We start from the raw sequence: 56,491 nt of genomic DNA on the forward strand, positions 1-56,491 counted from the left end.
ATGCCGTCGATCCGCTCGACTGGCTATCCCAAACCCTGAACCGTATCGCTCAAGGTTGGCCTGTAACCGAAATCGAAACTCTGATGCCTTGGAACTTCAAGTCTAACGCCATCGGCTGACCGCTTACCACCATAATGACGTATCGTACGGAAAACAGTTCGCCGAACCAATCGTCGAAACGATGATGCCGCGCTGATCCCGCCTGTTCATTGGCTTCAGTGGTGAGAAGCGCATTTAACGCTTTTGATTTATGAAAATCGAGACGACCATGCATGACCCCGCTCCTGCATATTGGGAGCGGTATTTATCATAAAGTCAAATTTCGATCATCTTTGACTTTCGTTGATCGACAAAAGTTTACGACCGTGCCGTGGTCAGACGGGTGCGGGTTGTAAAACCGTGAACAGCGCTCCACCGTCGCGATTCAGGTCCTGAATGTCCAGGAGAAGCAAGCCACCGGATTCAGGCACGGCGAGTTCTGTCTTGGTGGCGTTCATGGCTGCTGCAACTGCCTTTTTGTTTCCCCACACTTTTCCGCGCCTGGTCACATCCGGACCATCTTCAGGACTAGCGATGCTGAATTCGACTCCACCCACATCAACGCCGTCGCAAATGAGATTTCCGGTTCCATGCAACAATGTAACAGCCATCACGATTCCCTGTGTCTTAATCCAAATCATCCCAAGTCTAGCAGCTTGTCAGTTTTCAGAACCATCCTGCTTCGCTTTCAACTGCTCATTTAATGAGAGCTTGAGCCGGGCATTTTCCGCTTCCAGCTCTTCCAGTTCTTCGTCTGTCACCGGGCCGTCTTCGGTCTTGGGACTTGGCCTTTTAGCACGAGGCCGCTTTTGTGGTGATTTGGGAACGGGAGGCAAAGTAATGGTTTCATCCGCTTGCTCCTCCTTCTGCTCAGGCTTCACATTCACTGGCGGATCTTCAGGCGCCTGCGGCTCTACAGTCGACGATAACACCTCCTGAAGAGGTGCCCGTTCAGCCTGCCGGGTTGCCTTGTCACTCACTTCATCGGGATCTTTGGTCGTAACTTTGATGGAGAGTCGCGTTGGCATTATAGGATCAGGATGGAGAGCGCACTGAGGATTGCGTCCTCGTCTGCAAGCATCGAACTCGACGCTGGAAGGAGATCGGTGTCGATCTCGACCAGGAGGATGTCTCCGCCTTCTTTGTCGGCCGCATTCCCCGCGTAATGGAGAGCGTATGCCTGTGAAAGGTAGACCAGGTCGGCGTGACTGGATGCTTGCCAGTTGGAAGGCTTCTGGCCACGCGGCTTCAGTCCTTCACGCAGGATGGAATCCAGATGGATGGACGAGGTTCCGTGGCAAATCCGCATTTTATCCAGCCATCCTCGACGTCGTCACCCCATTCGTTTTCAGTTGCGCCATCAACATTGGGCCGACAGAGAAGCCCCCTGCCCTCGCCTTGTCGGTCAATGCTCGCAGATAGCCGCCTGCCGAGTTGATGTGGTTGGCGCGCTGCAAGATACACGCAATCACGACAGCGGTGTTTTCCTGCCCGAGGATGTCTAAGGCATCGGCATATGCGCTCGGCGAAACCCCGAGATAGCCACGAACCTGCGCGGCCGTCGCCATCAAGTCTCTCCAGCTCGCGATCCCGTCGACGGCGTAGTCGATTATGTCTGGGCAGGCCTTCAATATCAGGCCGAGCGGATACCCTTTCGGCGGCTCCACCGATCTAGGTTTTGGCTCAACCTCGACCCCGCTCGTTTCTGGAGCAGGTTCAAGTTTAAAATGTGAGTCTGGGTTTGATTCAGTATGTTGCCGTCCAGTATGGACATCATTGCCGTCCATATTCTGATCATTCGTAAAGGAATTCAGCGCGTTATCCACTTCGACGCGGATTGCCACCAGTTCGTCGAGAATCGTCTCCAGCTCCGTGATAGATGCTCGACGCGGAATAGCGTCTACAATGGCACGGAAACGCCTCCAGAGACCGCTCCAGTCGCCTTCAGCGACTTCTTCGACGGCAACTTCGATCAGCTTGGAGATATCGCGGCGTTGGAGCGTAATGCGCTCTCTTGTCCGCTTGATGCGTTGGGCCTCAGCACGCACCTGGTCGGCCGCCTGAGCGATCTCGTCGGCGCGAGCGAGCAATGGTGCCAAAGACAGCCCAAAAGCCTCCTCAATGTCCCCTTCCCTGCTCTTGTGGGCGTAACGCTTCCCGTTCGGGCTGTCGCGCCTCAGGATCAGGCCTGCGTCGACCAAAGAGGCTAGATTACGCCTCAGAGACGTGTCAGGCATTCCGTGAGCACGCAGCGAGAGCTGGCGGTTTGATGGGAACACGATCAGCCCGTTCTCCTCTGACAACTCGCTGTCTGGATAAAAGGACAACAGCGCCGACAAGACCGCCAACGCACGGTCATTCGTTCCCAGCACGCTCTTAGCTTCACAGATATCCTTGTAGAGCGCCCACTTATCGACCGCCCTGCCCTGCCCTTCGGATTCACGTGTGACACGTTGCGCTGCCAACGAGGCAAGCGTCATCGGTCGGCTCCCAAAGGGAGTCGTTGCATATTCTCCAGCTTGCATTTCTCTCACCTAACTGAAGGCAAAAGAGATCCGTTCGCCGCAAACGACGTCAAAACGCTTGACACGGATTCTGAGAAATGCGATTCGTTATCTTGCTAGAGAATACCGAAAGGCTTCGCAGACCGTGTGTTTGTGGGGCCTTTTCTCTTTCGCGGTTTAGTTATCTCCATTTCCTGTTTCTGATTGCCTGAACTCCTCATAGAGGACGTCCAGACGGCTCGATAGCCAGTCGCCGAAGGGTGCAGCCTTCGTGCTAGTTAGCTCGATAGCGACCTTCTTCGGCTTCTGATTCATCATAAAGCTGACCGAATTGTCTTTGGATGTCCAGGACTTAGCAGCAGGCGCAGATTGAGGCACAGTCTTCTCGCCTTTGGCCACTTCGAAGGCCTTCGAGAAACGAGTCGGGCTGTCCGCCGCCTGGAAATCCGGCGTCTTGATCAGTTCGCGAACGGCTTCGACTTTGCCATCGCCCGACATCAGCTCTGCGAGCGATGTCCATTTCGGCCTACCAACTGACTTCGCGCGCCCAATCGCATAGATGACGTCTTCAGGAATGGCTGAAGTCACCTTACCAAAATGCGAGATCGCGGCTTCAGTCAGGCCGAGGATGGGGCAGATCGCCCGCTGAGACAGCCCTACAGCCTTCAGCTGGAGTGTCCACATCGCTTGCTCGATCCAGGTCAGGCTTTCGCGAACACCATTCTCAAGGGACTGCTCTTCGATGAGCTGGCGATCCGTCAGTTCACGAACGTAGGCCTTAACCTTGATGGGGTCAGAGCGACCATCCTCCTCGTTCAGCGCCTTTATGGCTGCGAGGCGACGATAGCCGTAGGCAAGCTGATAATGCCCCGGCTTTGATGGATGCGGCCGCACCAGAACAGGGATTTTCTGGCCTTCGGAAGCAATCGAGAGCTTAAGGGCTTCGAGTTCCTCGTTGGCTTCAGCATCAGCTTCAAAACGATCCTTGAACGGAGACCGCTCGATCTTGCTGGCTTCGAGCGTGACAATGCTGTCCTCGGTCAGCTGGGTGAGCGCACGGCCGACGTTTGAGATCACTGGTGACGAATGACGTCGAGCCGCCATTGGGTTCAGGATCGCTTTATCTGCGCCTTCCCCTCCCCTAGCCTCGACATCGGCCATTTGCTTTAGAATGCTTTTTTTCATGGGTTACGTCCCCAAACTTTATGGATCAGGCTCAGGATGTCGAAATTAACGCGATCCGCGCTCTCCAAGGCCCGTTTCAGGGCTTCTCGACCCACCTCTCCAGATTCCAGCTCGTAAAGTGTCTTCTTGGCGACTGCAGCGCCCGCGATAGCCGTCGATTCCAATGCCTCAGCAACCAGAACGTCGTTCCCGAACAGGCGGCGCATTACACCAGCCATATATTTCTGCGGGCCATCGTTCGGGTTTACGCGGGTGAGCAAGAACTTGAAATGATCGTGCTCGAACTTTGCTCCGAACTGCACCAACACTTCCGACAAATCCGAGATCATTATCAGGAATTGGTTGCAGCTCGCGACGTCAAGCATTGCCGGATGAACAGTGACAATCAGGGATGTCGCCGCATATAGAGCCGCAAGCGTCGTGTAACCGAGTGAAGGCGGTGTATCGAGAATGACGATGTCGTAACGATCTTCGACTGTCTGAATTGCCTTAACCAGGCGCTCGAAGAAGAGGCCCAGCTCGTCTCGGTTTCGGTCAGCCAGATATGACGGAGTATCGAACTCGAAATCCATCAATTCCAGATTTCCCGGCACCAAGTCGACACCCGGGAAGTATGTGGAACGAATGACGTCGTACAAAGGGAGACGCTCTTCGTCATACCGCAGCGCGGCATACGCGGTCGAATTTGGTTCAAGGTCGAATTCAGGTTGAATGCCAAAAATCGACGTCAATGATGCCTGAGGGTCGAGATCTATGCACAGAACGCGATAGCCTTGCAGGCCAAGAAAGTGCGCAAGGTGGGCAGAAGTCGTCGTCTTGCTGGAGCCACCCTTGAAGTTGGATGTGGCGATAACCTGAAGCTTCTCGTTGCCACGGCGATACGGCAGCAGGCTCACGGCTTCGTCTGGACGAAGATCAGCTAGGAATTCCCGAAGTTCTTTGACTTGCTCGATGGTGTAGGTGCGACGATTGTTTTCCGCGCGATCAGGCTGAGGCCCCCTCCCCTCAATGGTGAGTTGACGCAAGGTGCTCTCAGGGACATCGAGGAGTCTGACGAGATCGAGTGTCGAAAAAGTGCGCGAGAATGACTTTCGCGAGGAAGGCGGATAAAAGGCCTCACGCATCTCCCTCAACTCAGCCGAGAGCTTGGCGGTGTAGCCTTCGATCTTTGACGCAGTGTCTGTGACGACGGAATTGTGCGACTGAAGCATTTAGTTCTCTGGACGGTTTTGAACCCGATACGGTTCACTTTCCGTCATAAGACCCGAATGCAACCGATTCTACAAGGAATTTTTCGTTAACGAGAGCTTAACGGAGGCATTGGCTGACGCTCGACTTTACAACTGTAAAGTTTTTCACAGGGTGGCCGTCGTTGCGGGCGACTTTACAGTTGTAAAGTTTTTCGAATTCTTTGCGAGCCGACGATGTGAGGAGCTGACGGTTCTAACCGAGTGCAGCAGCAAGGACAGCTTCGAATACGTCCTTTAACCTGCGCTCTTCACCACTAGCAATATGAGCGCCGAACCGACCTCATTGATTACAGGAACGCAAAAATTGAGAATATTGAAAATGGAGGGAAGGCCTTCCTCCCTCTCCTATCTCGGGCCTCTCCTATCTCGGGTTTCGCTAAAGTCGGTTTTCGACACCCTTCTTAGTGATCCGTTTGATCTCGGCTTTCATCCCCTCAAACGCCTCACCAATCATAATGGCAGCGTCTTTATCAGGCTGCCTCGAGATCTGACACTTATGCTTGATATGTAGGGCCGGAACTAGAAACCACGACATCGTGAGTGTGGTATCCCCCGTCACGCGGTCGATTTTTAGCTTGTTCAATGTGACATTGAACTCGCCGTACGGCATTGCCAAGTTGTTTGAGCCTGGCGTTTCCGGTATCAATATGGCATGAAATTACCCAGCTCCTTTCCCCGGTTGAAGGGGTTTCGTTTTCCGCGTGAAATTATTGGCTACGCTGTCTGGACCTATCACCGATTTGCGTTAAGCACGGCCGATGTGGAAGATCTTCTCGCTGAGCGTGGCGTGCTTGTCAGCCGGGAAACCGTTCGCGTCTGGATTAATCGCTTCGGCCGCCATTTTGCCGACTGTATCCGCAGGGACCGACCAAGGCCGAATGATAAATGGCACATTGATGAGGCCGTCATCACTATCGGAGGAAAGAAGTATTGGCTTTGGCGGGCAATTGATGCGGACGGCGATGTTCTTGATATTCTGGTTCAAACACGTCGTAACACCAAGGCTGCCAAACGCTTTTTCTCCAGACTGGTGAAGCAATTCGGTCAACCACGTGTCGTCGTGACGGATAAGCTGCGCAGTTACATTAAGCCAATACAAAATCTTTCACCAGATGCGGATCATCGGGCTCATAAAGGCCTGAATAACGCCATCGAAGTCTCGCATAGGCCAACGCGAAAACGGGAAAAGATATTTGGGCGGTTCAAGTCAGCGCGACATGCGCAAAGGTTCCTTGCCGCTCACGATCAGATTAATCTGATTTTCCGTCCACATCGCCATAAACTCACAGCTTGTTCCTACCGCCATGCACGTATCGATGCATTTGCATTATGGCACGACTACACTGCTGAAATGAACGCATGAGCAAAAGCTCAACGGGGTCGTGCCGCCTACCTCAAATAACTTGGCAATACCGTCGGAGCACCATCTGGTATTGGAGCGCTCGACGGTGACTTGTCCGTCGTGTCTGCGTTCACCGGCAGCTCCGGTATGGCGCTGAAGGAGCAGATCATGCCGCTTCATCACGCGATAAACACGTTTGGCGTTCGGCCATGAACAGCCCTGTTCACGGGCCTTGCGCCGCAGAATGGCATGAACGCGCCGATAGCCATAGGTCGACATTTCTTCAATGACCGCCTTGATCTGAGCAACCAGATCAGCGTCGGGAAGCGGAGGTCTCCCTCGGGCTTTGGAAAGGGTGCCTGTGGCTCGCGCCGCGATATTCGACCGGGCAACACCTAGCGTCTCGCATAACGTTTTCATCGCAAAACGTCCTTCGGCAGCGAGATTGAGTGCAGCATCCGTTTTTTTGGGCCGTTGGCGATTTCGAGGGCCTCCTTGAGAATTTCCCCCTCCATCGTTTTCTTGCCCAGCAGGCGCTGTAATTCCTTCACCTGAGCCTGAAGCGCCCGGTATTCCGAGGCAGGGACAACCTCCTCTTCGGCTGCCGTTGCAACCAATGCACCCTGTGACGCAAGTTTGCGCCACGCGAACAGTTGGTTAGGCGCAATGCCATGACGACGCGCGACCACACTGACCGTTGCGTCCGTCTCGTAGGTTTCGTGGACAATTGCAAGCTTCTCCGCTGTACTCCAGCGTCGACGCCGCTCAGGGCCGGAAAGAATTTCCATCTTAATGCTATTACCAGTCATAATGTGAACAGTAGTCCTATCACTTATTTAAGTGGGAGAAACTGTCCGGGAAATTAGGGGGCTATTCCAGAACCCGCCTTTTATGAAGTTGTTTTAGTTGTCGTTAGGTAGGCCCTGAAGTTCTCTCGCAGCCGACACTGCAATCGACATGAATGCCTTCATGTGGGATGTTACACGGTTTGCTTTCCAGGCGAGGACGATTGTTACCGGAGGTGGTTCGTCTTCGATCTTCAGGAAGGCGACGCCGGATATCTGCAGATTTCGTGCGGTGGCGGGGACGATTGCGATCCCCATTCCCGCGCTGACTAGGCCGACGACCGTATGAACCTGCGTCGCTTTTTGCGAAACGATGGGTGAAAAGCCCGCGTTTTCGCACATTGTGACAATGGATGTATTGAAAAGGGGGCTAGTTTCTCGTGGAAACAGGACAAAGCTCTCATTTGTCAATCGCGCCAATGACGTGCTCTTTACGGATGCGAGCGGATTGAACGCTGGCACCGCAACCAGAAAATCTTCTTCAAGTACTGGAAGAGTTTCGATGCCGCTTGCGTATTTGGCGGGCCGTGTAATTCCAATATCTATCGCACCGAGCGGCAAGCTGTTGATCTGCTCGGCAATTCCCATCTCCTTCAGTTCCAGATTCACTTCCGGAAAGCGATCGTGAAAGCGGCGAAGTAATCGCGGTAAGAAGCCATAGCTGGACGAATGGATAAAACCGACAGAAAGGCGACCAAGTTCGCCTTTGCCTGCGCGCCTTGCGTCAATTTCCGCTTGTTCCATTTCCTTCAAGATTGATCGGGCTCGATCCAGCATCAGTTCACCGGCAGGCGTTAGTTCCACGCGTCTCTGCGTTCGTGCGAAAAGCATAGTTCCAAGGTTTGCTTCGATTTGCTGGATCTGCCGAGAGAGGGCAGGCTGCGCGATACGAAGACGAGCCGCAGCACGCCCGAAATGAAGTTCTTCGGATACCGCTTGAATATAGCGTAACTGTCGCGCGTCCAACATATTGATACCTCTAAGTTATCAATAATTGCTCTATTATGTATTAGACGTCAAGTTTTCTAGCTTCTAGGTTCCTCTCATCATAAAGGTGCGGAGGCACCAAGGGAGGTTCCATTGCTAGGGTTTCGTGTCGCGGACGACTTTCGTCGTCCGGCAAATGATCTTGTCGAAAAATTCCGGGTTATCCCAACCGCTATCATCAGCGACAACATGAACCGTGTGTTTGCAGGTGGTTCGGGTCTTCGACCGTTCCATGGTGATAACGTAATGTGCGGTAGTGCTTTGACGGTGCGCACGCGGCCTGGCGACAACCTCATGGTTCACAAGGCACTCGATATCGCCAAACCCGGTGACATCATCGTCGTGGATGCCAGCGGCGACATGACCAATGCGATCATCGGCGAAATCATGCTTCGCTATGCCATGTCTCGTTCGCTTGGTGGCTTCGTCATCGACGGTGCGATCCGTGACACGTCGGCGATCCTCTCTGCAGGATTTCCGGTTTTTGCGAGCGGCGTGACGCATCGCGGTCCCTACAAGGATGGGCCCGGCGAGATCGGTGTTCCTGTTTCTGTTGGTGGTATGGTCGTTTCCTCCGGTGATATCGTGATTGGAGACACTGACGGACTCATCGCTGTCCCCCAAAGCCATGCTGAAGAGATTCTGGTACTTGCGACCGCTCAACAGGATCGGGAGGCGGCGATCCTGCAAAGCATTGCAGATGGTACGATCGATCGCAGCTGGATCGACCAGACGCTGAAATCTAAAGGGGTTTGACACCATGGCCTATCAAGCCTCTTATCTGGTCGAGTTTAGCCGGAATGTGCTGGTCGCTAATGGAGCACCACAACACGTTGCACTCGCCGTTGCGCAAAATCTCGTCGAGGCGGATCTGCGCGGCGTCAGTTCGCATGGTGTAGTGCGGCTCGGCATTTACCTGAGGCGCATTGCCGAGGGCATGGTCGATCCGCAGGCCGAGCCGGAACTGGTCACGGACAGCGGCGCGATGGGGCTTCTGGATGGCCGCAATAATTTTGGCGCCTATGTTGGCGACCGTGCACTCGCCATCGCCATGGACCGTTCAAAAGAGCGTGGCGCTTGCATTCTCGGTGTTTCACGGTCCAACCATTTCGGAACCGGTGCATCTTATGTCAAGAAAGCCGTCGCGCGTGGTCTGGCCCTGATCGTTATGTCGAACGCATCGCAGACCATGCCACCGACCGGTGGTGTGCGACCTTTCGTGGGAACGAACCCTATCGCGTTCGGCTTTCCAACCGGCGGCGAGGTTCCGTTCATTCTGGATATGGCGACCAGCCTCGTGGCACGCGGCAAGATTATCGTCGCAGCCAGCAAGGGCGAAGAAATACCCTTGGGCTGGGCGGTCGATAGGCAAGGCAATCCGACGACGGATGCCAATGTGGCGCTTGATGGCGCGGTGCTGCCGATGGGCGGGCCTAAAGGCTTCGGCCTCTCAATGGCAATCGATATTCTGTGCGGCGTTTTGACCGGAGCGGGTTTCGGACCGTCCGTCAACAATATGTACGATAACTGGCAGGACCCGCAGAATGTCGGGCACATGTTCATCGCGATCGATATCGAGCGTTTCATGCCGCTATCGGCATTCCGGGTCAGGCTCGACGGATACATCGAACAATTGAAAGCAGAACCACGTGCCGAAGGCACAGACGAGATCCTTCATGCCGGTGAACTGGAGCATCGCGCCGAGCAGAAGAGGCTACGCGAAGGCATTGTCTTGCCTGCAAAAGTCGAACAGGAACTAGAGAGTTTGGGCGCACCCTATGGGATCGAGCTGCGCCGTTAGCGCTTACGGGAGGAAAGAATGAAATCGTTTACATACCACATCCCCACGCAGATCGAATTCGGCAATGGCCTGATCGCCAAGCTTCCGAGCTATGTGCGCAGCCTGAAGGCGAGCCGTGCAATTGTGGTTGGTGATCCTGGCGTCGAACGCGCCGGGCTGGTGGAGAAAGTCAGCTCCATCCTGAAGGCAGGCGGTATCGCGACGGTTGTATTTACCGATGTCGAAAGCGATCCGGCGACAAGGTCAGTTGACGAAGGCGTTGTCCTTGGCAAAGATCACAAAGCCGACGTTGTCGTCGGTATCGGCGGTGGCAGCGCTCTCGATACGGCGAAGGCCATCGGCCTCATGCTGACCAATAAGGGCAATATTCGGGATTATGTCGGTATCGACAAGGTGCCGCTTGCCGGTGCTCCGGTCATCGCGGTTCCAACCACGGCCGGAACGGGAAGCGAACTGACCATCTGGTCGGTGCTCTCCGACAAGGTTCAAAAGGTCAAGATCAGCGTCGGCAGCACACTGAACTGCGCCAAGATCGCGCTCCTCGATCCGGAACTGACACTGTCCCTGCCTTCCGCGATCACGGCGACGACAGGCATGGACGCGCTGACGCATGCGCTCGAATCTTACGTCAATACGGCAACTCAGCCAATTTCCGAGGCGATGTCGGAACAGGCAATGGTCTTGATTGCCAAGAGCCTGCGAACTGCTGTCAACGACGGTTCCAACCTTGAAGCGCGCGGCGACATGCTGCTCGCGAGTACAATTGCAGCTATGGCGTTCAACAACACACGCCTCGGCGTTGTACACGCCTTTGCCATGCCGCTTGGTGCGAAATTCGGTATTCCGCATGGACTGGTCAACGCGATCATGCTGCCTGAGGTGATGCGCTTCAACCATCTGTCCAACGCGAAGAAATTCGCGCGGATCGCCGAGATTTTCGGCGAGGATATCAGTGGTCTCTCCGCCGAGCAAGCCGCCCTGCTTTCGGTCGATGCGATCAGCAAGTTGAGAGCCGATGTGGGCATCAGCGCCAAGTTGAGCAATTTCGGCGTCACGCCAGAGCGTTTAGATGAAGTGGTCGAGGAAGCGTTGCAGTCCGGCAATGTGCCGGTCAATCCTCGCCAGCCGACGCATGACGATATGCGTGCCCTGCTGCAGGCCGAATTGAACTGATCGATAGTGGAAGAAAATCATGAGCGACATGTTGAACTGGTTGCGCGGTAACACCGGCGCGACCTACGGAAACTTTATCGGCGGCGAATGGCGGGCACCAAAGAGCGATACCGCCAAGATCTACAATCCGGCGCTGCGCGATCAGTGCCTGGGTTCATTTGCAAACAGCGAAGAGACGGATGTCGACGAAGCGGTCAAGGTCGCGCACGAAGCCGGGCTTTCCTGGCGTAACGTGCCGGGACCCGAGCGCGGTGCGATCCTGTTCCGCGCCGCAGATATCCTGGAACAGCGTCTGGACGAATTAGCGTTTATCCTTGCCGCCGAGCAGGGCAAGGTCTTGGCAGAGGCACGTGGCGAAGTCGGTCGCGCGGCCAAGGAGATGCGCTTTTGCGCCGGTGAGGCGAGCCGCATCGACGGCGATGTGCTGCCGAGCGAAAAGCGCAATGGTCTGGCCATGACTTTGCGGGAGCCGATCGGTGTTGTTGCTGCGATCGGCCCATGGAATTTTCCGGTTGTCACGCCCGTCCGCAAGATCGCGCCTGCTCTTGCCTATGGCTGCTCGGTCGTTCTGAAGCCGTCGAACCTGACGCCGTGGTCGGCGGTCAAGCTTATGGACGTCTTCAAGGATGCAGGCGTTCCGGCAGGCGTTGTCAGTCTTGTTCTCGGCAGTGGCCGCAAGGTCGGCGAAGCGCTGATCCGCCACAAGCTGGTCAAAGGTGTGAGCTTCACCGGATCGACCGGCGTTGGTGCGGCCATCAGCGCCGAAGCAGGCAAGTCGTTTGTGCGTACTCAGCTTGAGCTTGGCGGAAAGAATGCAGCAATCGTCTTCGATTATGCATCGGCTGAAACCGTCGCAAAGCAGATCGGCGCTGCCGCGTTCCAGTGCACTGGGCAGCGATGCACGGCCGTCAGCCGCGTTATCGTACTGGAAGATCGCGCCGCAGAGATTATCGAGGCGCTGCGGGCAGAAATGGCTACGATCAAGGTCGGCCCGGCCTGGGAGCAGGGCGCCACGATGGGGCCGATGATCACGGCCGATCAGAAATCATCAGTTCGGCAATACATCGATATTGGTAAAAACGAAGGTGCCAAGCTGGTCGCCGGAGGAGGTTCGCTGGAAGATGGGGACTTCGCTCAGGGTCATTTTGTCGAGCCGACGCTTTTCACCGACGTGGCCGCGGGTTCACGGCTCGCGCTTGAAGAAGTGTTCGGCCCTGTACTATCGGTCATCAAGGCCCGGTCTGTAGATGACGCCATCAGAATCGCCAACGAGGTCGATTACGGTCTAGCCGCATCTGTTTACACCCGCGATGTCGATCTGGCTTTGCGCTTCGTGCGCGAATCCGAAACCGGCATGGTCCATGTCAACCACGGCACGGCCAGCGAGGCGCATATGCCTTTTGGAGGGGTCAAAGCATCTGGCTTCGGCGCTTACTCAATTGGCCATTCAAACCAGGAGTTCTTCACCACAATGAAGAGTGCCTATTTCCAAAGCTGAAATTCAATAACGGGAGGATTGAAATGACGTTTATCAAGCAAGTTGGGCTGGCATTGACCATCAGCGGCCTCATGGCGTCTTCGGCCATGGCGGAGACAGTGCTGCGGCTTGGACATGTATGGCCGAATTCTGAAATTCACGCCGCTGCCGCTCAGAAATTTGCGGACGATGTGAAGGCCGCTACGAACGGTGAAGTGCGTATCGACATTCACGGCAACAGCACGCTGGGAAGCGATCGTGAATTGCTCGAGGGCATCAAGTTCATGACCAACGACATCTGGGTCGGCGGTGCGGGCGTTCTGTCGACAGCGTCTGAAACGGCGCGTATCTTTACGCTTCCGTTCATGATCCGCGACATTAACCACTACAACGCGGTTTATGACGGTGAGGTTGGCAAGAAAATCACGGACGGCATCCGTAAAGAATCCGGTTATGAGGTCGTGTCCTACTGGCTGCGTGGTCCGCGCTGGTTGACCACGAAAAAGGCGATCAACAAGCCGGAAGACCTGTCGGGCCTCAAGATCCGCGTGCCGGATAGCCCTGTCACGGTCAAGTCATGGAATCAGCTGGGTTCTGCGGCAACTCCGATGAACTTCGGCGAAGTTTTCAATGCGCTCCAGCAGGGCGTCATCGACGGCCAGGAAAATCCGCTGTCTCTGATCGTTTCCTCGCAGTTTGCGCAGGTGGTGAAGTTCCTGATCCGCACCGAACATGCCTATGAGCCGGTTGTCGTGGTCATGGATGCCAAGCGTCTTGCAGCCATGCCGGAGGAACAGCGCAAGGCAATCATGGATGCGGCGAATGGCGCTGCAAAGAAGTACTCCTTGGATGAGGTTCTGAAGGGTGAGCAGAACTTTGTGAGGACGCTTCAGGACGCTGGAATGACGCTTGTCGAACCCGACAAGAAGCCCTTCCAGCAGAAGGTCAGTGCGGATTTCGTGAAGGCCAACTTCCCGGCTGTATCCGAGCTCTACAATACGGTTGCGGGTGCTGGAGTGCCTGCCGCAAAGTAAGGCCGTATAACATACTAGGGAGGAATATATGAAGCATTCCGCGTCCGAAGAAGCCTTGCCGGGCCTTCGGCCGGTTCAGGAAGATCATCGCCCGAGATGGGCGGTGATCCGCTGGATCGATCGATTGAACGAGCTTGTGCTTAATATTCTAGCTTTGACTCTCGGCGTACTCGCTTTGCTTGGTATCGCGCAGGTCATTGCCCGCTATATCATCGGTTCACCTTTGACATGGTCGGAAGAGGTCATCCGCTTCGCGCTGATCTGGAGCGTTTTTCTAGGCGCGGGCATCGTGGTGCGGCACGGGATGCTGGTTGCCGTCGAGGCGATCTATCTGGTCGCACCGTCCAAGCTAGCAAGGGCCATCGGCTTCATCAGCCTAGGCATATCCGGATTTTTCTGGGTAGTGCTGATGTATTACGGCTGGACCGTACGCGGGATGGTTGGAAGCCTCATGTCAGGTTCGCTCGAACTGCCGATGAGCATTGTCTATCTCGCCATTCCTGCCGGTGCTGCGCTCGCGCTCATCAATACAATCGTCGTTGCGATCGACCCGCCTGAGCAGGTCATCACGCAAGCCGCAAGCTAGGGGCGCGCCATGTATCCGATAGCCATCGGCTTCTCACTTTTCGCATTCTTTATTCTGGCAGTTCCCATCGCGATCACGCTCGCGATGACGTCGGCCATCACCATGTATAGCTCTGGAATTCCATTGCAGGCCATGGTTCAGCGCATGTTCGCCGCGCTGGATTCCTTTCCGCTGACCGCCATACCTTTCTTCGTACTCGCTGGCGCGTTGATGGAAGTGAGCGGGATTTCGACCCGTCTCGTCAATTTCGCCCAGGCTCTTGTCGGGCGCGCAACAGGCGGTCTCGGTCTCGTGGCCGTCATGTCGGCGATGTTCTTCGCCGCTATTTCCGGTTCGAGCGCTGCGACCACGGCGGCTATCGGCGGGATCCTTATCCCGGCTATGTCCAGACGCGGCTATCCACGTCCGTTCGCAACCTCGGTGCAGGCCTCTTCCGGTGAACTGGGCGTCATCATCCCGCCGTCCGTTCCGATGATCATCTTCGCCTTGACGGCTGGCGTCCCGGTCTCGATCGGCGATCTCTTCCTTGCCGGTATTTTCCCAGGCTTTCTGGTCGCCGGTGGCCTGATGTTCACCGTCTACATCATCAGTAAGCGGAACGGTTACGGTAAGACGCAGGGGCAAGACGGTCTGCTTCCCGGTGAGCGTGACGGAGTGTGGAAGAGCTTCAAGGCTGCCATTCTTCCGCTCATGCTACCGGTCATGATCCTTGGTGGCATCTATGGCGGTATTTTTACGCCGACCGAAGCAGCGGCTGCTGCAGTCGGTTTTGCATTGGTTGTCGGTGGTCTGATTTTCCGCAGCATCAGCTTCGATGGCCTGATGACCGCGCTTCGATCTTCGCTTCTCAACACGGTCGTGGTGCTGCTGATTATCTCTGCGGCCAGCGTGTTCGGCTGGGTGCTGACTGCAAACCGTATTCCTGAAATGGTGTCTCAGTTCTTCATCGCGATCTCCGACAACCCGTTGGTATTCTTGGCGCTGATTAACCTGATGCTGCTGATAGTCGGCATGTTTCTCGAAACCGGAGCTGCGATCACCATTCTTGCTCCGATCCTGACGCCGGTTGCGGTGAAGCTTGGCATAGATCCGCTTCACTTCGGTATCGTCATGATCGTCAATCTTGCTGTCGGCATGACCACACCGCCAGTCGGGGTCAACCTGTTCGTCGCCTGTCAGATCGCGGGATTGAGAGTGGAGCAAATTCTGAAGAGCATGCTGCCGTTCTATGCGGCACTGCTGATTTGCCTGGCGATTATCACCTACCTTCCCGAACTAAGTCTATGGTTGCCAACCGCACTCAAATAGCGGTTGGAGATTTCCTGAGACATATAATGGAGGAATGCCATGTCTGCTTCTGCGAAAAAGCAATCCATCTATGAACCGGATCAGGAAGGGCTGTATTTTCCCAGACCGCCTGTCTTCTCGACGGTTGCCGAGGAGCGGCAGCATCGCCGCGAGCGCCTTGCGGCCGTGTGCAGAATTTTCGCGCGCTACAAGTTCGAATATGGATTTGCAGGCCATGTAACCGTTCGTGATCCCGAGCATCCGGGTCTTTTCTGGACGAATCCGTTCGGGATGAGCATGTCGCGTGTCAAGGCCTCCGACATGATCCTTGTCGATCATGTCGGAAAGGTCGTCGAAGGCACATGGGCCGTCAATCAGGCCGGTTTCGTTCTGCACTCGGCGATCCATGAGGAAAACCCGGACATCATTGCGTCGTGCCATGCGCATACCGTCAACGGAATGGCATGGGCAGCTTTGGGTCGTCCGCTCGATCCAATTACCCAGACTGCATGCGGCTTCTTCGGTCATCAGGCGGTGATTACGGAAGAGGCAGGAGCCGTCGTCGTGGAGCGCGGCGCGGGCTTTGCAGTCGCCAAGGCGTTCGGGGATTCGAAAGTGGCAATACACCAGAACCACGGCCTGTTCAGCGTCGGACGCCATAGCATCGATGAGGCGGCCTGGTGGTTTATCGCACTTGAGCGCGCCTGCGAGATTCAGTTGAAAGCGGAGGCAACCGGTTCACCGCTGAAGCTGGTAGCTCCTGAAAAAGCAGCACACTCTGCGAAACATTTGGCCACACCCTTCATGGGGTGGCTGCATTTCCAGCCGATCTATGATTGGATCATCCGCACCGACCCTGATCTCGTAGACTGACGGACATTGAAATGGATGCAAAAAACTATGCAAACGGCACCTATAAAGTCCTGATTTGCGACCTTATAGGCCTTAAGTTTGACGAGAAAGGCGAACCTGATCCCGGTGAGGTTCGGCAATATATCGAGGGGCTTGGCGAAGTTTTCCACCTCGGTGGCATTCAAACCGCCGCCACCTTCGATGCTGGTCGCATCCATTTCTTTTATCAGCCCAACCTCAGCACGGAAGACGAACTGCTAACTGAAACGAGCGATGGCCGCTATGACGCGGTCATCGCTGCCGCAACCGTGATCCCGAAACAGAGCGTGTTCAGCGTTGCAGGCGTGCGCATAGGTGCCGGCACCGGTAATATGCAATCATCTTCCTGGGGTGGTGGTGATGGCCGTGGCGGAAATGCCGTGCTCATGAACACGCCCGGTATCAACAGCCGGGCGACGGCGCAGATGGCGATACGGGCACTTTTACGATTCACACCCGACCTGCCTTTCGACACCCTTCATCATCTCGTCATGGCTGGGAGTTTCGATACTGGACGCGATCTTCGCAGTTTTCCAACTGAAAAGGCCGATGGCAAGCGCCTCACGGTATTTGGCTATGGAAATATCGGGCGTGAAGTTGCCCGCCTCGGCAAGGCCTTCGGGATGTCGGTCACGGTCTATGCTCGCGAGCATTACCGCCATAAAATCGAAGCTGAAGGTTTTCAATTTTCCGGGGATGCCGCTGCTGCCGCATCCGGCGCGAATGCGATTTCCGTTCACGTTGGATTGGGTAGCTTCGATCCCCAGCTAAAGCATTACGGTAATGCTGGCTTCATCGGAGACGAAATACTTTCCGCTATGGCGGATGGAGGCGTCCTGATCAATTTCGACCGGGGCGAGGTTGTCGATGTGGCGGCGCTGGACCGGGCCATGGCACGTGGCAAAATTGCCTCGGCCGCGATCGACGCCGATATCTTTCGATCCGATGATGGCGTGCAGAGCGGACCATTGGTTCCTTTTATCCCGCTTGCTCGAAAGTATTCGGGTAGGTTGCTTTTGCTTCCTCATGTAGCGGCAGACACGGATCATCCTTCACGGGTAGCAGGGGCAAAGCAAGCTGTGGATCAGATCGTCACAGCGCTACGCGAGCGGCGTGCCAGCAACCTTAGGGGCGATCTGCCTGAAGACTTTTCTCCTTGTGGTTCTGCATCATGAAGCTCTCAGAGCCTAGAGATTTTCTGCGGAGCTTATTCAGTGTCGCCGTCAAGGCTGCAGACCCTGCTTTGAGCCTGGCTGCGCATCTTCCGTCACCGCCTGAAAATGGTCGGACCGTCGTTATCGGTGCCGGAAAAGGTTCTGCGCAGATGGCGCGTGCTCTTGAAGACTTATGGCCAGGTCCGCTTACGGGAACTGTCGTCACACGATATGGGTATGGATGTGCCACACGGTCGATCGACGTGCTGGAGGCATCGCATCCCGTTCCTGACGAAGCCGGTATCACGGCGGCCCAAAGGCTGCTGGACACGATCGCAGGCCTATCTGAAAATGATCTTGTGATTGCGCTGATCTGCGGTGGCGGCTCCGCACTGCTGCCAGCCGCTCCTTCTGGATTTACGCTGGAAGACGAGATTGAACTCAACAGTACACTTCTGGCATCCGGCGCTCCCATCTCCGCCATGAATGCCGTTCGAAAGCATTTCTCCCGCATCAAGGGAGGGCGTCTCGCTGCCGTCACAAAGGCGAAGGTTGTCAGTCTGGTGATCTCCGACATACCGGGCGACAATCCGGCGCTCATATCGTCCGGGCCTACAATCCCCGACAGGACGACGCGGCATGACGCTTTGCGTGTGATCAAACAGTATTCTCTGGCAATACCGGATCGAGTGCTCGATTTCATTGGCTCGTCTGATGCGGACGCCCCGCAGCCTGAGAATCCGATTTTTTCCCGCAATCATCATCAGGTCATCGCTTCGGCTCGCGTATCGCTTGAGGCCGCCGCCGCGTTGGCCCGATCATCCGGCATCGAAGCTCATATTCTGTCTGACGCCATCGAAGGCGAGGCGCGCGACGTCGCGGCAGTACATGGTGCAATTGCGGCTGAGATTGCCCGGCGAAACCAGCCGTTTGTCTCAGCCTGCGTTCTTCTTTCCGGTGGAGAAACGACGGTCACTGTCAGAAGCAAGGGCGGTCGTGGCGGGCGAAACGGCGAGTTCGCACTTGCTCTCTCTCCGTGGATCGATGGCCTAGATGTGCATGCTTTGGTAGCGGATACGGATGGTATCGACGGATCTGAGGAGAATGCAGGGGCGTTCATCGATGGGACGACGGCGAGGCGCATTCTGGAAAATGGCATGGATGTAAGAGACATGCTCTCACGGCACGATAGCTATTCTGTTTTTTCGATGCTGAATGATCTGTTCGTGACTGGACCAACAGGGACGAACGTCAACGATTTCAGGGCAATCCTGATCCTGCCACAGCAGAGATAGGTGGCATGCCAGCAGCCCTTGCGGATCATATGCGCCACTTCAATGCCGATATCACTGAGGATCAGGTGCTTCCGCTCATAGCCGACGGACTGATCGATCGCGTGCTTGATGATTGCTGTCCGCTGTTCCCCGGCTATTATCTCTATTACCCGAGCCGCAGGCAGCATTCCTCCGCGCCTCCGGGTTTTCCATGCTGATCCAAGCTCTACGCTTCCGGGGCTAAAGCAATCGTGACGCGCGTCCGCTGCGCCGCTTGGCATTGTTGTAATAGTCGGATGCCTGCTGCACGGAGCGATGGCGTGATTGTTCCATCGCTTCCGGGAGCGGAATGCCACGATTGGCCGCTTCGGTGAGATAGCCGGAGCGCAGCCCGTGCGCCGAAAACGCCTTCGGATCGAGACCGGCGCTCGCGGCCCGTGCTTTGACGATTGCATTGACCGTTTGGGCATCGATTGCCTGGCGTCCGACATTGTTCCATCGATCGACGGCGCGAAACAGACTGCCGCTTTCGATCTTCGCCGCTGCAATCCATGCATGGAGCGCGTCGACGGGGCGACCGGTCAGATAGACGACCTCGTCTTGCTCGGCACTGGCCGTCTTGGTGCGCCCGAGGCGGATCGACAAAGAGGGGAGGGGGCTGCCATCCTTGTCGATTACGGGCTCTTCCAGGGTGAACTGTTCCAGTGCGAGGCGTACGACCTCGCTGCGCCTGCGGCCGCCAGAGGCAAAAGCGACCATCAGGATGGCCCGATCGCGCAGCGTGCGCAAATCGTCGCCAACACAGGTTTCCAGAAGTTTCGTCATGATGTCGCCGGTAATCGCCTGCGCACTCTTGCGGCTGCGCGGACGATTGGTGGCGCGCACGGCAAGACGCAGAGCGGATTTGACGGACGGTGCCGAAAACGATCCTTCCAGCCCGCGCCAGCGGGTCAATGTCGACCAGTTGGACAGACGCCGCCGCACGGTTGCTGGCGCATGCGGTCCGGATGCGCGCAAAAAACCTTGGCTGCGTAATTCCGCTTCCACGCCGGCTGGCATGCCGTGATCGGGATCGATCTCGCGTTGCTGGTGTCGCCACAGATGATGGGCGATGAATTTCAGCAACAGGGCTTCGGGTGTCGGGAAGGGCAGGGGGCTACCGGTGGCAGCCAGCGACCAGGCTTCGAGATAGGCCAGATCCGAGGTTAGCGCACGCAGCGTATTCTCGCCCATGCCTTCCTTGACCAGATGGCGGAGCGTCTCGACGTCCTGATCGGTCAAAATCTCCGCCAGCATGTCGCGCCGGTTCATCGGCAGCACGGCGGCAATCGTATCGAGCTGTAGCGCACGGCACTCACTGGCGGGATCGGGCAATTGGGCCAAAGACAGCCTCCGTGATCGGTCAAGAGGCGCTGCTTTCGCGCGCCTTTGCCCGACTTTTACCGATTTGCGGCTTCAAATCAATCACCATCGATACTGTATAATTATCGATGGTGATAAACACAGAAAAACACCGTCGATGTAACGAAAGCTAAGCGCCATTTAGGTTGATAAAACGATGTTAAGCCATTGTTTTTATATGCTCTAAAAATCGCGATAAGCGAGAATCTGCTCGGCAATTCGAAGGCACGGGCGCCGGGATGGCATGTCTGATTGCTCTCCAAAGAGATTACCACGCTGCGCATTGCTGGAAATCGCGCTGTTGGCTTGTGAACAGATAATCACAACCCCATTCTGAGACACCAGTATATGGGTTCCTTTTTCGAAAAGGATGTTAGTTAACGTGAGCAAGTCTTGTGCAACCACAGATTTCGGTTAGCTTGAGTCGGTGGGGAATCTTTTCGGAATACGATGCCATTGGACGAATATCCAAAACTCAAGACATCTGTACCAGGCCAATATCTTGGCTATGGCCTTCAACCGGTGCGGCTTTGCTACCATCTGATGAGTGTCGCAAATGGTTGTCGGGTCTCGCTGGAACTATTTGATGATATCGCGATCCACGATGCGTCCGGCGGGGTGGGCTTCGAGCAATCAAAAAGCTCGCTGACTGGTAATCCAGCGTCAGATCGCTCGGCGGAATTGTGGAAGACCCTTTCGAATTGGGCTTCACTGCCTACATCACTCTTTAATTCTGCAACAGTGTTTCGATTTTACGTCACACCCGTCAAAGTTGGCAATCTCGTGCGTGATTTACATGACGCCAACGATGAGACCAAAGCAGCCCTGCTACTAAAGAAATTCAAAACGAAGACCTTTAGAGGTAAAAAGGGCGTTGGCGTGGAGCCGTTAATCAACAAATTTCTCGACGCAGGCGATGACATTTGTCTGAAAGTGATTAGACAATTTGAATTGCAAACCGAAGAAGACCCAGTCGACCCAATCCGGGGAAAGCTGCTTGCAACACTTCCCGAAGAAAGCCTTGATCAGTTCTGTGCCGCCGCAATCGGAATGGCCAAGACCGAAGTCGACAGCCTAATTCGTAAAAAGAAAATACCGATTCTAGATTCAGGAGCGTTTCGGCAGAAGCTAAGAGCCTTTATAAGAAAACATGACTTTTCAAAGCTTCTTGCCTCGACTACGGGTGTACCCGGACCTAATCAAATCGCTGATGTTCTGAGCAGACAGCCAACATTCGTGCGCCAGCTTGCCGCTATCGAGGTGTCGGAGACCCTCATGACAACGGCGGTGAGTGATTTTCTACGAACGATAGCTGACAAAGTCACATGGGCCGATAACGGGAGTATAGTCGACAGTAGCCTAGAAGAGCTCGACCAGTCACTAATTCGCCATCATACTTTGACTTCTGATGAGCTTGCGGACACCCATGGACATCTAGTTCCCACGCATAGGGGACGACAACTTTACCGCAGGTGCGCAGAATTACAGATGCCATTGGAAGGCCAAACCCTTCCCAGCTACTTCGTCGCTGGAGAATACAACTGTCTCGCAGACGAGCGCAAGGTAGGTTGGCACCCGGACCATCTTTCTTTGTTTCCGAAGGCAACGTCATGACGACGAAAACCCTTTCAACGGTAGCATTGGTACAGAATCCTGCTTTGGGAGCGCTGCTTCTGTGGCGGTTTGGCAAATCCTATCAAGAGGAGCAACTGGGTACAGCTGCTCAGTTACATTCATTCTTTGTGGTGCTCCCACTCCTTTATCATGCGCCTACACTTGATCGCATCAAATCTACAAACAACTCGTCTGGTCTTTCACAATTTACGAAAAAGCTCGGCGAAGAACGAGAACTGCTGATCTCAATACAGGAACGCGCACTGAAGATGAGGGAACTGACATTGTCCGCTGTAGGAGCGGCGATTTCCAGCGGACTCATGCATATCTCTTACGATACGGGTAGGCTTCGGAGTAATGAGGTGCGTCCTCCACAACCGCCTGTAAGGTTAAAGTATCATATTGCGGGAGCAGAAAAACTGGGTCACTGGTTGGCTAGGCTTACCCTTGAACAGGCATTTACACTATTGTGGGTGGAACCTTAGATGCATTTTCAGATTTTGAGTTTGATTCTCTGGCCCAAGGCCAATCATCCACCGCGTGTGTTAAATTTCGTGCCCGGCATGGTGAATGTCATCACGGGCGCATCGAAAACGGGTAAATCAGCGGTCATTCCAATCATTGACTATTGCTTGGCATCGGGGAAATGCAGCATTCCGGTTGGAACAATACGAAATACCTGCGATTGGTTTGGTATTGTTGTGGATACTCTCGAAGGCAAAAAGCTTTTGGCAAGAAGGGAGCCCGGTGATGCTAGGCAGACGGGGGATATGTATCTCCTTGAGGGCGATGAAATCGACATTCCGGACAGGATCACAGAAAAGAACACGACTACGGATATAGTGAAGCGGAAGCTAGGAGAATTGTCTGGTCTTTCTCGGCTCCGTCTCAATCCAGATGCAGATGTTGCCTATCAAAGTCGTGTAAGTTTTCGCGACCTGATGGCTTTTAACTTCCAGCCTCAATATATCGTCGCGAATCCCCTGGCTCTATATTTCGGAGCCGACACGACCGAACATCGCGAAAAACTAAAGGCAATATTTCCTTACGTGCTTGGCGCGTTGACGCCAGAATTGGTCGCTGCTCGTTGGGAGATCGATCGTTTACAGCGTCTTCTTCGGCAAGCAGAGTCCGCTTTGTCTACGGTTAAGAAGGCAGTCCGGGCTTGGCAGGCAGAAACCAACGGTTGGCTTAGGCAAGCATTGGAACTAGGCCTTCTACCCCAGGGAACGTCGATGCCCGAAGACGATCCCAACCATACGATTGATCTCCTCCGTTTGGCGACACGCGCTGACACACGAACATCATTCGCGACTGTTGACTCGATAGAGCCCTCGCTACGCCAACTCGAACTTTTACAAAATCGAGAATCGGAAACTGCTGCCAGACTTTCCATTCTCCGGCAACACCTTGGAGAGGTGGAACGCCTTGTTGAAAGTAGCAGAAAGTACGGTGGGGCCATTCGAATCCAGAAGGACCGGCTGGATATCGCGGATTGGCTTAAGACCAGGACAGAACCCGTTAATGATCCCCTAGCGGTACTTGCGGAAGGCCGTGAGAAAATCGACGCGCTCGTGCAGGCTCTTGCAGGGATCGAAATCCAGTTGCGCACGCAACCGAGCTTATCTGATACTTTCGACAAAGAACGCCTACGGATCAGATCGGACTTGGATATTGCGACGAAAGAGTTGGCTGCTGTTCGCCAAGAGATCAATATCCTTGAACGGCGATCTGACGAGGTGAAGGAAGCAACCTACCGACGCGATAGAGTAGAGCGTTTCCTTGGCCGGCTGGAACAAGCTCTCGAAACGTTTGAGCGCGCCGACGATAGTGGCGCGCAAGCTGATGAGGTTGGTCGCCTATATGGGCTAATCGATGAACAAAAGGCTATTTATTCAGAGCAACAGGTGCGTCGACGAACTGAAAATGCTCTTCTTTACGTTGCAAAAATCGCGGCCTCCATCCTCCCCAAATTGGATGGGGAATGGCCAAACGCACCGATTGAGGTTCTGATTGATGACCTGACGGTGCGTGTTGTTCATCCCGATCGCAAGGACTACTTATGGGAAATAGGTAGCGGGGCGAACTGGCTCGCCTATCATGTCGCGGTAACTTTGTCACTCCAGCGTTTCTTCAGAGAGCTTCCGGATCATTGCGTTCCGGGTTTCCTTATCTATGACCAGCCAAGCCAGGTTTACTTCCCGTCGGGATTTGACAGACCCGGTCGGGATGCGCCAGGGCGAACGCGAAATCAGGACATTGCCGCCGTACGGGGAGTATTTTCAGCCATTGCAGACGAGATCGTTCTTGCGAAAGGCCAGTTGCAGGCGATTGTGCTCGACCACGCCGGTGCTGACGTTTGGGGAGAACTTTCTGGCGTTGTACCTATTGCTGAATGGCGGGATGGTGACGCACTGGTTCCGGATTTATGGCTCGCGCCTGCAAGTTAAGCGTAGTTCAATGTTGAAAGTATGCTCTTCGGTCAGTTGTGTTCATGAACCGACACGTCTCTGCTTGTTGTATTAATCACGATCCAGTAGCGGAACGGCCTATGCCAGTGAACTTTGATCTGGCGCGCGCGGTCCTGCGCGGTGAACCCTCGCAATCATTTGGTCTGAGCAAAGCAGACTTCCAACGAAGGGATGGCTAAGCAGTAGCCTGCCGAGAACTTGAGACCTATGACCGACCGAGCTGGATTGGGACCTAGTAAAAAGATAAAACCATACTCGAAACAAGCATTGGTGAAAAAATGCCGGAAATGACCCGACAGCAGGTGATTGAAGCCATCAGCGATGGCCGAATCGCAGCGGTAACGATCGATACAACCGTCTTCGACAGCAAGCAGAGGGATTTCCGCCGCACCGATTTCCGGTCGATCTCACAGATCAGAACCCGGCACACACCTATCCTGATCACGGATGTGATTGCCAGCGAGATGATGGCTCATTTGGAAGTTGAGGCTGCGGACACGCAGCGGGCACTGAAGACGGCTCTCCGAAGCAACAATCTCCGGTGGTTTCGACAGAGTCCGGCAGGCGAGCACACAGCTTTGTTTATAGACAAAGATCCCGCGGAATTCGCAAGATCAGAGTTTGACGATTTCGTCAAAGTTGTAGGCGCTGAGGTAATTAAGGTCGCCGATACACCGGACGGCCTAGCTGAGCTGTTCCGCCGATACTTTGCTGTGCAGACGCCTTTCGGGAAAAAGGAAACTCGCAAGCAAGAATTCCCTGATGCCGCTGCACTGTTGTGCCTAGAAGAGTACGCGAAGGCGAAGGGCAAGCTCGTCATCTGTGTTGCCCAAGACAGTGCGTGGAAGGACTTCGCCGCGAAGTCAGAGCACTTGGTTACGGTCTTTCCGCTGACTGAGGCACTCGGGATTTACAGCGAGGCATTCGAGGACGCAGATCTCGCCGACAAGATCGTCGAGCTTTGGCTCGATGGAGATGAGAAGCACTTCGAAGGCGCGGTTCGCGACGCAATCGTCGAACGGCTCACATATATCGACTACGATGTTGATGCCAACTGCTCAGTCGAGTTTGAAGCGGAGCCTATGGATGCTAAGCTCAAAGAAATCCTGATGGGCACGCTCGCCAAGCCGGTAGTACTGGCAGCCGATGACAACACAGTCACATTCTCAGTCGAGGTCGACATCCAGGCAGATTTCGAGGCTAACTTCAGCTTTTCGGTCTGGGACAGCCTTGACCGAGAAAGCGTCAGCATGGGCAGCGAGTATGTGGCGACCACTACGGACGTACCTGTTCATCTCACGATTGTCGCGGATCGGGACGTTACTAACGGCATTGTGCTCCACGAGATTGAGGTCAGTCAGAAAACTTTCACCGTAGATTTCGGCTACGTCGATGCGTTCCCGGTTGAAGAGCCCGACTACGACTAAAGTCCGCGCCATGGGAGAAAGATGGCGTTGCTGAGTGCTGCTGGCGGTATCGGGCAGCATTTGGAGCCAAAACGGATGGTATAAGTCGCGAATCTGACCGTTAACTCCGGCTCCTAATGAAAGCGTAAGGCCCCATACTGAGCGTCACATCTGGACGAACATGAATTCTTGACTGGCAATCAAAGCAGCGAGGCGCTTCTCAATGGTCAGTGGTGCACCGGTTCGGCATTCATGCAATGGAAGAAAACCTCGCTTCGAAGCCGTCTTTCTTGCCAGATGCCGGGGAGGAAAACTCCAACCGACCGCCTGCTCCAGTAGCAATTGTTTTGGCAATGGCAAGACCAAGTCCTGCACCGCGCACAAGAGCCTGACCGCGCTCGAACGGCTCACTCAGCCGAGCAAGCGTTTCGGGCGGCACGACTGGGCCGCCATTAACAACACGCAGTTCCCCGTCGCTTTTAAGACTTACGAGAACAGGCATGTCCTGTGCACCGTGTTTGAGTGCGTTTTCGATCAGGTTGCGCGCTAGTATGGCAAACGCATCCGCATCAATGCTCTTAAGCACGGGGCAATCAGGGAGAGTCAACTCAATGCGACCGACAGCATCGGTAGATCCGTTGAACTCGCCTACAACTAATCGAAGGATTGCAGCAATATTTACTGGCTTTTCGGCAAGGAGCCGTCCGCCCTCGGCTCTTGCCAACTGCATCAGTTTTTCTGTCAAGCGGGCGAGGCGGCGCAGCGCCGTTTCCATGTCCTGCGCACGTTCGCGCGTGGTAGCATCGGGCGCCTCGACGATCAGTCTTTGCGACTGTGCGAGCGCCGCTGCCACCGGGGTGCGCAATTCGTGGGCTGATTTGGCTGCAAGACTGCGTTCGGCTTCCAGGGTCAGTTTCAAACGATCCAACAACCGATTTACCGCTATGGCAACAGTGTCAATTTCGGAGGGAAGCCCATTTACGGCGACCGGATCAAGATCTCCACTGCCACGCGCCTCAATCTGATTGCGAAAACTGCGAACCGGTGCCATGGAAAGACGTACGATGAACCAGACACCGATCAAGCCGAGGAGGACGGCCAGGGAGAGAGGTACAGCAAGCGTGTATAATATGTGTTTAGCCGTATCGCGCCGGTGGGAGAGGGGTTCAGCGACAGTAATTGTGAGACTACCCTGCATTGCGGCGTCAGAGTAGAGCCTGTGGGTTGGTGTGCTGCTGAAACCCATTCTTGAATAGGGCGGAAAAATGGTCACATCCGCATTATGTGAACGCATCTGTACGGTTCCGGCTGCGTCACGGACCACATAAGTGAAATATTCGTCGTGCTGGCGCAGGGTGGCAACCCGCTGTTCGGTGTCGTCGGCATCGCGTCCCAATATCTCAAGCGCTGCGACTGGCAGAATGCGCTGCGCCGTTTCTTCCAGGGCGCTGTCAAAGGCCATATTCAGTTCGTGGCGCAGAAGCTGTGCTGTCACAATGGTGGTAATGACCCACAGCAGGGTCGCACCGAGTCCGAGCCAGAGCGAAAGCCTCCATTGCAGGCTCTTTGGTTGTATCATTTCGCGTTTCCAAGCCGATAGCCGATGCCGCGAACCGTGTCGATGATCCCGTGCCCAAGCTTTTTACGGAGGCGGCTGACATGGACCTCAATCGTATTGCTCTCAACTTCCGACCCGAAGGCATAGAGCCGGTCTTCGAGTTGCGACTTGGTCAATGCAATGCCGGGTCGCTGCAAGAAGGTTTCCAGCAGCGCCCATTCGCGGCTGGTCAGTTCAATGGTGCGTCCCCCTTGCCTCACTGTCTTGGCGGCCAGATCGATCTGGAGGTCGCGCATTTCGACCAAAGGGTTGGGATTGCCGCTATAGCGTCGTGCAACAGCGTTCAGTCGCGACGAAAGCTCTGCCAGATCGAACGGTTTGATCAGGTAATCGTCGGCCCCGGCGTCAAGACCTTCGATCCGGTCGGAAATCTGATCCAGCGCCGTGAGAATAATGACTGGCGTGACGCTACCTTTGGCGCGAAGATTGCGCAAAAAATTGATACCCAGCCCGTCGGGAAGCATCAGGTCCAACAGGATTAGGTCGTAGACTGCCGAGCCGACATGCTCGGTTGCGTCGTCGAGGCGGGTCACCCAATCCACAGAATGGTTGACAGCGATATGGTCGCGAACGGCCTTGCCCAGGATTATATCGTCTTCGATCAACAGGACGCGCATCCAATAGCACCTTTTATTCGATAGAAAACGGGAACCCGTGTCGTCTGGTCAGATGCGAACATATTCTAACTGAAGCCGTAAGCTGTCATTCCTCTGACGTCATATCCTTGCCAGCTTCAGCTGTTCGTCAGAAATGGCTGGCATTGTTCTCTTCAAAGCGCATTGATCAGGAACAATGATATGATGGTAAATTACCTTGCGGCAATCTCCTTTTTAATGATCGCAGCAGGAAGCGGCGTGGCGCGAGCCGATGATGACTGCCATGTATCGATGGACAAGTGGCAATCCAGGGACGCGGTTCAGGCCATGGCTACTTCTCGCGGCTGGACCGTGGCGCGGATCAAAATCGATGACGGCTGTTATGAGGTCCGTGGCTCCGACAAAACCGGAATTGCTTTCAGGGCTAAAGTTGATCCCGCTACGCTTGCTATAGTCAAAATGAAACACAAGGATCGCGAATACGATCACGACGATGACCGCCACCGCAAATCAAGACATGACGAAGAACAGCGGTCAGGCGCTGTGCCGGACACGCCCTCCAGCCCCTTGCTCGAGAAAAACTCACTGCCAAATGTCGTCGTGAAATAAGCCATCGCGCTTACCATTGAGAGCGCCTTCATCCAAGGAAAGACTTGTTATGCCTCGCAGTCCTGATCGTTATTCAAAAAGCATGGTTGTGATTCACTGGCTCACCGCCGCGTTGATCCTCGGAGCATGGTTCACGTCGGTGGGTGGACGCAGTCTGGCGGAGAATCCGCCTTTCTTGCATTTTTCTCTAGGGCTTGCCGTACTCGTGCTTGTGTTACCTCGTCTCTTTTTGCGGCTTTCCGGTGCAGCGCCGTCAGAATCTCCGGCGCAAGGCACACTTGCCCTTGCGGCAAAGGCGGGCCATGCAATCCTCTATTTGCTGCTGATCGCCTTGCCGCTCAGCGGCTGGTATGCCGCCTCGCGGATGGGAGTAGCGATATCCTTCTTCGGTCTTTCCGTGCCGGCCATTACGGCCCCAATGCAAGGCTCCCCCGGATTGATCGCCGAATTTCATGAGAATGCCGGCACCATTATTCTTTATCTGGCCGGCCTTCATGCGCTGATAGCGATATGGCACCAGTTCATTCTTCGCGACGGTACACTTAAGCGTATGTCGCTGCACCGATAGCTGGCGGATTTACTGTAAATGCTTGACGCGGCGGACCTGCTGGCAGGTCCGCCGTTTTCGTTTATCGCGGTTTGGAGCGGTTCATTTCTTACAAAGCGCTGAAGCAGAAACCGCATCGGTGTCAGGTGGTGTTCAGCTCTTCTTGCGAGAGTAGCGGGCATAAGCGCGGATCGATCGAGGTCCGTGTGCCGTTTCTTTGAAAGAGGCAGACTGGCATGAAAGCACTTCTTGCAGCATTGGCAATGACCACGGCGCTTACGCTTCCGGATATCGCAATGGCCCGGCCCGTAACACTGACAACGACGCTGAACAGTTATGGCGGTGACGGCGCGTATCTTGCTTATTACATCATGGATGCTGAGGGTAAATATGCCGGTAGCCTTTGGATGGCTGGCGGCAAATCCAAATATTACGAACACCTGTCCGGATGGTATCGTGCAACGGGTGGTAATACGAGCGAGATCAACGGTATCACCGGCGCGAGTGTCGGTGCGGGTCGTACGCTTGAAATCACAGTTGATTTGGCCGACGCGTTTTTTGATGCTGGCTACACATTGCACGTCGACGCTGCTGTGGAAGACATGCGCGACAGTCCCAATGAGGTGGTTATACCACTCACATCCGGCGGTGCGAAAGCTCCAGTCAAAGGACGGCGTTACATCGCAACAGCCGATTATTCTCTATAATCGGTGACCGCCATGTTCCGAGTTATCCATCGTTGGGCGGGACTTCTTCCCGCGTTGCTCCTGATTGTGCTCAGTATCAGCGGTGCAGCCCTGTCGATCTTTCCCGCTGTCGAAAGTGTCTCGTCTCCACAGGGGGAGTTGACGCTTTCGACCGCCGATCTGGCGGCGCGTGTTCAAGCGGTCTATCCGCAAGTAGAGCAAATCCGGCGGACGCCGTCCGGCCGGATGACGGCCTATTGGTTTGATAACGGTGCGCCCCGGGCGACGGTCATTGACCCCTCTACTGGTCAGGGTGTCGCGTCCGCCGATCCCAATCCGGTTGAACGTTGGCTGACAAGTCTGCATCGTTCGCTCTTTCTCGATGATAGCGGCCGCATTGTCATGGCTGCTGGTGCTGCCGCCATGCTGGTGCTGAACCTGACCGGGGTGGCGCTTGTCGTACGACGGGTCGGAGGCTGGCAGCGCTGGTTTTCGCGCCTGCGTGGCCCGCTTTCCGGGCGTCTGCATGTTGAAATCGCTCGGCTGGCCGTAGCGGGACTTTTCCTTTCGTCTGCAACGGCCCTGTGGATGACGGCTTCCACCTTCGATCTCTTGCCGGACGGCGCGGTGTCGCCGGTCATGCAGACCGAGGCAAGCGGCCGGACCGGAGCGCTACCGGCTACGATGGAACCGTTGCGGCAGATTCAGGTTGCGCAATTGCGCAGCCTGTCATTCGCCGATCCGTCTGACCCCACGGACATTCTCACCCTCAAGACCGACCGGGGAACCGGTTATATCGATCAAGGCACGGGCGCGCTTCTCGGCTGGAGCGATCTGACTGGGTGGCGACGCCTGTCGGAAACAATCTATATGCTGCATTCAGGACGGGGGGCTTCCGTTTTGGGGCTGCTCCTTGGCCTGATGGCTCTTGGCGTTCCGGTCATGGCGGGTACGGGCGTTTTTCTCTGGTCCGACGGGCGTCGCGGAAGGCCGCGCATTCACGAAAACTGTGCAGCAGGACGAGCGGAGACAATCATTCTCGTCGGCAGTGAAGGCGGTAGCACATGGGGTTTTGCAGCAACATTGCATGCGGCGCTGTCCAATTCTGGCCAGACGGTTCACGCTGCGCCGATGTCGGCCTTTGATCCAGGTCGTTATCGGCAGGTCCGGCGCATTATCATTTTGGCCGCTACCTATGGCGAAGGCGATGCGCCCGCTTCGGCCAAGGGGTTCGTTGAAAGGCTCTCGCTTCAGGCAGCGGATTCGGCAATTCCGCTGGTTGTGCTCGGGTTCGGCGACAGTAGCTTTCCTGCCTACTGCGGTTTCGCGCGGGCGGTGACGGAGACGGCGCATGCCGCCGGATGGAGAATGCTCATACCCTTTGACACAGTGGACCGTCAGTCGCCGCAGGCTTTTGCCCGATGGGGGCGGAAACTCGGTGCTGCGGTGGGCATAGACCTGGAACTCACGCACCAGGCCGTTCAACCCGCCGCCGTCCCGCTTACGCTTGTGTCGCGCCGTGATTATGGTGCCGAAGTGCAAGCGCCCGCAGCAATCCTGCGCTTTGCCTTGCCGAGGCTTTCCTTCTGGCAGCAATTGCGTGGCTGCGGACTGGGGCGCTTTGTGGCCGGCGATCTCCTCGCCATCGTTCCTTCGGGATCAACCGTTCCCCGGTTTTACTCACTGGCTTCTGGACGCAACGATGGCTTTGTCGAGATCGTCGTGAGAAAACATCCGGGAGGGCTATGCTCTTCCCAGCTCTTGGAACTGGAGCCTGGAGACACGATCAGCGCTTTCCTGCGTCGCAATCCAGATTTCCATGCGGAGGATAGAACACATACGCCCCTGATATTGATCGGTGCCGGAACCGGAATCGGGCCTTTGGCGGGCTTCATCCGCGCCAATACGCGGCATCGCCCGATCCATCTGTTCTTTGGAATGCGCCGGATGAATAGCGATTTTTTCTATGGCGACGAACTCCGCGAATGGAAGCAGAAGGGGCAAGTTGCGCAGATTAGCTCTTGTTGTTCACGCGGGAAAATGCCGCGCTATGTGCAGCATGCTCTTCGGGAGGAAGCCGATGAAGTCACTCGGCTGATTCAGGAGGGGGCGCGGATCATGGTGTGTGGCGGACGCGATATGGCCAACGGAGTCTCGTCGGTTCTTGTCGACATTCTGGGTTCCACAGGGCAGACATTGGCCAATCTCAAGGCGGAGGGACGTTATGTCGAAGACGTCTACTGAGATGCAACGTTACGCTTTGAGCGGGCCTACCATGGGTACACGTTGGTCGGCATTGTTCTCTCAAACAGCGGGGTTCGATCCCCAACCCGTTCGGGTCGCACTTCAGGCGGCAGTGGACGCAGTGGACGGTGCAATGTCCACGTGGAAGCCCGATAGCAGACTGATGCAGTTGAACGCCGCGCCGGTGGGACGCTGGATAAAGGTGCCGCAGCAACTGCTGGACGTTTTGCGCCTTGCGCTCGACATTGGCCGTGCATCAGGCGGCGCGTTTGATATTGGTATGGGCGACGCCGTGAGCGCTTGGGGTTTCGGGCCTTCGGAGGCTCACCGGGAGCAGATACGGGCAGCGCTTGAGCGCAAGCGCCGACCCGCTCATGAAATCCTGGAACTGGACATCGAGGCAGGAATGGTGCGAAAGACAGCTCCCGTTTCGCTCGATCTCAATGGAATTGCCAAGGGATATGGCGTGGATCGTCTGGCGGATGGGTTGCTGACTTTCGGGATTTCGTCCGGCCTCGTCGGAATCGATGGGGAGGTGCGGACGCTCGGGTTGCGTCCAGATGGCAGTCCTTGGTCGATTGCAGTAGAGGCTCCTGACTATGATCGTCGGGCAGCTCATTCGGTTCTCGCCCTTCAGGATGCGGCGGTCGCCACCTCGGGCGATTATCGGCATTGGATTAATGTCAACGATTACCGCCTGTCGCACACCATGGACCCAAGTCGCGGTGCTCCCTTGATGGGGCCTCCGGCGTCAGTCACCGTCGTGACAGGTACCTGTGCCGAAGCGGATGCATGGGCAACAGCGCTAATGGTGCTTGGTCCGAAGACCGGCGCGGTACTGGCAAGGCGGTTACGCTTCAATGCTCTGTTCTTATTGCGTGCTGGAGGAACAGCAATTCGGTGTGAAGCTGTAGGTGACTTATTCACCAGTTCACATTCTGATTTACCATGACGTCCATTTGCCGATGTTGGGTGAGATTCTCAACGCCCGAAGCGCATTGAGGATGACAGCGACGTCAATTATCTCCTGGAGCAATGCACCCTGAACAGGTTTTAGATAACCGAACGCTGCTACGATCATGGCGATTACAGAAAGACCAATCCCAACCACAACACTTTCGACAGCAATACGCCTTGATCGCTTGGCAATTTCTATCCCGGCGCGAAGTCTGTCTATTCTATCTACGAGAAGAACGACATCGGCCGCTTCTGCCGAGGCCGCCGCTCCCCTCGCACCCATGGCAACGCCGACATCAGCCGCTGCAAGTGCGGGCGCGTCGTTGACCCCGTCTCCGACCATCATCACGGGGCCGTTCTTACGCTCGCTGAGCACGGTCAGTACCTTTTGATCGGGTGAAAGCTCGGAGTAGATGGCATCAAGCCCCAAGCCCTTGGTAATGCGTTTGGCCACTGCAGCACGATCACCTGTCGCCAGCACTAATCGCTTTACGCCGTCCTTGCGTAAGCCGCGTAACGTATCGACCACTTCGCCGCGCAAGGGATCGGCCATAATGATATAACCCGCGATGCTGCCATCTATCGCGACTGCAATCAGTGCCGCTCCAGCTTCTGTATGGGGGATTTCACTCAGTTTCGCATTGACCTGTCTCTCAACGAAGCTATGTCCACCGACAACGACGCTTTTGCTATCAACCCTGCCAGCCACGCCATCTCCTGCCAGTTCGCTGACGTCGGTCGGCAATACAAGATTTATACCGCGCCGCTGAGCGGCCAGTACAAGAGCCTGCGCCATCGGATGTTTGGATACCTGGTCTAGGGAGGCGGCGAAACGCAGTAGATCATTTTCGCTCAATCCTGGCTGCGCATTGATTGAAGTAATTTGTGGGCGGCCATCTGTCAGTGTTCCAGTCTTGTCCAGTACCAGCGTATTGATACGGGCCATGTTCTCTAATGGACGAGCACCCTTTACCAGCACGCCGAAATGAGCGGCGCGCGATAGTCCCGCAACAAGAGCGACTGGCACCGCCAAGATGAGAGGACATGGTGTCGCCACGACGAGAACGGCGACCGACCTAATCGGGTCTCCCGTGAAAAACCACGCGCCGAAGGCGATTAAGACGGTCACTATCAGAAAGCCGATAGACCATTGGTCTGCTAGCCTAGACATCGGGGCTTTCGAATGCTGGGCCTCTTCCACGAGCCGAACAATGCCAGCGTAGGTGCTATCTTTTGCTTCGTGTCTGGCAACAATATCGAAGGCATCGCCAGCATTTACTGATCCGCTCAAAGCATCGGCTCCGGATGTAAGCGAAATCGGAAGTGACTCTCCCGTCAAAGCAGACATGTTTACGAAAGCTTTTACGGAAGTGATACTTCCGTCGACGGGGATGACGTCTCCCTGACGGATCAGAAGGCGGTCACCCGGACGAATAGTTTCGACGGCAATCTCTTCGAGATGGTCATCGACATATCGCATTGTTGTTCGCGGTGCGCGGGACAGCAAAGCATGCATCTCACGGCGTGCTCGTCCCTCGGCAAAGCTTTCAAGAAAGGCTCCCCCAGTATACATGAGAGCGACAATCGAAGCCGCCAGCATTTCCCCAAATGCCAGCGCGGCCGTCATCGACATCGCCGCGACGATATCCAGCCCAAACTCCTTTCGCCATAAACTCCGGAGAATCTCGACGAGCAAAGATCCCAGCACAGGCAAAGTGGCAATGGCCCAGATTATCCGTGCTCCCGAGAAGTAGCCGGAAAAGTGCAAGCCGAGCCCCATCACAAGTCCGCACAAGGCAAAAATCAGCAGGATTGTTTTTGATCGATCTTCAACCGAGAACCGCATCTTCATAGTCTCCCCCGACCTATAGAATGAGCAAATTATAGAGCCCTGCCTCTGACCGACTACAGTAATTCTTCTTTACATATGTATTCCCTATAAACTCAGATCGACGGTCAGACCGCTGTGCCGACTAGGGCCCCAATACCAGCCGTGATTGCCATGGCCAATGCGCCCCAAAAAGTGACGCGAACGGTTGCCTTAAGCATATTAGCTCCTCCCGCCTTGGCGCCGATTGCGCCTAGTAAAGCTAGAAACAGCAAGGAAGAGATAGCAACCGCATAAAGCAAGATCGAGGGAGGCGCGATGAACGCCATCAGCAAGGGTAGGGCGGCCCCAATCGAGAACGTGGCCGCTGAGGTCAGTGCTGCTTGCACAGGCCGTGCTTCCATGTGTTCGACAATTCCCAGTTCGTCACGGGCATGTGCCTCCAGAGCATCGCGTGAGGTCAGCTGTATTGCCACCTCCCGCGCCAATTCCGAAGTTAGGCCGCGATCAATATAGGCTTGCATCAATTCATCGAGCTCTGCTTCGGGCTGAGATTCGAGTTCCCTGCGCTCTCTGGCAAGATCTGCCAACTCCGTATCGGATTGAGAGCTGACGGAAACATACTCACCCGCCGCCATGGACATCGCGCCTGCGACAAGGCCCGCGATGCCAGCGACCATTATCTGTGTTGTTCCCGTTGAAGCAGATGCGACGCCCATAATGAGGCTCGCCGTTGAGACAATGCCATCATTGGCGCCGAGTACCGCTGCGCGAAGCCATCCGATCCGAGATACGAGGTGGTTTTCTGTATGCAATCGGCTCATTGAGCTACCTCCGGACGTTGGATTCATATCATCATACCGCTATCGAGACCCTTTGCCAGTGGACTGAAAATTTGAAGTTATAGAATTCTTCTCCGGTGATTGGGGTTTTACCTTTTTCGTTAGAGTTTATGCGCAGGTTTTGAGGATCTGCCTGTTCGAGGGAGGCTTGAAAAGTTAACATTATACATTATAGTATATTATATAATGTTAACGTCGGAGGCAACGATGCCCGTCACCAGAATATCTGAGAAGCTGTCGGTATCTTCGCAGCCAAACGCGCAAAAACTCAGTGTACTCGATCGAAGCGGCTTCAAAACGCTGATCAACAACCGTCCCGATAATGAAAGCGCAGACCAGCCTGGAAACCAGGCTGAATGCGATGCAGCCCACCAATCCGATCTCTCTTATGCGTATATTCCGGTCACAATGAATACGATCACTGAAGCTGATGTGCGTGCGTTTCAGGCGGCGGTCAGAAAATCCGATGGCCCAGTGCTTGCGCATTGCAAGACGGGTATGCGCTCGCTCAGCCTTTATCTGATCGGCGAGGTATTGGACGGACGCATGTCTGTTGAAGACGTCGTACCATTCGGACATCAGCTCGGCTTTGATACCAGTGTCGCAGTATCGTGGCTTAAACGCTTTGCTGACCATCAACCGCGGGTAAAAGGCTTTTTCGATAAGCGAACCTCCAGTGTTCAGTACGTGGTGTCCGATCCGGCAACCGGTATTTGCGCCATTGTAGATCCCGTTCTCGACTTTGATGAAAAGTCGGGGGCCACGGCGACGATCAATGCAGACGCAATTCTCGATTACGTCCGCAATAGTGGCCTGACGGTCGAATGGATTCTCGACACTCATCCACACGCCGACCACTTTTCCGCAGCTCAGTATCTCAAGGAGAAAACGGGCGCAAAGACGGCGATAGGCGAGCATGTAATCAGAGTCCAGAAGCTGTGGAAGGAGATCTACAACTGGCCCGAACTAGCTACAGATGGCTCGCAATGGGATCGGCTCTTTGCCGATGGTGAGGCGTTTAAGGTTGGTTCCATCGATGCCAGAGTTATGTTCTCGCCGGGACATACGCTCGCTTCAATCACTTACGTGGTCGGCGACGCGGCATTTGTCCACGACACAATTTTTATGCCCGACAGCGGTACGGCACGGGCCGATTTTCCCGGCGGCGATGCGCGAGCATTGTGGGGGTCAATCCAGAATATCATAGCACTTCCCGATGAGACGCGGCTATTCACCGGACATGATTACCAACCGAGCAGTCGTAAGCCGCGGTGGGAAAGTACAGTGTCTGATCAAAAGAAGCACAATCCGCACCTGGCGGGCGTATCGGAAGAAGCCTTCGTTGCCTTACGGACCAAGCGCGACAAAACGCTGCCAATGCCAAGGCTCATCTTGCATGCGTTGCAGGTGAACATAAGTGGTGGACGTCTACCTGAGCCAGAAGCCAACGGTAAGCGCTATCTGAAGTTTCCGCTGGATGCTCTGGAAGGGGCTGCATGGGAATGACCGTGAACAGCATAACGATGATGAAAGATGGACTATCTTCAGTTGAATTATCTCTGCGCGCGAACGAAGTCGCAGACCTGCTCAAGACGTTGTCCCATCCAGCGCGTCTGATGATCGTTTGTACCTTGGTGGAAGGCGAGTATTCCGTTGGTAGGATGGAAGAAAAGATCGGGGTTCATCAACCGCACCTGTCGCAGCATCTAACGGTGTTGCGCAGTTCCGGAATAGTCGAGACGCGACGGGAGGGGAAACAGATTTTTTATCGCCTCACAGAAGAAAAGGCAGCGCAACTGGTCGCCTCCCTTTACGACATCTTCTGCGTGGAGAAGGCGAAATGAGCGCTGACAGTGCGTGAGAGAGTTAGGATCCTATGGTGTTGAGTAATTCCATCCTTGCGGCGGTGGGTTCCGGAAGTGTTGTTGGCTTTATGCTGGGATTGCTTGGCGGCGGCGGCTCCATCCTCGCTACACCGTTGCTCCTTTATGTCGTCGGTGTGAGCCAGCCCCATCTCGCCATCGGTACGGGTGCACTTGCTGTTTCAGTCAACGCGTTCGCGAATTTTACGAGCCATGCTCTGAAGGGTCACGTCTGGTGGCGTTGTGGTGTTGTCTTCTCCGCACTAGGCGTTATAGGGGCAATTATCGGATCTAGTCTCGGAAAAGCTCTAGACGGTGATCGCCTCATCTTTTTGTTCGGTATCCTCATGATCGTCGTCGGTCTGTTCATGTTGAAGCCCAAAAAGAGATTGGACGTGGAGCGCCGCCCGATCGATTTAAGAATGTGTCTCGTAACGGCAGCAGTGGCTCTCGCTTCGGGTGCGGCATCAGGATTCTTCGGTATCGGCGGCGGCTTCCTGATTGTGCCCGGCTTGATGTTGGCAACAGGTATGCCGATGATCAACGCAGTCGGCACATCCCTTCTCTCCGTGGGGGCCTTCGGACTGGCCACGGCTCTGAATTATGCCAGTTCCGGTCTTGTCGACTGGTGGCTTGCTGGTGAGTTCATCGGAGGTGGTATCATAGGAGGGGTACTCGGAATGATGCTCGCCACGCGATTGAGCGCATACAAGAACATTTTAAACCGTATATTCGCTGCGATAATCTTCATGGTTGCGTCATATATCCTGTATCGCAACTCTATTGGCGTCAGATAACTAACCAATTGGCAGCCTCCCACAGCAGTGACCAAGTGAAAACTGAATGATTGCCCATCCGACAGCCCGTGCATCTCGGGCCTGTTCAATGAACGGGCAGTCTCTAAGCAGAACTTGATACAATTATCATAAAAGAAAAAAAGTTATAGTTGCCAGTGACATAAATAAAACTGTCAACCACCCCAGACTAACCATCCAAATGGGTGCTGTGAGTCGCCCCATGATACGTCTGTTGGTTGCCATTGCCAGCAGGACTATCATCAGAGGTGTAGCCAGCACACCATTGAGAAATGCCGACCAATATAAGGCGCGTATCGGGTCTATTGCGCTTAAACTGAGAATGACCCCACCAATCGTTGAAATAGCGATCGTGCCATAGAACGCCTTGGCTTCGCGAGGACGCCGAACAAGTCCTTCAGGCCATCCAAACATCTCCGCGACGGCGTAAGCAGCCGACCCCGCCAATACGGGAACAGCGAGCAACCCGGTGCCAATAATGCCGACGCCAAAGGCAACGAATGCAAACTCTCCGGCAATCGGTCTCAGCGCCTCCGCAGCCTGGGCCGAAGTTCCGATTTCGGTTATACCGTTGACATTCAGTGTGGATGCCGTTGCAATAATAATAAGCAACGCGATTACATTCGAGATCGCCATTCCGATCAAAGTATCGATCTTGATTCTATTAAGTTCCGTGTGAGCTGTTTTCGGCGATGCAATTAAACGCCCGAGATGTCGGCGATGCAACTCTTCAACTTCTTCTCCTGCCTGCCAGAAAAATAGGTAGGGACTGATCGTTGTGCCAAATAGTGCGACCAAAGCCATGGCATGCTCCTTGTCGAAAACAAGGCTGGGTATGAGTGCACCTCGCAAGGCTACGTCCCACGGTACATGCACTGTCATTACCACTGCCGCATATGTAAATAGCGAAAGGGTTAGCCACTTGAGAACTGCGGCGTAGCGCCTATAGCTCACCATGACTTCAAGCGTCACGCATAGAACTGCAAAAGCTAAAGTGTAGAGGATTTCGGGCCCGCCTGCGAAGAGCCGCACTGCAGCCCCCATTGCTGCAAGATCCACCCCTATATTGATAAAATTTGCGAGGAATAGCAATACAACCGTCCCACGCAGTAACCACGGCGAATAATGTCGGCGCAAGTTTTGCGCAATTCCTTGTCCGGTTACGACGCCGATACCAGCACTCACACCTTGCATCGCAGCCATTAAAGGATAGCTGAACAACATGGTCCATCCGAGCGAATAGCCAAACTGCGCTCCCACCTGGCTATAAGTTACGATCCCGCTCGGGTCATCATCCGCAGCACCTGTAACAAGTCCCGGACCAAGAACGCGCAGGAAAGTCTGAGGACGGTGTAGATGTCCATCGTGGCAAGGCGGCGAGTTGTGCTGTTCCATGGGCTCTCTGAGTGATGATCAGGTATTTCTGGGACATAAACTGTCGCGGTGTATTTTTAGTATATCTGCTACGTCTGGTGAGTGCTTACAAATTCTCTATTCTTTAGAAGTCACACACATCTTCTACTGAAACGCCATTTTACGCGTCTCCTGATGCGAAAATTATTTTTGTAGCCTATTTTACGATGAGGACTGACTTTTTACCCAACGTGACAATCTCATTTGCCTGGCTACCAAGAAGCAGGCGCTGCGCCCCAGAATATCCGTGAGTTGCTACAACTATAAGATCGCATCCGATCGAGTCTGCTGCTTTTAGAATAGCATCCGATGGTATTGGATTGACCAAGTGCAGAACGTTGACATCGAGATCGATTTTCCGCGCTCTGTCCTGGGCATTCTGAAGAATACTTTCCGCATGTTTTTTCCAGCTTTGATCATATCTAACTACGATGGCCTCATCATCAAACATTCCGCCAAAGATACCGGCGCTGCTGTAAGGTGCAGTCACTGTTGCTACTGTCGCATCACAATCTAACGCTTTTGCCAGAGCCAGCCCTTGCTCAACACAGCGATCAGCAAGATTGGAACCATTGGTTGCGATCAGGATATGCTTGTACATACTGAACTCCTTTTTCCCAGCAAGAAGTCGCCACCAACCACTGCCTAGGAGAGTAACCCACCTGGTATACTCATGAGCAACTGTTCAAAATCAGGGCTTCTTCCAATACTTCCGCATAAATTGTATCAAAATCTGTGATCATACAACAGATACGCCATTGTTGGTGACGGAAACCGAATCTGGCTAGGGGGCTACCGTCAGTTCGTGTCCTCTGGGAGGGCTGGCATATGGACGATAAAGGCGCGTATAGCCTATTCTTGACTGGCAATCAGTGCGTTTGATGTCCATGCGGTAGCAAACCAGACGAAAGCATGATTTCGACTGCAGATTATCTCGGACGCCCTATTACCGTTGCAAATAGAAAACGGCTCGTGCTGACCGTCAAAAATCGGTCCTTTAATGTACCGCTATAGACCGACGAAAGCACATCATGGTGCTCGTCACGCGATATGGCGATATTTAGCAGTGAACAGTTCATCACATTGTTAGGCGAAGAACCGGTATGGAGGGCGATTATCCAGAATTTGAATAAAGGAAAACACTTCACACATTACGTGGATCTAAGGAATTGATATCGTGTTCTGAGCAATTAATATTCTTTCATGACTTTAGAATGGGCGGCCTACAATGGAAAAAAATAAAGACCAAATTGGCTCTGATCGACTTGGTTCGGCTTACGCGAAACATCGCATTTTGTTGTCGGTAACACCTGCTTCGCAACCACAACTCGGCGAAACCGATCTCGATCCACGGGATTGGCTCGCTGCAATTGTTGACGGTTCAGACGACGCCATCGTTAGCAAGGATCTGAATGGCATTATTAGAAGCTGGAATAGAGGTGCCGAGCGCCTATTCGGTTATCATGCAGAGGAAGTCATTGGAAAGCCGGTCACAATCTTGATACCAGAAGATCGGCTTGACGAAGAACCAGCTATTTTAAGCGAAATTCGAAAGGGAAACCGAGTCGATCATTTCGAAACAGTTCGGAAGCGGAGAGATGGTACGCCAATCGATATTTCATTAACGATTTCACCTATTCGAAACACAAACGGCGTTATTATTGGTGCATCAAAAATTGCTCGCGACATCAGCGAGCGCTTGGAGGCTCAAAGCCAACAAAAGCTCCATATGGGCGAAATGCGTCATCGCGTGAAAAATTTGTTCGCTCTGGCAAACGGAATCGTCTCATTGAGCGCAAGATCGGCTACGCAGGTTGATGAGTTTCGCGAGGCGGTTCAGGCGAGATTGGCCGCACTTGCCAGGGCGCATGAACTGACGATGCCGACATGGGATGATGCCGATGTTACGATCTCGTCGGTCCCGTTGCAGAACTTGTTACGTACTATTCTAGAGCCTTATGGTGAAAACAATTTTCATATCACGGGCCATGATCCTGCCGTCACAGGAAAGTCGCTGACAAATCTCTCGCTGCTTTTGCATGAGCTGACAACGAATGCTGCCAAGCACGGTGCATTAGCGAGTTCTGAACGCGAGCTTTCGATAGATATTCAAGAGTCGTCTGACACTATTTTCATTTATTGGCTTGAAACAGGTAATGAGTATCATGATGACCAACCCAGCGAGGGGTTCGGTACAAGACTGGAAAGGGCACTGGTGTCGGCCTTGAACGCAGGCTTTGATCGATTGTGGGTGGAGAATGCCCTCAAAATATCAATTTCACTTCCAAAAGCGCTACCCGAATAGGGTGTGCTTCCATGGCATCCTTGGCGGACAATCAATGCAAATCAACACGTATGGCGCAACCGGCTTCCATTTCCCTCGGTCCAGATGTGAAAGGCTCGTAGTCTGTATCATCGCTTGATTTATGGATCAGCGATATCGGAAGAGTTCTGTGTCAGGAACTGTCTCGCCTGTTATGGCGGCTGTGATATTTTGAGCTGCAATCATCGCGAAGGTAATTCCGTTGCCACCGAAGCCCATAGCGGTAAAAATGCGCTCGTAACCGGGAACTCGGTCGATGATCGGCAAGCCATCTTTGGTCACACCGAATGGAGCTGACCAAACATAGTCGGGCTTATCAATCGTCACTCCGATGAGGTCTTCCAGCTTACGAATGATGATTGCCGCTTTATCTGCGAGTTTCTTCGAATCCTCATTGCTATTTTGCGCCTGTTCGTCCTCGCCACCGGCGATAATACGACCAAACTCATCGGTTCTGAGATAAAGATAGGGATCTGCAGCCTCCCAGACGAGCATATCTCGCAACCAAGGTGGCGCGTTTCGCAAAGGCTTTGAAGCCAACGCCCAGGTCGATGTGATACTGTGCGATTTCGCCTCCATTTGAGGCAGATATTCATAGCCGGTGCAAAATACTGCATGTTCAGCAACCAGAACTTCGCCTCGACGAGTTGCCAAGGCTACGCCTGAAGGCAACTCTGCCATATCCGTAATCTCGACGGGCGAAACAATCTGGGCATTGCGGGTTAGAACCGTGTGCAACAACCCTGCGGTAAGTTGCGCGGGATTGGCTGATGCAGAAATGTTCGACAAAATTGCTGCGGGGCGATTCAATCCAAAGCGCTCTAAGAGGACTTCGTGACTAAGATAACTGGCACTGATGCCAACTTTGTTGCGTGCAGCTGCCTCATTGGCAAGCGCTTTCGCTCCCATCTCATCGCCAGCCAGGTAAAGCGCTTGCTTTGCATGCATTTGGCAATTGAGCTCGAGCGCACCCGACAAATCAATCAAGTCCTGAACCGCCTGCGCTGATCTTAACCAGGCAGCATGAGCTCCGTGCTCACCAATCTTCCGGCTTAGTCGGGTCAGGGGGACGTCGATCTCATGTTGGATCATTGCTGTCGATGCTGATGTCGAGCCGCGTGCCGGAGGGCGCCGATCAACGATCAATACGCTTTTTCCCCTGCGCGTCAACGCTTCTGCCGTCAGTGCTCCGGAGATACCTGCTCCGAGACTATTACGTCAAAAGCCCTTCGAGGAAGATGGGTTTCTGCTTGAACGGTGGAATTGGGTGTTTTTATCCAGAAGGGGATGCCTGTTCGAAGGTCGTCTTTCCGAGTTTCTGCATCATGATCGGGCATGAACGATCTCCTCCAAATCTATTCTACGATAAATTTGGCAAAGACCCTCTATTATTCAAGGAATCCCGTAGTTTTGTTTCGTCCGTAAGTCCGCACATTCAGTCGTTATGCCGGACAGATATCAGACTGAATGAGGAACAATCACCCGGATGAAATGTTCGGTTTTCTTAGAAATGAGAAAGGATTGTTCAATGGACGCGCCGCAATTTGATGTCAAACGTACGTGGCCAGCCTTAAATGGTGCCGTTCTTCTGCCAATGTCGGAGGGTCCTACAGAAATCCCGCCTGCTGAGCCGGAACAGCAACCGAAACCACCACCGGAATCAATCCCCGATAGCGAACCGGCTAATCCGGATGAACCCGAGCAGATACCTCCTCTTCCGAATCCGGGGCAACCTTCACCGGAACCAAACAGTCCTGGCCAGCCAATAATGTGGGCATCTCGCGACGGTCGGGATAGGGCTGACACTTGCGAAGCATAGGCGGGGGTGCCGCAGTTTTTTAGAACGATCATTATTTCGCACCGTGTTGTTTTGCCCTTCTGGTCGCAGCGCGTAGCAATTCTTCCACATTCGCAGTGGGAGATTTATTGCAGTTTTCGTCCTCGATGGCTGCTCGGATGGCTTCGACTTCGCTTTCCGTAAGGTGTTCAATCCCGATAAGCCGTGAGCGCGCACCCTTTACAGATCTAAGTACCTCGTCCAGCTTTGCTTCTACAGCGGTGGAATCGCGATTCTGCGAGTTCTGGATCAGAAACACCATCAGGAAAGTAATGATCGTGGTGGCGGTGTTGATCACGAGTTGCCAGGTATCGGAAAAGCCAAAAAGCGGACCAGAAATGGCCCAAACGACGATGAATCCCAACGCGCAGCCAAAGGCATAGGATGTCCCTGCGATTTCAGCGATGGTTTGGGAAAGACGAGTGAAGAACTTTTCCATGACAATTCCTCTACGACTGTAAGAACGTGCCCCTATCCGCCGCCCAACGCTCAGCGTCCCGATAGAACTGACTTGTTCACCCATCGGTTCCGTTTCTGTGAATTTTCCCTGAAAAGCGAGCAATTCGCCAAGGTATTCTGGTTGGAAGTAGAAAGCCCCCTACGACGAAGACTATGAAGTGGCCGGAACATTTATCCTGTGTAATCGTTGGGAAAACAAGGTCGATAGCAATGACTGCACAACGCAAAGCTAGCGATAATGCTCGTCTTAATAAGATGCTGACGACGCCAAAAAAGGAACCGATCACCGGTTGAACGTCTCCGTGGCCTACAGGAACGCCACAGTTATGTCATCCGTCGAACGATCATACTGGCGATGCTCGTCATAACGCCATGGATTTAGCGATGAACAGTCAGACAGGTCAGAATTCGAATTCCTATCGGGATCGATCGTCGGGAATTTTGCGATACTTCCCGCGCATGATGCTCCTTGTCTTGGGTCTATTGTTAATGGTCCTGCTTATATGGGCCCTGTTGGGTGGCGGACATTTTACAACTAATCGAGAGGGAATTCCAAACTTGTCGGCTGGTGGCATTACGGAAGATTAAGGGCTCATGCGTTTTGACAACTCATCCCAACAAAAGCGGGCACTATAGGCGGTCAGCCGTGGATGCCCTAAAAGCATTAACGGAAGGAAGAACCATCATGGCTAGTCAACCCGATAAGCATGCTCCTCTCACAGAAGATGAGGATATCAAGTTTCTGGCCGAGAATTCGGACCTGTCGCCTTTGCAGGCGCGTGATTTGATTGATCGCCTTGGTCACCGGGACCGACCGAAACTTCTTGCAGAGGCGAGGAAATTCAAAGCGGAAAGCTAGAGCGGCTGATAGAAATGTCAAAGCAGCATTTCTGACTAAATCGTCGGGAACAACCAGTAGGTGGCGTGAGTTTATCTAATCAGGTTCAATTCGTCACAGGAGCGAGGCAGCTATGGCTCTGCGCGCAAACTGGAAAGGTCTGTTGAAAGTCGATCAGCTTTTGATGCCGGTCGGCCTTTATACGGCTGTATCGACATCAGAGCGGGTTTCTTTTCATCTCATCAATCGCAAGACGGGTAATCGTCTCAGTCGTGAATTTGTCGATAGCGATACGGGTAAACCTGTTCCGCGAGAGGAGCAGATGAAGGGATATGAAGTTTCGTCCGGCAAATACGTCAGTTTCAATGATGAAGAAATCCAGTCTGCAATTCCCGAAAGCAATAAAACACTCAATATCACGCATTTCGTCAAATGCAGTGAAATCGACGATGCTTATCTCGATCGACCTTATTATCTGACGCCCACAGATGATGACGAGGTGTTCTTGCTTCTCCGTGATGGAATGAAAGCTGAAAACGTGGCGGCAGTCGCTGAGGCGGTGCTCTTTCGCCGTGCGCGTAAACTTCTCATTCGTGCGGATGGCGATGGCATGATCGCATCGACGCTGAACTTTGATTACGAAGTTCGACCCGTAAAAGAGGCTTTCGAAGATCTGGAAGCATTCAAGTTCGATCAGGAAATGCTCGATCTGGCCAAACATATTATCGGCACCAAGATGGGCCGCTTCGATCCGTCAAGTTTTGACGACCGCTATGATGCAGCACTAGCCGACTTGATTAAGGCAAAGATTGAAGGAAAACCTCTCAGAAAGCCTGAAGCTCCCAAGTCGGCCGACGTGATTGATTTGAAGGAAGCCTTACGCAAGAGCGCAGCCTTGAGCTCTCCAAAAAAGCAACCGGCTAAATCCGGAACAACCAAAGCGAAGCCCCGAAAGGCTGGATAATGGGACAGCCGCTCGAAACCTATCATAAGAAACGTGACTTCAACCTGACGAAGGAGCCCCACGGCAAAGCCAGGCGAAGCAGGGGCGATTTATTTGTGGTGCAAAAACACGATGCGCGTCGGCTGCATTATGATTTCAGGCTGGAAATGGACGGAGTGTTGAAAAGCTGGGCGGTTACACGGGGCCCAAGTCTGGTCCCGGGCGAGAAACGTTTGGCCGTCCATGTGGAAGATCATCCGCTTGAATATGCCGGATTTGAAGGTACGATCCCCAAGGGGGAGTACGGCGGCGGGACGGTCATTGTCTGGGATAGCGGACAATGGACCTCGGTTGGCGATGCTCGCAAAAATTATAAGAAGGGGCATCTCGAATTCGAACTGAGCGGCGATAAACTGAAGGGGCGCTGGCATCTGGTTCGAATGCATGGAAAACCGGGCGAAAAGCGAGAAAACTGGCTACTCATAAAGGGCGAGGACGAGTTTTCACGAGAGGCTGACGCCCCCGATATTCTTGAGGAGAAACCGCAATCGGTGAAAACCGGGAGAGTTATCGCCGATGTGGAACATGAAGCGCCGGGCTGGTCGTCCAAAACCGGACCGCTGGATAAAAACCGCGCAGCGAAGGAAGGCAATGCTGTGCCATTGTCGAGGCGCACAAAGAAAGCTGCGATGCCGCCATTCATAGAACCTCAATTGGCGACATTGGTATCAGCCGCGCCCGGAGGAAGCCGCTGGATTCACGAAATCAAGTTTGATGGTTATCGCATTCAGGCGCATGTCGCTGACGGTAAAGTCGTGCTCTATTCACGCAGCGGGCTGGATTGGACAAAGAAATTTGGCCGTTCGATAGTCAACGATCTTCTGGCTACGGGGGTCGAGAATGCCATATTTGATGGCGAGATTGTCGTGGAAAATAAGGCGGGCCTGTCGGACTTTTCGGCACTGCAAAGCGATCTGAGTGACGGACGTTCGGACCGGTTCGCCTTTTATATCTTTGATCTGCTTTATCAGGATGGCCGCGATTTGCGGCAAGTGCCGCTCGTCGAACGCAAATCCCTACTGACAAAGCTCATTTCCCATCCCTCGAGAACGCTGCGCTATAGCGAAGCCTTTGATGCCGATGGTGAAACTGTATTGAAGAATGCTTGTGGGCTCGGACTGGAGGGGATCGTCTCGAAATTGAGCGATGCTCCTTCTATTTCCGGGCGCAGCAAGGGCTGGCGCAAATCGAAATGCATAGGACGGCAGGAATTTGTAATTGCCGGATTTGTGCCTTCAAGTTTGACGTCTCGCGCAATTGGTTCTCTGCTGTTGGGCGCTCAGGAGAAGAAAGGACTTGTTCCTGTTGGGCGTGTGGGAACTGGTTTTTCCGTCAAGCTGGCCAAATATCTTTACACGAAGCTCACGTCGATACGTCAGGAACAAAGCCCATTCGCAATAGAGCTGACCGCTGAAGAAAAACGCGGCGCGATATTCGTCAAGCCGCAAATGGTTGCAGAAATAGAGTTCCGTGCCTGGACTGCAGACAGAAGACTGCGCCATGCATCTTTCCGCGGACTGCGTGACGACAAGACTGCCGAGGAGGTCACATTGGATAAAAGTGCAATGCCATCTCAGCCGTATAGGACATCCCACGAAGAAGCTGATGTGAAGCTCACTCACCCGGATCGCGTGTACTGGCCAGAGGAGGGCATAACAAAACAGGGGCTGATGGATTACTACGCCGAAGTTTGGTCACGAATTGAACCATTTATTGTCAATCGGCCTTTGGCTCTGCTGCGCTGTCCGACCGGTATCGATGGCCAGCATTTCTTCCAGAAACATGCATGGAAGGGTCTGAACGAACATATTGTTGAGGTGGATGATCCCTCGGAGAAGGATGAAGAGCCTTACATCGCGATCAAGGATTTTGACGGTTTGATCGGTTTGGTTCAGGCTGCCTCGCTAGAAATCCATCCTTGGGGTTCGAGCCTCAGGGACTGGGAATTGCCGGATATGCTAACCATGGACCTTGATCCAGGGGAGGGGGTTGCCTGGGAACGTGTCATCGACGGGGCCTTTGAAACCAAAGAGCGGCTTGAGAAGCATGGCCTGACAACATTTGTAAAAACATCCGGAGGAAAGGGACTGCACGTCGTCGTGCCATTGAAGCCGAAAGCCAATTGGGACAGCCTCAAAATCTTTACCAAGTCGATTGCCAATGAGATGGCGGCAGACAGTCCTGACCGCTATGTTTCAACCATTTCCAAAGCCAAACGCAAAGGCAAAATACTCATTGATTATTTGCGCAATCAACGAGGCATGACGGCTGTTGCACCTTACTCTCCACGTGCTCGCGCTGGAGCAGCCGTTTCCATGCCACTCGCCTGGAATGAACTGAATCCCGCTATCGGTCCAGCACATTTCACGATCCTGAATACAGCAACGCGGCTAGCAGCTTCGAAGCTTGATCCCTGGTACGACTTTCGCAAAGCGGCGACGGCTTTGCCAAAATAGTGCGAAAAGGTTGTCTCTTGAGCAGCTAATGCTGCTTTTTCTCGTTGGCAAGGCTTTTGCGCAAAGCATCCATGATGTTGATGACATTGCCGCCGGCCGCCGGGGCGGTCGCTGCAGATTTGGGTTTTGTCGGCGTGTTAATTTTCTTTTTCTTGGCGGCGATCATTGACTGCAGGTTCTTCTGAACCGGATCCGTCAGCAAGTCCGGCTTCCAGTCGTCCGTTTTGCGCTTGATCAGTGTGCGAACCATGGAGAACAGCTTTTTGTCGGGCTTCTCCGCCTTGATGCCTGCGAAGTAATCGTCGGCTTTTCGAACTTCATCACCGAAATGCAATGTCCATAGCACAATACCTTGTCCTCGTGGCTCCAGAAGAACAGCTCGTTCACGCCGATACATGACTAGCCTTGCCAGACCATAGACGCCGCTCTTGTCCATTGCCTCCCGAATAACCGCAAAGGCTTCCTGCCCGACCTTGTCAGATGGTGAAAGATAATGGGGTTTATCGTACCAAATCCAACCGATGCTATCGCGCTCTAAGAATTTTTCGATATCGATAGTGCGAGTACTTTCGAGAGCCACGGCTTCGAGCTCGTCGTCCTCGAGGAGGACATAGTCTCCTTCGGCCTTCTCGAAACCCTTAATTTCGTCTTCGTCGCGCACGGGCTTATGTGTCACTGAATCGACATAGCGACTGATCACCCGGTTGCCCGTTTTAGCATTGAGCGTGTGGAAGCGCACTTTTTCGCTTTCAATGGTCGCAGGCATTATTTCCACCGCGCAGGTGACGAGCGATAACTTTAAGTAACCTTTCCAGAATGCGTGGGGCACCGGCTTATCCTCTTTTTAGTGAAGAATAACCAGCTGAAGGCTGGAAGGTTCCGGGTTTAAATGTTGATGCGGGAACCCACCGCTCATTTGGGGTGTTATCTCACCGATGAAATCACGACAGAAAAATCGGGGATCACTTTGGCAAAGAAATCAACGGTCCGTTCACGCCTGATTCATACCAGTGATGCCGAACCTGGGCTGAAGCGTATTCGCTGTGGCAAAGGTTTTCGCTATGTCGATACCCAAGAACGTGCTGTTAGTGTGGCGGATAAAGCGCGCATTGTAGCCCTTTCCATTCCACCCGCTTGGAAGGACGTTTGGATATGTCAGAGCGAATATGGGCATATACAGGCAACAGGCCGTGATGCGCGTGGCAGAAAGCAATATATCTATCATCCCGACTGGATGAAACGACGTGACGACAGCAAGTTTTCGGGCTTGCAATATTTTGGCAGCGATTTGAGCCAACTGCGCGAGAAGATCGATGCAGATATGCGTCGACGCTCTCTCTGCCGAGAAAAAGTTGTCGCGACAATTATCTGGTTGATGGACCGACTGTTGTTGCGCGTTGGTAATTCCGGTTACGCGCGTGCAAATAAGAGCTTTGGCGTCACGACTTTGTGCAACCGCCATGTGAAAGACGAAGGAGTCAGCCTGCGCCTCGTTTTCACGGGTAAATCAGGTCAAAACTGGAACCTGAAACTGTCCGATCGCCGAATTACACGTATTGTACGCTCCATACAGGAACTGCCCGGTCAGCACTTGTTCCAGTATGTCAATGATGAGGGGAGTTATCACCCTGTTAGCTCTCAGGACATCAATGACTACTTGCAGGATGTCATGAAGAGCGAATTCACATCCAAGCATTTCCGAACCTGGGCTGCAACCGTCGGCGCGCTTGATGCATTTCAATCTATGGAACTTCCCTATAGCGAAGCCGCGAAGAAGCGAGCACTCAATCAGGTGATTGATAAAATTGCACAAGCCCTTAGCAATACGCGTGCAGTATGTCGGAGTGCTTATATTCATCCGAATGTCATCGAACATTGGCTTGAAGGCGTGCTGGCATCCGAAATTGAAGCAGTCGCCTCAAATCGGCTTGTGGCCCCTCGACTGAGCAAAGCCGAACGCAATACGCTGAAATGGTTGATCGTGTATGCCTAAAGTCGGAACCATTTTTCTTGCATGAGGTTAGTCATGGAATGACAAGGAAGGATATCACATGAGAACGGCCAAGTTTCTACTCGGCATTTCGGGGTTGGCACTGGGGATCGCTCTGGCTAGGGCCGCGTCACCGCAGGTGCCAAAAGGTGTTATTCCAGTCAAGCCATTTGACATCTCGCGCTACCTGGGAAAATGGTTTGAACTGGGCCGTATCGAAAACCGGTTTGAGCGCGGGCTGACCCACACCTCCGCGGAATACTCTTTGAATGCAGATGGAACGGTACGCGTCGTCAATCGCGGCTTTGATCCTTGGAAGGGATGCACTACAAGCGCAACTGGCACTGCGCGATTTGTCGGTGCGACAGATGAGGGTGCGCTGCAGGTATCGTTCTTCGGCCCGTTCTTCGGCGGCTACAATATTGTCGATCTGGATGCAAATTATGAATGGTCAATCGTGGTCGGATCAAGCCGCAACTATTTCTGGGTATTGTCTCGGTCTGCAGTTCTAACCACGGAGTTGAAGGCGCGCGCCGTCGCAGTGGCATTGCTTCTCGGAATCAATCCCGATGCGATCCATTGGATACCTCAAGAAAAGCCGCTTTGAGAATATCGTCTTTTCCCGAATGATGGATTGCCATTTCGCGGCATGATACGGCGCAACGTTCGCATGCCTTTACACAGGCTTCCATTCCATCCAAGGCGCGGCAACTATCGGCGCAGTCTTCACATATCCGCGCACAGAGCATACAGAGCGCGTGATGATAAGGACTTTGAAGCATCATCATCTGCGCTGAAGCTCCACAAATTTCGGCGCATGCCAGCATGGTTCGGAATTGCTTTGGTTCGACATGCGGCCCTCCACGTTCAAGGCAATGGTCCGACGCCATTTCTGTACAGGTGCGATGGCATTCGAGACAGGCACAGATGCAATTCATTAGCGTTGTATCGCGCATTGTCATTTTCTCCTATCCAATGATAGCTCCCAACAGCGAAGCCACACTTTTGTTTCAATGGAACAGCAAGCAATGTTGGCGGTTATGCATCAGACGCTCTCTGAGGAGGAGCCGATGGGCAAACGAAAATGGAAGAAACGAATTCGACGGGCGAAGGCTGGTCAGGAGATTGAGCAGGCCGCTGCACTTCCTTACCGGTTTGAAAATGGCAGCCTTAAGATAATGCTTATTACATCGCGCGGGACGCGCAGATTTACCCTGCCGAAAGGTTGGCCGATGAAAAAAAGAAGTATGGCCGATGTTGCGCGCATCGAAGCTCAGGAAGAAGCCGGAATTGAAGGAAACGTCGCTCGTTCGACAATCGGCCACTATCTTTATTGGAAACGCTTGAAGAGAGTATTCATCCCAGTGAAGGTTAGGGTTTATCCCTTGCATGTTCAATGTGAGAAGGCGCAATGGCCAGAATATGAGCAGCGTCAGCGCAAATGGCTTTCCACAGAGGAAGTGGGTCTGTTGGTTGACGAACCTCAATTGATGAGCCTCATTGCAGCTCTTAACCGGAATGAAAGCAAATAACTTCCTTCATCGGGAACATCGGCCTCCCTTGTCGGTTAGAGGCATCTGTTCAAAGGAGAACGACATGGTGGATACTGTCGACAAGCAGGCGTCGAATAACAATAAAACGACATCTCGCGCACTGGATACTGAGTCTGAAAAGCTTAAGGCGCGAAAAGAGGCTGAACGTTCGAAAAAGGACGACCTAGATAAGGAGCACTGGCTTTACGCACAGCGCGTTGAAGACGAATGAAAACACTTCTTCCCTTGATCATCGGCGTGGTTTTACTTTTGGTCGTTGGCTCTCTTCTGTATCGAATAGCCGATGACGATGCTGGCACGCAGCCTCCTCCTCATTCTTTACAAACCAATCCTCCCAATTAAAAGTGCCCGTTCCATGCGGGCGCTTAATTACAGAATAGGCTTGCCGCCAGTGACCGCGATGGTCGCACCCGAGGTATAACTTGATAGCGGGTCGGCCAGCATGACGTAAGCAGATGCCAGTTCCGCGGGCTGGGCTGGTCGCTTCATTGGGGTCTGCTTTCCAAAGGACGCCACAGCTTCTTCCGGAAGTGTGGAGGGGATTAGTGGTGTCCATACTGGACCCGGCGCAACTGCATTGGCGCGAATGCCTTTCTCCGCCAGCAATTGAGCTAGACCTGCCGTAAAATTCTGGATAGCGCCCTTGGTTGTCGCATAGGCCAACAAGGTCGGGTTCGGCATGTCTGAATTGATCGAAGCTGTATTTATGATTGCCGCGCCCGGCTTCATATGGGGTAAAGCGGCCTTCGTCAAATAGAACATCGCATGGATGTTCACGCGGAAGGTCAATTCCCATTCAACGTCGCTGATATCTTCAAGCGAGGCAAAACTCGATTGGTGTGCCGCGTTGTTAACCAGAATATCGATCTGGCCAAATTCTCTCGCGGCCCGCTTCGCGATCTCCCGGCAGTTTTCTGCGCGCTGAAGGTCACATTTCATCAAGATAGCCTTGCGCCCCTCAGCCTCGATCAAAGCAGCGGCTTCAAGCGCGTCAGCCTCTTCCTGGAGATAGGCGATAAGCACATCTGCACCTTCGCGTGCGAACGCAATTGCAACGGCCCGACCGATGCCGCTATCGCCGCCCGTTATGATGGCTTTGCGGCCTTCAAGCTTTCCGGACCCTTTGTAGGATTTTTCGCCATGGTCGGGTCTTGGATTCATTCGTTCCGTCAAGCCGGGTATGGATTGACGGGGCGTATCGAAAGGTGGGGCGGGATATTGCTCATTCATGACGGGTAATCCTTCCTCAGCATAGTTGCTGCTTCGGACCTAACCACCGGAGACATCCTGTGTTCCAATCACGTTACAAAAGAGGCCTAAGATCAGGCCTACTGTTCCAGACCACGTCGCCGAAAAAGTGCTTCCGCGATGACGGATAGGTCATTGTCTCGGTTGCTGAGTACAAAGCCAGCGAAGCCTTTGCTGTCGATGGCGGGGTTGACCGGCAGTGCAAAGACAAAGGGAGTCGAGCGCGTTTCAAGCGCTTCGACAAGTGGCAGCACGGCTGCTGGTTCGAGCGCAACATCCAGTATCGCTGCGTCAACCAGATTACTTTCCAGATAACGCAATGCGTGCTCAATCGTATTGACGGGTCCGAGAATGAAAGCCCCAAGGGACCCAAACTTTTGCGCGGCTTCTTCCGATAGAAGAAAGCTGTCTTCAAAAACCAGGATACGTTTGCCAGAAAATGAATGCATGGCACTATCATTTCGACTTGTCATAACAGACAGTTGGTCATGCCTTAATTCAAAACGCAAGCTATCAGCGGGTCGCGTTGCAGCGTCATAACCAGTTCCTCATCAGACAATCGAGCCTGATTGCTTCCATTCATGAACCATCGACCATGTTGTGCAGTTTATGGCGGGCCCGATGCAAGCGGCTTTTGACCGTACCGATTGAGCACTCGCAAAGTTCCGCTGTGTGTTCGTAGCTTTTGCCTTCAAACACCACCAGCGAAAGTACCCGGCGATATTTGTGCGGCAGTGTTTGCAGCGCGATTTGCACATCATGTGCTTCAACAGTGTCTTCCTGGGAGGGACCTACGCTCGCAATTGGAGATACGCAATCGGAAACACCGGGCGCTTCTCTCTTCTGCAGCCGGATACGGGTGCAAAAAGTGTTGCGCATAATAGTGAAAAGCCACGATTTGAGGGGGGAATAAGGGACGTATTTCTCCCGATTGGCGAGAGCTTTGAGAAGTGTTTCCTGAACGAGATCTTCGGCATCTTCCCTTTGTCGATAAAAAGTGCGCGAAAAAGCGCGCAGAGCGGGGATCATCTCCACAAGATCGTCAGGTTCCAACGTGTAGTCGGAATGAAGAGGGCAAGGCATCAGTCTGACCTTTCCGAACCACGGTTCGGTTTGAGAATGGGGCGGCACAAGGCCGCCCCCTTTGGTCATGAATTCTTGTGGCTTTTCTGTCCCGCCTTAACATGTTGCTCATGCGAGCCGCCACGTGATGAGGACTGCTGATTGTTGCCACTGCTTGCCTGCTTGCCATCATTGTTATGGCTTTGCTGACCAGCTTTTACATGCTGTTCGTGGGGGCCACCCTGGGTATGGCTTTGTGAATGACTCTGGGCCATTTTCTTTCCTTCCGGTGGTTTAGGTGTTTCAAAGTGCGTTTTGTCGCGCGTGACATAAGCCTAACCCCGTCAGGCCATCGATGTTCCGCGCTATCGCTGTAACAAACTTCACGTTTGGACTCGCGCTATGGTTCACTGGCGAATTCGTCGGCCATCGTCGATCGTTCAGGAAAAGCACACTGCAATAGAGCGCTTCGTGACGGACAGGTCCCAACGCGACTTCCGCTTGTTTATGCGCACGGCGTGTCATCGCGTACCGGTCGCGGAGGCAGGCGGTTGCGATTCCGTGGACGCAGGTGGCTTGCTGTCATCTACCATGAAACCCCGGCCCGGTATTTGGGAGCCGTAAAAGCCAACGGCAGCCCAGACAATGAGTGCCAGAATGAGGCTGACGATAAGGATCACGAAAACATGACGACCTTTTCGACCCTGACGGGCATCCTTGGGAGAAAGCTCCTTCATAGTGGCTGCTCCGTTCCCGGCCTATAGCCATCGACGGCGTTCCTGTTCAATCTGGTCGGATGTATAGGGAGTTCCAGAAGCGTTGAACCCTTCCCAGCCTTCATCGATATAGGCGTTGCGTCTCTTCCTTATGTCCACGCGCGCCCATTCATCGAAAATTGCTTCGGCCTTTTGTCGTTCGTTCTCGTCACAGCGAACGACGATCAGTGTGCTGCCTCGGCGAATTGCTTCTGAATAGGCTTGCGCTTCTTCCTCAGGAATGCCGCTCTCCATAAACGCGCCGACAATTCCGCCTGCGACACCTCCGGCAGCTGCGCCACCAAGCATCCCGACCAGTGTGGCCGTGAGCCAGCCACCAGCAACAACGGGCCCGACGCCGGGTATTGCGAGCAAGCCAAGTCCTGTCAGCAATCCAGCACCACCGCCTGCGACGGCGCCGACGCCAGCCCCGGTTTCTACGCCCGTGATTGTGGATTGGTCTTCCCGCACCGCATCACCGGCATATTGTCCGTTGGTATTGTTGGATATCAGACTGATATTGTCGGCCGAAATGCCTGCTTCTTCCAGCGCACGGACCGCGTCAAGCGCTTCATCGTGATTGTCGAATAGACCTGTGACATGTACCATCGTCGTCTCCTTCATTCAGTTTAGGGCTTAGCTACTTGCTTATCGGGTCGTTATGTTGCCCTGATAATCGAGCTGAACCTTAAAAGGCTGTCCGTCGCGCATCGCTTCGGCCCGCCAAATACCATCTTCGCTGAGTTCGAGGTTCATGATTTCGGTATAGCCTTCGTCAGTCAGGCGTTGCTTTGCCTGCTCCTCGGTAAAGCTGTTCTTCCCCGGTACAGGCGCTTTTGGATTGGTTTCACCAGGCGTTGTTACCGCAGGTGTTTGCGGCTTTTCCGACGGAGATGTTTGGGCAAATGCAGCGGATGCGAATAGAACAAGTGCAGCAGCTGCGGGATAGTGGATTGACCTTTTCATGGAATTCCTCCCTTCTGTGAGAGGTGTCCTAACCAGTGAAACGAATGAATGTTCCATAAGCAATATCGGAAGACAGCGAACGAGAAACGGCAAGGTCTAGCTTTGAATAATGAAATTTGAACCGAGACACGAATTAACGCGCTCCGAGAACCATTTCTCTGATCCAGCGCGTTAAAAGCTGATTGTAGGCCTTTAGATAAATAGCGTCCGAAAGGGCATGATCTGCTCCGCCAAGTGTTCTCACGGTGAGCGAATGTGCGTGG

The 56,491-nt window shown here is 53.8% G+C and carries 58 protein-coding genes and 1 pseudogene (1 of these 59 cut by a window edge); 33 read left to right on the forward strand and 26 right to left on the reverse strand.

What is annotated here, in order from left to right:
* Positions 1-119: transposase domain-containing protein (locus F9K94_RS22920; protein ID WP_151610493.1), on the forward strand; the 119-nt coding region annotated here is incomplete at its 5' end.
* A 255-nt stretch (positions 120-374) separates the two neighbouring features.
* Here the strand turns inward: F9K94_RS22920 and F9K94_RS22925 are convergent.
* The 6 genes from F9K94_RS22925 to repA all read right to left on the reverse strand — a co-directional run bounded on the left by F9K94_RS22925 (position 375) and on the right by repA (position 4,939).
* On the reverse strand, positions 375-650 hold the full coding sequence (locus F9K94_RS22925; protein ID WP_231771638.1) for a hypothetical protein: 276 nt from the start codon (positions 648-650) through the stop codon (positions 375-377).
* Between the two features lie 48 nt (positions 651-698).
* The gene (locus F9K94_RS22930; protein WP_231771639.1) at positions 699-1,067 is read right to left on the reverse strand and encodes a superantigen-like protein SSL4; all 369 of its coding nucleotides are present in this window, start codon (positions 1,065-1,067) and stop codon (positions 699-701) included.
* Complete coding sequence (locus F9K94_RS22935) at positions 1,067-1,348, reverse strand: hypothetical protein (RefSeq protein ID WP_192799570.1); 282 nt, start codon at positions 1,346-1,348, stop codon at positions 1,067-1,069. The genes F9K94_RS22930 and F9K94_RS22935 overlap by 1 nt, the downstream gene beginning before the upstream one ends.
* Position 1,349: 1 nt before the next feature.
* Positions 1,350-2,564 carry a plasmid replication protein RepC gene (gene repC / locus F9K94_RS22940; protein WP_151610495.1) on the reverse strand — a complete coding sequence of 405 codons (1,215 nt, stop codon included), beginning with the start codon at positions 2,562-2,564 and terminating at the stop codon, positions 1,350-1,352.
* 156 nt (positions 2,565-2,720) lie between these two features.
* Positions 2,721-3,728 (reverse strand): plasmid partitioning protein RepB, encoded by a 1,008-nt coding sequence (repB, locus tag F9K94_RS22945; RefSeq protein WP_011983085.1) that lies wholly within the window; start codon positions 3,726-3,728, stop codon positions 2,721-2,723.
* Positions 3,725-4,939, reverse strand: coding sequence for a plasmid partitioning protein RepA (gene repA, locus F9K94_RS22950; RefSeq protein ID WP_151610496.1), 1,215 nt, complete (start codon positions 4,937-4,939; stop codon positions 3,725-3,727). Before repA ends, repB begins: the two co-directional genes overlap by 4 nt.
* Before the next feature lie 691 nt (positions 4,940-5,630).
* Here repA and F9K94_RS22960 point away from each other — a divergent pair.
* Positions 5,631-6,341, forward strand: coding sequence for an IS6 family transposase (locus tag F9K94_RS22960; RefSeq protein WP_151610497.1), 711 nt, complete (start codon positions 5,631-5,633; stop codon positions 6,339-6,341).
* Positions 6,342-6,365: 24 nt separating this feature from the next.
* On the opposite strand, the pseudogene F9K94_RS22965 reads toward F9K94_RS22960, so the two are convergent.
* Both F9K94_RS22965 and F9K94_RS22970 read right to left on the reverse strand, forming a co-directional pair.
* Positions 6,366-7,129 (reverse strand): annotated as a pseudogene (locus F9K94_RS22965) (transposase); the annotation flags it as partial.
* 93 nt (positions 7,130-7,222) lie between these two features.
* Positions 7,223-8,134: a LysR family transcriptional regulator gene (locus F9K94_RS22970; protein ID WP_151610498.1), complete on the reverse strand. Its 912-nt coding sequence runs from the start codon at positions 8,132-8,134 to the stop codon at positions 7,223-7,225.
* Positions 8,135-8,245: 111 nt separating this feature from the next.
* On the opposite strand from F9K94_RS22970, the gene F9K94_RS22975 reads away from it, so the two are divergent.
* Genes F9K94_RS22975 through F9K94_RS24890 form a run of 11 tightly spaced genes read left to right on the forward strand, consistent with a single transcriptional unit; the run spans position 8,246 to position 19,047 of the window.
* Complete coding sequence (locus F9K94_RS22975; RefSeq protein ID WP_151610499.1) at positions 8,246-8,908, forward strand: RraA family protein; 663 nt, start codon at positions 8,246-8,248, stop codon at positions 8,906-8,908.
* 4 nt (positions 8,909-8,912) lie between these two features.
* The gene (locus tag F9K94_RS22980; protein ID WP_151648919.1) at positions 8,913-9,953 is read left to right on the forward strand and encodes an Ldh family oxidoreductase; all 1,041 of its coding nucleotides are present in this window, start codon (positions 8,913-8,915) and stop codon (positions 9,951-9,953) included.
* An 18-nt stretch (positions 9,954-9,971) separates the two neighbouring features.
* Positions 9,972-11,126 carry an iron-containing alcohol dehydrogenase gene (locus tag F9K94_RS22985; protein ID WP_151610501.1) on the forward strand — a complete coding sequence of 385 codons (1,155 nt, stop codon included), beginning with the start codon at positions 9,972-9,974 and terminating at the stop codon, positions 11,124-11,126.
* 19 nt (positions 11,127-11,145) lie between these two features.
* Positions 11,146-12,624 carry an aldehyde dehydrogenase family protein gene (locus F9K94_RS22990; RefSeq protein ID WP_151610502.1) on the forward strand — a complete coding sequence of 493 codons (1,479 nt, stop codon included), beginning with the start codon at positions 11,146-11,148 and terminating at the stop codon, positions 12,622-12,624.
* Between the two features lie 23 nt (positions 12,625-12,647).
* Entirely contained in the window at positions 12,648-13,637 is a 990-nt protein-coding gene (locus F9K94_RS22995; protein WP_151610503.1) for a TRAP transporter substrate-binding protein, read from the forward strand.
* A gap of 28 nt (positions 13,638-13,665) precedes the next feature.
* Positions 13,666-14,223, forward strand: a complete 558-nt coding sequence (locus tag F9K94_RS23000; protein WP_151610504.1) for a TRAP transporter small permease — start codon at positions 13,666-13,668, stop codon at positions 14,221-14,223.
* A 9-nt stretch (positions 14,224-14,232) separates the two neighbouring features.
* Entirely contained in the window at positions 14,233-15,531 is a 1,299-nt protein-coding gene (locus tag F9K94_RS23005; RefSeq protein WP_151610505.1) for a TRAP transporter large permease, read from the forward strand.
* 39 nt (positions 15,532-15,570) lie between these two features.
* A complete protein-coding gene (locus F9K94_RS23010; RefSeq protein ID WP_151610506.1) occupies positions 15,571-16,383 on the forward strand; it encodes a class II aldolase/adducin family protein in 813 nt (270 codons plus the stop codon).
* An 11-nt stretch (positions 16,384-16,394) separates the two neighbouring features.
* Positions 16,395-17,576 (forward strand): NAD(P)-dependent oxidoreductase, encoded by a 1,182-nt coding sequence (locus F9K94_RS23015; RefSeq protein WP_151610507.1) that lies wholly within the window; start codon positions 16,395-16,397, stop codon positions 17,574-17,576.
* On the forward strand, positions 17,573-18,850 hold the full coding sequence (locus F9K94_RS23020) for a glycerate kinase type-2 family protein (RefSeq protein ID WP_151610508.1): 1,278 nt from the start codon (positions 17,573-17,575) through the stop codon (positions 18,848-18,850). Before F9K94_RS23015 ends, F9K94_RS23020 begins: the two co-directional genes overlap by 4 nt.
* 5 nt (positions 18,851-18,855) lie before the next feature.
* Positions 18,856-19,047 (forward strand): hypothetical protein, encoded by a 192-nt coding sequence (locus tag F9K94_RS24890; RefSeq protein ID WP_192799571.1) that lies wholly within the window; start codon positions 18,856-18,858, stop codon positions 19,045-19,047.
* 22 nt (positions 19,048-19,069) lie between these two features.
* Here the strand turns inward: F9K94_RS24890 and F9K94_RS23030 are convergent, their stop codons facing one another.
* On the reverse strand, positions 19,070-20,140 hold the full coding sequence (locus tag F9K94_RS23030; protein WP_235920681.1) for a site-specific integrase: 1,071 nt from the start codon (positions 20,138-20,140) through the stop codon (positions 19,070-19,072).
* Between the two features lie 540 nt (positions 20,141-20,680).
* Here F9K94_RS23030 and F9K94_RS23035 point away from each other — a divergent pair.
* The 4 genes from F9K94_RS23035 to F9K94_RS23050 all read left to right on the forward strand — a co-directional run bounded on the left by F9K94_RS23035 (position 20,681) and on the right by F9K94_RS23050 (position 25,742).
* A complete protein-coding gene (locus tag F9K94_RS23035; RefSeq protein ID WP_151591441.1) occupies positions 20,681-21,844 on the forward strand; it encodes an ABC-three component system protein in 1,164 nt (387 codons plus the stop codon).
* The gene (locus F9K94_RS23040; protein ID WP_151591443.1) at positions 21,841-22,329 is read left to right on the forward strand and encodes a three component ABC system middle component; all 489 of its coding nucleotides are present in this window, start codon (positions 21,841-21,843) and stop codon (positions 22,327-22,329) included. Before F9K94_RS23035 ends, F9K94_RS23040 begins: the two co-directional genes overlap by 4 nt.
* Positions 22,330-24,294, forward strand: a complete 1,965-nt coding sequence (locus F9K94_RS23045; protein ID WP_151591445.1) for a DUF3732 domain-containing protein — start codon at positions 22,330-22,332, stop codon at positions 24,292-24,294.
* Between the two features lie 299 nt (positions 24,295-24,593).
* A complete protein-coding gene (locus F9K94_RS23050; RefSeq protein ID WP_151610510.1) occupies positions 24,594-25,742 on the forward strand; it encodes a PIN domain-containing protein in 1,149 nt (382 codons plus the stop codon).
* A 229-nt stretch (positions 25,743-25,971) separates the two neighbouring features.
* On the opposite strand, the gene F9K94_RS23055 is transcribed toward F9K94_RS23050, so the two are convergent.
* A complete protein-coding gene (locus F9K94_RS23055) occupies positions 25,972-27,300 on the reverse strand; it encodes a sensor histidine kinase (RefSeq protein ID WP_151648923.1) in 1,329 nt (442 codons plus the stop codon).
* Positions 27,297-27,956 (reverse strand): response regulator transcription factor, encoded by a 660-nt coding sequence (locus F9K94_RS23060; protein WP_036586921.1) that lies wholly within the window; start codon positions 27,954-27,956, stop codon positions 27,297-27,299. Before F9K94_RS23060 ends, F9K94_RS23055 begins: the two co-directional genes overlap by 4 nt.
* A gap of 180 nt (positions 27,957-28,136) precedes the next feature.
* Between F9K94_RS23060 and F9K94_RS23065 the strand changes: the two genes are divergently transcribed.
* The 5 genes from F9K94_RS23065 to F9K94_RS23085 all read left to right on the forward strand — a co-directional run bounded on the left by F9K94_RS23065 (position 28,137) and on the right by F9K94_RS23085 (position 32,973).
* Positions 28,137-28,544 (forward strand): PepSY domain-containing protein, encoded by a 408-nt coding sequence (locus F9K94_RS23065; RefSeq protein WP_226622744.1) that lies wholly within the window; start codon positions 28,137-28,139, stop codon positions 28,542-28,544.
* Between the two features lie 49 nt (positions 28,545-28,593).
* Positions 28,594-29,112, forward strand: a complete 519-nt coding sequence (locus F9K94_RS23070) for a cytochrome b (protein ID WP_151576648.1) — start codon at positions 28,594-28,596, stop codon at positions 29,110-29,112.
* Positions 29,113-29,327: 215 nt separating this feature from the next.
* On the forward strand, positions 29,328-29,798 hold the full coding sequence (locus F9K94_RS23075) for a DUF2271 domain-containing protein (RefSeq protein WP_151576649.1): 471 nt from the start codon (positions 29,328-29,330) through the stop codon (positions 29,796-29,798).
* A gap of 12 nt (positions 29,799-29,810) precedes the next feature.
* A complete protein-coding gene (locus tag F9K94_RS23080; protein WP_151607194.1) occupies positions 29,811-32,021 on the forward strand; it encodes a PepSY domain-containing protein in 2,211 nt (736 codons plus the stop codon).
* Entirely contained in the window at positions 32,002-32,973 is a 972-nt protein-coding gene (locus F9K94_RS23085) for an FAD:protein FMN transferase (protein WP_063620596.1), read from the forward strand. Before F9K94_RS23080 ends, F9K94_RS23085 begins: the two co-directional genes overlap by 20 nt.
* On the opposite strand, the gene F9K94_RS23090 is transcribed toward F9K94_RS23085, so the two are convergent.
* Together F9K94_RS23090 and F9K94_RS23095 are read right to left on the reverse strand one after the other, a co-directional pair.
* Positions 32,965-34,824: a heavy metal translocating P-type ATPase gene (locus F9K94_RS23090; RefSeq protein WP_151648925.1), complete on the reverse strand. Its 1,860-nt coding sequence runs from the start codon at positions 34,822-34,824 to the stop codon at positions 32,965-32,967. The two genes, F9K94_RS23085 and F9K94_RS23090, sit on opposite strands and share 9 nt — an antisense overlap.
* Positions 34,825-34,934: 110 nt before the next feature.
* A complete protein-coding gene (locus tag F9K94_RS23095; RefSeq protein ID WP_011983041.1) occupies positions 34,935-35,630 on the reverse strand; it encodes a VIT1/CCC1 transporter family protein in 696 nt (231 codons plus the stop codon).
* A 225-nt stretch (positions 35,631-35,855) separates the two neighbouring features.
* Between F9K94_RS23095 and blh the strand changes: the two genes are divergently transcribed.
* Genes blh through F9K94_RS23110 form a run of 3 tightly spaced genes read left to right on the forward strand, consistent with a single transcriptional unit; the run spans position 35,856 to position 38,307 of the window.
* Complete coding sequence (blh, locus tag F9K94_RS23100) at positions 35,856-37,154, forward strand: bifunctional sulfur transferase/dioxygenase Blh (protein WP_151610517.1); 1,299 nt, start codon at positions 35,856-35,858, stop codon at positions 37,152-37,154.
* Positions 37,145-37,492 (forward strand): sulfite-sensing transcriptional repressor BigR, encoded by a 348-nt coding sequence (gene bigR, locus F9K94_RS23105; protein WP_112591132.1) that lies wholly within the window; start codon positions 37,145-37,147, stop codon positions 37,490-37,492. The genes blh and bigR overlap by 10 nt, the downstream gene beginning before the upstream one ends.
* A gap of 32 nt (positions 37,493-37,524) precedes the next feature.
* On the forward strand, positions 37,525-38,307 hold the full coding sequence (locus F9K94_RS23110; protein WP_151610518.1) for a sulfite exporter TauE/SafE family protein: 783 nt from the start codon (positions 37,525-37,527) through the stop codon (positions 38,305-38,307).
* Positions 38,308-38,433: 126 nt separating this feature from the next.
* Here the strand turns inward: F9K94_RS23110 and F9K94_RS23115 are convergent, their stop codons facing one another.
* Together F9K94_RS23115 and F9K94_RS23120 are read right to left on the reverse strand one after the other, a co-directional pair.
* On the reverse strand, positions 38,434-39,720 hold the full coding sequence (locus tag F9K94_RS23115) for an NRAMP family divalent metal transporter (RefSeq protein ID WP_151591334.1): 1,287 nt from the start codon (positions 39,718-39,720) through the stop codon (positions 38,434-38,436).
* Between the two features lie 175 nt (positions 39,721-39,895).
* Positions 39,896-40,339 carry a universal stress protein gene (locus tag F9K94_RS23120; protein ID WP_151610519.1) on the reverse strand — a complete coding sequence of 148 codons (444 nt, stop codon included), beginning with the start codon at positions 40,337-40,339 and terminating at the stop codon, positions 39,896-39,898.
* 627 nt (positions 40,340-40,966) lie between these two features.
* On the opposite strand from F9K94_RS23120, the gene F9K94_RS23125 reads away from it, so the two are divergent.
* On the forward strand, positions 40,967-42,043 hold the full coding sequence (locus F9K94_RS23125; RefSeq protein ID WP_151591338.1) for a PAS domain S-box protein: 1,077 nt from the start codon (positions 40,967-40,969) through the stop codon (positions 42,041-42,043).
* A 126-nt stretch (positions 42,044-42,169) separates the two neighbouring features.
* Here the strand turns inward: F9K94_RS23125 and F9K94_RS23130 are convergent, their stop codons facing one another.
* A complete protein-coding gene (locus tag F9K94_RS23130) occupies positions 42,170-43,207 on the reverse strand; it encodes an NAD(P)/FAD-dependent oxidoreductase (RefSeq protein WP_328593858.1) in 1,038 nt (345 codons plus the stop codon).
* 704 nt (positions 43,208-43,911) lie between these two features.
* A complete protein-coding gene (locus F9K94_RS23135) occupies positions 43,912-44,337 on the reverse strand; it encodes a low affinity iron permease family protein (RefSeq protein WP_151591341.1) in 426 nt (141 codons plus the stop codon).
* A 705-nt stretch (positions 44,338-45,042) separates the two neighbouring features.
* Here F9K94_RS23135 and F9K94_RS24545 point away from each other — a divergent pair.
* The 3 genes from F9K94_RS24545 to ligD all read left to right on the forward strand — a co-directional run bounded on the left by F9K94_RS24545 (position 45,043) and on the right by ligD (position 48,654).
* Positions 45,043-45,216, forward strand: coding sequence for a hypothetical protein (locus F9K94_RS24545; protein WP_182522312.1), 174 nt, complete (start codon positions 45,043-45,045; stop codon positions 45,214-45,216).
* A 112-nt stretch (positions 45,217-45,328) separates the two neighbouring features.
* Complete coding sequence (ku, locus tag F9K94_RS23140) at positions 45,329-46,159, forward strand: non-homologous end joining protein Ku (protein WP_151610520.1); 831 nt, start codon at positions 45,329-45,331, stop codon at positions 46,157-46,159.
* Entirely contained in the window at positions 46,159-48,654 is a 2,496-nt protein-coding gene (gene ligD / locus F9K94_RS23145; protein WP_151591345.1) for a DNA ligase D, read from the forward strand. The genes ku (F9K94_RS23140) and ligD overlap by 1 nt, the downstream gene beginning before the upstream one ends.
* Before the next feature lie 25 nt (positions 48,655-48,679).
* On the opposite strand, the gene ku (F9K94_RS23150) is transcribed toward ligD, so the two are convergent.
* A complete protein-coding gene (gene ku, locus F9K94_RS23150) occupies positions 48,680-49,483 on the reverse strand; it encodes a non-homologous end joining protein Ku (RefSeq protein ID WP_151591347.1) in 804 nt (267 codons plus the stop codon).
* A 60-nt stretch (positions 49,484-49,543) separates the two neighbouring features.
* Here ku (F9K94_RS23150) and F9K94_RS23155 point away from each other — a divergent pair, with 60 nt between their 5' ends.
* The 4 genes from F9K94_RS23155 to F9K94_RS24550 all read left to right on the forward strand — a co-directional run bounded on the left by F9K94_RS23155 (position 49,544) and on the right by F9K94_RS24550 (position 52,408).
* Entirely contained in the window at positions 49,544-50,647 is a 1,104-nt protein-coding gene (locus F9K94_RS23155; protein WP_231771642.1) for a DNA topoisomerase IB, read from the forward strand.
* 58 nt (positions 50,648-50,705) lie between these two features.
* Entirely contained in the window at positions 50,706-51,251 is a 546-nt protein-coding gene (locus F9K94_RS23160; protein WP_151591349.1) for a lipocalin family protein, read from the forward strand.
* A gap of 463 nt (positions 51,252-51,714) precedes the next feature.
* Complete coding sequence (locus F9K94_RS23170; protein WP_151591351.1) at positions 51,715-52,176, forward strand: NUDIX hydrolase; 462 nt, start codon at positions 51,715-51,717, stop codon at positions 52,174-52,176.
* A gap of 64 nt (positions 52,177-52,240) precedes the next feature.
* Positions 52,241-52,408: a hypothetical protein gene (locus tag F9K94_RS24550; protein WP_192799573.1), complete on the forward strand. Its 168-nt coding sequence runs from the start codon at positions 52,241-52,243 to the stop codon at positions 52,406-52,408.
* A gap of 158 nt (positions 52,409-52,566) precedes the next feature.
* Here F9K94_RS24550 and F9K94_RS23175 read toward each other — a convergent pair whose 3' ends face one another.
* The 8 genes from F9K94_RS23175 to F9K94_RS23210 all read right to left on the reverse strand — a co-directional run.
* Complete coding sequence (locus F9K94_RS23175; RefSeq protein ID WP_151591353.1) at positions 52,567-53,427, reverse strand: SDR family oxidoreductase; 861 nt, start codon at positions 53,425-53,427, stop codon at positions 52,567-52,569.
* Positions 53,428-53,525: 98 nt separating this feature from the next.
* Positions 53,526-53,894, reverse strand: coding sequence for a response regulator (locus F9K94_RS23180; protein ID WP_113533621.1), 369 nt, complete (start codon positions 53,892-53,894; stop codon positions 53,526-53,528).
* 130 nt (positions 53,895-54,024) lie between these two features.
* Positions 54,025-54,597, reverse strand: a complete 573-nt coding sequence (locus F9K94_RS23185) for an RNA polymerase sigma factor (RefSeq protein WP_407922070.1) — start codon at positions 54,595-54,597, stop codon at positions 54,025-54,027.
* The gene (locus F9K94_RS23190) at positions 54,594-54,782 is read right to left on the reverse strand and encodes a hypothetical protein (RefSeq protein WP_151591355.1); all 189 of its coding nucleotides are present in this window, start codon (positions 54,780-54,782) and stop codon (positions 54,594-54,596) included. Before F9K94_RS23190 ends, F9K94_RS23185 begins: the two co-directional genes overlap by 4 nt.
* A gap of 246 nt (positions 54,783-55,028) precedes the next feature.
* A complete protein-coding gene (locus F9K94_RS23195; RefSeq protein WP_151591356.1) occupies positions 55,029-55,244 on the reverse strand; it encodes a hypothetical protein in 216 nt (71 codons plus the stop codon).
* Between the two features lie 21 nt (positions 55,245-55,265).
* Complete coding sequence (locus F9K94_RS23200; RefSeq protein WP_151610521.1) at positions 55,266-55,871, reverse strand: hypothetical protein; 606 nt, start codon at positions 55,869-55,871, stop codon at positions 55,266-55,268.
* A 39-nt stretch (positions 55,872-55,910) separates the two neighbouring features.
* Positions 55,911-56,228: a PepSY domain-containing protein gene (locus tag F9K94_RS23205; RefSeq protein ID WP_151591359.1), complete on the reverse strand. Its 318-nt coding sequence runs from the start codon at positions 56,226-56,228 to the stop codon at positions 55,911-55,913.
* Positions 56,229-56,361: 133 nt separating this feature from the next.
* Positions 56,362-56,491 carry the 3' end of an alpha/beta hydrolase family protein gene (locus F9K94_RS23210; RefSeq protein WP_151591361.1) on the reverse strand. It continues 599 nt past the right edge of the window, so 130 of the gene's 729 nt are visible here — the last part of the coding sequence; the start codon falls outside the window, past its right edge; it ends in the stop codon at positions 56,362-56,364.

Source organism: Brucella tritici (assembly GCF_008932285.1).
Taxonomy (GTDB): Bacteria; Pseudomonadota; Alphaproteobacteria; order Rhizobiales; family Rhizobiaceae; genus Brucella; species Brucella tritici.

Bases quoted from the DNA above. Each gene is read 5' to 3' on its own strand.
- F9K94_RS22925 (WP_231771638.1), bottom strand. From the start codon at position 650: ATGGCTGTTACATTGTTGCATGGAACCGGAAATCTCATTTGCGACGGC.
- F9K94_RS22930 (WP_231771639.1), bottom strand. From the start codon at position 1,067: ATGCCAACGCGACTCTCCATCAAAGTTACGACCAAAGATCCCGATGAA.
- F9K94_RS22935 (WP_192799570.1), bottom strand. From the start codon at position 1,348: ATGCGGATTTGCCACGGAACCTCGTCCATCCATCTGGATTCCATCCTG.
- repC (WP_151610495.1), bottom strand. From the start codon at position 2,564: ATGCAAGCTGGAGAATATGCAACGACTCCCTTTGGGAGCCGACCGATG.
- repB (WP_011983085.1), bottom strand. From the start codon at position 3,728: ATGAAAAAAAGCATTCTAAAGCAAATGGCCGATGTCGAGGCTAGGGGA.
- repA (WP_151610496.1), bottom strand. From the start codon at position 4,939: ATGCTTCAGTCGCACAATTCCGTCGTCACAGACACTGCGTCAAAGATC.
- F9K94_RS22960 (WP_151610497.1), top strand. From the start codon at position 5,631: ATGAAATTACCCAGCTCCTTTCCCCGGTTGAAGGGGTTTCGTTTTCCG.
- F9K94_RS22970 (WP_151610498.1), bottom strand. From the start codon at position 8,134: ATGTTGGACGCGCGACAGTTACGCTATATTCAAGCGGTATCCGAAGAA.
- F9K94_RS22980 (WP_151648919.1), top strand. From the start codon at position 8,913: ATGGCCTATCAAGCCTCTTATCTGGTCGAGTTTAGCCGGAATGTGCTG.
- F9K94_RS22985 (WP_151610501.1), top strand. From the start codon at position 9,972: ATGAAATCGTTTACATACCACATCCCCACGCAGATCGAATTCGGCAAT.
- F9K94_RS22990 (WP_151610502.1), top strand. From the start codon at position 11,146: ATGAGCGACATGTTGAACTGGTTGCGCGGTAACACCGGCGCGACCTAC.
- F9K94_RS22995 (WP_151610503.1), top strand. From the start codon at position 12,648: ATGACGTTTATCAAGCAAGTTGGGCTGGCATTGACCATCAGCGGCCTC.
- F9K94_RS23000 (WP_151610504.1), top strand. From the start codon at position 13,666: ATGAAGCATTCCGCGTCCGAAGAAGCCTTGCCGGGCCTTCGGCCGGTT.
- F9K94_RS23005 (WP_151610505.1), top strand. From the start codon at position 14,233: ATGTATCCGATAGCCATCGGCTTCTCACTTTTCGCATTCTTTATTCTG.
- F9K94_RS23010 (WP_151610506.1), top strand. From the start codon at position 15,571: ATGTCTGCTTCTGCGAAAAAGCAATCCATCTATGAACCGGATCAGGAA.
- F9K94_RS23015 (WP_151610507.1), top strand. From the start codon at position 16,395: ATGGATGCAAAAAACTATGCAAACGGCACCTATAAAGTCCTGATTTGC.
- F9K94_RS23020 (WP_151610508.1), top strand. From the start codon at position 17,573: ATGAAGCTCTCAGAGCCTAGAGATTTTCTGCGGAGCTTATTCAGTGTC.
- F9K94_RS24890 (WP_192799571.1), top strand. From the start codon at position 18,856: ATGCCAGCAGCCCTTGCGGATCATATGCGCCACTTCAATGCCGATATC.
- F9K94_RS23030 (WP_235920681.1), bottom strand. From the start codon at position 20,140: ATGAACCGGCGCGACATGCTGGCGGAGATTTTGACCGATCAGGACGTC.
- F9K94_RS23035 (WP_151591441.1), top strand. From the start codon at position 20,681: ATGCCATTGGACGAATATCCAAAACTCAAGACATCTGTACCAGGCCAA.
- F9K94_RS23040 (WP_151591443.1), top strand. From the start codon at position 21,841: ATGACGACGAAAACCCTTTCAACGGTAGCATTGGTACAGAATCCTGCT.
- F9K94_RS23045 (WP_151591445.1), top strand. From the start codon at position 22,330: ATGCATTTTCAGATTTTGAGTTTGATTCTCTGGCCCAAGGCCAATCAT.
- F9K94_RS23050 (WP_151610510.1), top strand. From the start codon at position 24,594: ATGCCGGAAATGACCCGACAGCAGGTGATTGAAGCCATCAGCGATGGC.
- F9K94_RS23055 (WP_151648923.1), bottom strand. From the start codon at position 27,300: ATGATACAACCAAAGAGCCTGCAATGGAGGCTTTCGCTCTGGCTCGGA.
- F9K94_RS23060 (WP_036586921.1), bottom strand. From the start codon at position 27,956: ATGCGCGTCCTGTTGATCGAAGACGATATAATCCTGGGCAAGGCCGTT.
- F9K94_RS23065 (WP_226622744.1), top strand. From the start codon at position 28,137: ATGATGGTAAATTACCTTGCGGCAATCTCCTTTTTAATGATCGCAGCA.
- F9K94_RS23070 (WP_151576648.1), top strand. From the start codon at position 28,594: ATGCCTCGCAGTCCTGATCGTTATTCAAAAAGCATGGTTGTGATTCAC.
- F9K94_RS23075 (WP_151576649.1), top strand. From the start codon at position 29,328: ATGAAAGCACTTCTTGCAGCATTGGCAATGACCACGGCGCTTACGCTT.
- F9K94_RS23080 (WP_151607194.1), top strand. From the start codon at position 29,811: ATGTTCCGAGTTATCCATCGTTGGGCGGGACTTCTTCCCGCGTTGCTC.
- F9K94_RS23085 (WP_063620596.1), top strand. From the start codon at position 32,002: ATGTCGAAGACGTCTACTGAGATGCAACGTTACGCTTTGAGCGGGCCT.
- F9K94_RS23090 (WP_151648925.1), bottom strand. From the start codon at position 34,824: ATGCGGTTCTCGGTTGAAGATCGATCAAAAACAATCCTGCTGATTTTT.
- F9K94_RS23095 (WP_011983041.1), bottom strand. From the start codon at position 35,630: ATGAGCCGATTGCATACAGAAAACCACCTCGTATCTCGGATCGGATGG.
- blh (WP_151610517.1), top strand. From the start codon at position 35,856: ATGCCCGTCACCAGAATATCTGAGAAGCTGTCGGTATCTTCGCAGCCA.
- bigR (WP_112591132.1), top strand. From the start codon at position 37,145: ATGGGAATGACCGTGAACAGCATAACGATGATGAAAGATGGACTATCT.
- F9K94_RS23110 (WP_151610518.1), top strand. From the start codon at position 37,525: ATGGTGTTGAGTAATTCCATCCTTGCGGCGGTGGGTTCCGGAAGTGTT.
- F9K94_RS23115 (WP_151591334.1), bottom strand. From the start codon at position 39,720: ATGGAACAGCACAACTCGCCGCCTTGCCACGATGGACATCTACACCGT.
- F9K94_RS23120 (WP_151610519.1), bottom strand. From the start codon at position 40,339: ATGTACAAGCATATCCTGATCGCAACCAATGGTTCCAATCTTGCTGAT.
- F9K94_RS23125 (WP_151591338.1), top strand. From the start codon at position 40,967: ATGGAAAAAAATAAAGACCAAATTGGCTCTGATCGACTTGGTTCGGCT.
- F9K94_RS23135 (WP_151591341.1), bottom strand. From the start codon at position 44,337: ATGGAAAAGTTCTTCACTCGTCTTTCCCAAACCATCGCTGAAATCGCA.
- F9K94_RS24545 (WP_182522312.1), top strand. From the start codon at position 45,043: ATGGCTAGTCAACCCGATAAGCATGCTCCTCTCACAGAAGATGAGGAT.
- ku (WP_151610520.1), top strand. From the start codon at position 45,329: ATGGCTCTGCGCGCAAACTGGAAAGGTCTGTTGAAAGTCGATCAGCTT.
- ligD (WP_151591345.1), top strand. From the start codon at position 46,159: ATGGGACAGCCGCTCGAAACCTATCATAAGAAACGTGACTTCAACCTG.
- F9K94_RS23155 (WP_231771642.1), top strand. From the start codon at position 49,544: ATGTTGATGCGGGAACCCACCGCTCATTTGGGGTGTTATCTCACCGAT.
- F9K94_RS23160 (WP_151591349.1), top strand. From the start codon at position 50,706: ATGAGAACGGCCAAGTTTCTACTCGGCATTTCGGGGTTGGCACTGGGG.
- F9K94_RS23170 (WP_151591351.1), top strand. From the start codon at position 51,715: ATGGGCAAACGAAAATGGAAGAAACGAATTCGACGGGCGAAGGCTGGT.
- F9K94_RS24550 (WP_192799573.1), top strand. From the start codon at position 52,241: ATGGTGGATACTGTCGACAAGCAGGCGTCGAATAACAATAAAACGACA.
- F9K94_RS23175 (WP_151591353.1), bottom strand. From the start codon at position 53,427: ATGAATGAGCAATATCCCGCCCCACCTTTCGATACGCCCCGTCAATCC.
- F9K94_RS23180 (WP_113533621.1), bottom strand. From the start codon at position 53,894: ATGCATTCATTTTCTGGCAAACGTATCCTGGTTTTTGAAGACAGCTTT.
- F9K94_RS23185 (WP_407922070.1), bottom strand. From the start codon at position 54,597: ATGACCAAAGGGGGCGGCCTTGTGCCGCCCCATTCTCAAACCGAACCG.
- F9K94_RS23190 (WP_151591355.1), bottom strand. From the start codon at position 54,782: ATGGCCCAGAGTCATTCACAAAGCCATACCCAGGGTGGCCCCCACGAA.
- F9K94_RS23195 (WP_151591356.1), bottom strand. From the start codon at position 55,244: ATGAAGGAGCTTTCTCCCAAGGATGCCCGTCAGGGTCGAAAAGGTCGT.
- F9K94_RS23200 (WP_151610521.1), bottom strand. From the start codon at position 55,871: ATGGTACATGTCACAGGTCTATTCGACAATCACGATGAAGCGCTTGAC.
- F9K94_RS23205 (WP_151591359.1), bottom strand. From the start codon at position 56,228: ATGAAAAGGTCAATCCACTATCCCGCAGCTGCTGCACTTGTTCTATTC.